This is a genomic window from Oxalobacter paraformigenes (assembly GCF_000158475.2).
Classification (GTDB): Bacteria; Pseudomonadota; Gammaproteobacteria; order Burkholderiales; family Burkholderiaceae_D; genus Oxalobacter; species Oxalobacter paraformigenes.
Genome location: NZ_KI392031.1, coordinates 115344 through 173014 on the forward strand (window position 1 = coordinate 115344; position 57671 = coordinate 173014).

Sequence of the window (57671 nt, forward strand, 5' to 3'; positions counted from 1 at the left end):
TTTGTTACCGACGAGACCTCCACGATTCCCCTGTCATTGATCAATGACGCTTCCACATTGAATTGCTCGTCATAGGCATGCAACAGTTTTTGCAGGGAATCGACTTTGAAACCGACACCGACAACCCCCATAACGGAACCGTGAGCGTTGCGGATTTTGCAGTTGACGAAAACGGTAATGCTGTCGTCAGTCGCTTCATCGTTGTCGATATTCAGGGAATACTCGTCGTTGTCCTGAATGAACGAGTAATACCAGGTGTTTTCCGGATTGTTTTTTTCCAGTGTCCGGTTCAGTCCGCTGAAATGGTAGTAGCGTTTCGTGTTTGCTGAGACGAGAAACACGGAATCGTAACGGTATTTCCTGCGATACGCGTCCAGATACTGGCGCATTTTCGCCACATATTCCGGATTGTTCAGGGAACGTTTTTCACTGGAAAGAAACGTTTTCAGCAAATGGTCGTTCGCCATAGTCAGCGATACGCTGACCGGGCGGGAAAATATCGATTCGATTTGTGCGTAAATCCCTTCCGTGGCCAGGGTCGAGACCTGTTCGATATCCTTTTCGAAAACACCGATATTCGAGCGATAGCTCAAGACCGCAGTGAGGAAAAAACCAATAAAAATGATTGAGCAGACCAGGATGTTGGTTCGCAAGAGAGGATGTTTTCCCAAAATATATCCAGCGGACAGGGTAATGAAAATGGTGTCAGGGTTTAAACGTTTTTAAACACTATTGTATATCCCGTTTCCGGATGGAAACGGGTTTTTATGAGTGTTGAGAAAACGGATGAAGGGTTTTTGCGGATTTCCTTTTGGCGCGTTTCGGGAGAATACACGTTCAAAACCGGCACTTCAGGGGAATCGCTTTTTCTTGCGTTAGGACGGATTCGGCTGTGGGAAATGGACCGTTACAGGAAATATTTTTTCATTAATAAAATTTGCCGTAGTCTGTGCCTGGTTATCGGGAATTGGTGCGCCTGCCTCCTTTTTGCGCCAGACTCGCAACTGGCCGAGGAAATGAGGGAAGCGTGGTTGTGCCTTTTAAAAGAGAGGCGGGAGGGAATGCCTTTCCGATGCCTTTCGTTTGCCGCGCCGCCATACCGGGAAAAACATTCATCAGGCCGGCGTTTTTACGAGGTATTCTGTTGTAATAAAGCGACAATTTGGCCGGGCATCCGGACAGTAAACACCCATTTCCGATCCCATCCGTTTTGTATTTTGACAACAGAAACGGAAATAACCCGGTTCGTTCGGGCCATCACTGTTTATCGCCTTTTGCCAGTCTGTCGGCAAGCGTAGTCATGACGTTCAGTAACAGTTCCCTGTCCGGTTCGGCCAGTTGCTCAAGCCGTTTCAAAAGCGCGTTGGCATGATTGATCGGTCGCCGGCTCAAGGCGATCAACAGTTCATCTATGCCGCACTCGAAAATGTCGGCCAGTTCCACAAGCCTGACAATGTTGGGAATGACGGTTCCCCGTTCGATTCTCGAGACGGCTTCGTACCCGATATTCAACTTTTCGGCAACATTTTCCTGAGTCAGACCTTTTTCCATCCGTTTTTGTGCAATCGCTTTCCCCATTGCCTGTGCAATGGTTTTCTCTTTGTTTTTTTGCATCAAAAGCCTCCATTCATTCTGAATGGTTGGACATCCGTATATTGACATGAAGTACTTATCTGAAGGTGAACGGGACAGCTACCGTGCTGGATGGATTTACCGGTGGCGGTACAGGTACGGCCAATATTGCGGAAGGTGGCTGGTCAGGCGTCAACCTCACGTCTACCGATGCGATGATCAAGTCGCTGGAAATGGAAAATACGGGGGGAACCGTTACCGTAAAAGCGACAGGCGTCAATCGTGCCGAGGAAGTTTTCCCGGGTCTTATGCCGGTAAACATCATGAACAGTGTCTGGCAAAACGGACAAAACAATACGGAAAGCACCAATCCCGGAATCGCCTTCCTGTCAAGAGCGACAGACAGCCGTTATGTCGCTCCTGGCGATGCCGCCCGCCAGATTAACGGTGCCGCCCAGATCGCGGTTGCAGCCGGTACACAGGCCGTTACCCTCCAGGCAGTGGACGCCATTACCGGCGCCCTGGACATTTGTCGCTGACAAGCAACATCAGCCAGCCGGGCGCTCCCTTGCTGCACAAGGAAGGGGCGGACCTGTGGGCCAGTGTCCTGTACCGGAATACCGACAGAAGCGGCCTGAAAGCCGGCAATTTCAGTTCCAATTACGATAACGATTTCGGCGGGATCATCGTCGGAACCGATTACACCGGGATAGCCATCGGCAGTGAAAAGTACCGCCTCGGCGCTGCCCTGAGTTACGGTAAAGGCGATAGCAAATCCAGGGGCGATTTCAATCACACGAAGAATGATTACGATACTTATGGCGCCAACATCTATGGCGGCTGGAATAACGCCAATGCCAATATCGTGGTGGATATCGGTTATCTGAAAGGCGACAACGACCTGAAACAGGACGTTTCTGCCGCACTCGGAGGAAACCTGAAAGCCAATGTCGATACGAAGGTCTGGACGGCCGGAGTGAAAGCGGAATACCGCATGGCAACGGGAATGATGGATGTCACGCCGCACATCGGGGCGCGTTACATGAATCTGAAGACCGATTCGTTCAACACGCGTAACGATCTGGGAACAGTCTTCCATAATGACAGCGAAACGCAAAACCTCTGGCAGTTCCCGATCGGGGTCACGTTTGGAGGTAACTACCAGTCGGCCACCGGCTGGACGGTCAAACCGAAGTTCGATGTGTCGGTCATTCCGGCTTCCGGAGACAGGGACGTGAAAACCAGAGTCAATGTACCCGGCGTCAATGCGGTTGACAGCGCATCCGCCGACATGATGGACAATCTGTCCTGGCGAGGGATGCTGGGACTGGAAGTACAGAGAGGCGACACCAGTTTCGGCTTGCAGGCCGGTTACCAGAAATCGGACGATGCCAGATCCCGTGGCCTTATGCTCTCGTTCGGACATCAGTTCGACTAAGAACCGGTAAACGGGTGGTCTTTGTCGCAGTTGAAGGCATTTCCCAAAAGGGAAATGCCTTTTTCATACGAAAGACCGTGGATTTACGTTTTGTTATTCCTGGCTTTTTTATCCAGTTCTGCCAGCCAGTCCAGCTTTTCGCCAATTTTCTTCTCCAGTCCGTAAGGCGTCGGTTTGTACCATTGCCGGGGCGACATCCCGTCCGGAAAGTAGGTTTCTCCTGCTGCGTAGGCATTGGGTTCGTCGTGGGCGTAGCGGTATTCGTGTCCGTATCCCAGTTCTTTCATCAGGCGGGTCGGGGCATTGCGGAGATGGACGGGCACTTCGCGGCTTTTGTCCTGTTTCACAAAAGCGCGGGCCTGATTGTAAGCGACATACCCGGCATTGCTTTTTGCGGCTACGGCAAGGTAAATGACGGCCTGCGCCAGCGCCAGTTCGCCTTCCGGGCTGCCGAGCCTTTCGTAGGTGCTGGCGGCATCATTGGCGATCTGGACGGCTCTGGGATCGGCAAGCCCGATATCTTCCCAGGCCATGCGTACGATGCGCCTGGCAAGATAACGCGGATCGGCGCCGCCGTCGAGCATGCGCGTCAACCAGTAAAGGGCCGCATCCGGACTGGAACCCCGAACGGATTTGTGCAATGCTGAAATCTGATCATAAAAATGGTCGCCCTTGTTGTCGAAGCGGCGCATGGCGTCACCCAGTGTTTCCTTTAGAAGGGCGACGCCGATTTCCTCTTCATTTTTGGCCCTGGCTGCCTGGGCGACGATTTCGAGGTTATTCAGCAATCTGCGCGCGTCGCCGTCGGCACTCATGAGCAACAGGGTTCGGGCTTCGGCCGAGACAGTCAGGCCATCCAGCTCCCGTTCCAGTGCCCGGTTGACCAGCGTGTCCAGATTGCCGTTGTCAAGCGGCTTCAGCACATAAACAGCCGCACGCGACAAGAGCGCGTTATTGACTTCAAAGGACGGGTTTTCTGTCGTGGCGCCGATAAATGTGAACAGGCCGCTTTCGACATGTGGCAGGAAGGCGTCCTGCTGGCTTTTGTTGAACCGGTGGACTTCATCGACGAAGAGAATCGTCCGGCGTCCTGAACCCGAACGGATCAGCCGGGCGCGTTCGACGGCTTCGCGAATGTCCTTGACGCCGGATAAAACGGCAGACAGGGCAATGAATTCGGCGTTGAATCCATCGGCCATCAGTCTGGCAAGCGTGGTTTTGCCGACGCCGGGGGGGCCCCACAGAATCATGGAATGGGGTTCTCCGGATTCAAATGCGAGGCGCAAAGGTTTTCCCGGCCCGAGGAGATGTTCCTGACCGACTACTTCGTCGATGGTTTGGGGACGCAGGCGTTCCGCCAGTGGAGCTTGGGGCATAGAGAAGAGTAAAGAGTATTGAAAAATACAGTCTATATGATGGAGGGGGCTTTGCGCAAAAGGGTTTCATTTTTTACAGGCCGGTTTTGAACCGATCAATGAGACAAGGATAAAATGCGGCATAGTATCCGGTACTTCAGGAGCTTCGGACGCTTTTTCCCGACATCGTTTTCGGCGGAAAAACAGAACCGTTTCCCGGAATGCGGATTGTGGATTACCATGCCTGTGTTTTGGCCAATTGCTGTTTCGTTTTTATTTCATCATGAAAAGTCAATCGAATGACGGTCACTCCGGATTTTCCGATGAGGAACTGATCGAAAACTATCTGGACGGCGAAACCGTCTATAAAGGAAGTTTTTTCAATGTGCAGAAAGACCGTATCCGTTTGCCGGATGGCGGCGTCGCTACCCGGGAGTACATCCGTCATCCGGGAGCCGTAGTGGTCCTGCCGCTTTTCGACGACGGGACTGTTCTGGTGGAGCGACAGTTCCGCTATCCCCTGAACCGGATTTTTATCGAGTTTCCGGCCGGCAAGATCGACAAGGGAGAAGACAAGCTCGCTTGCGCGAAAAGGGAGCTGGAAGAAGAGACGGGATACAGGGCGTCGGACTGGCGATTCGTGACGACGATCCACAATGCGATCGGCTATTCCGATGAACAGCTGTTCATTTATCTGGCGAGAAATCCGGAGGCGGGAGATGCCCACCCGGATGAGGAAGAATTTATCCAGACATTCAGATTGCCGGTTGCGGCGTTGCTGGAATGGGTCAGAACGGGAAAAGTAACCGATGTGAAAACCATCATTGGCGCTTTCTGGCTGGAAAAAATTGTCGGCGGTCAATGGTCGGCCCAAAAAATCGTGTAACCTTGCAAATTATGGTTTATGATGGGTTCTGTCGTTTTTGAGGTACGGGTAGTAGTGCGGTATCGAGACTGCCGTTTCTGTTTTTGCTTCAAACGATGGAAGAAGGCGCAAGCCTGTTTTAACTGAAATAGGAAATATGTAATGGCAACTGGTACTGTAAAATGGTTCAACGATTCTAAAGGTTTCGGATTTATCACTCCCGACGAAGGCGGCGAAGATGTTTTCGCGCATTTTTCAGCCATCAATTCTGAAGGCTTCAAATCCCTGAAAGAAAATCAGCGGGTGTCTTTCGACATCACGACTGGCCCGAAAGGCAAACAGGCATCCAACATCACCGTGATCTGACAGGAAGGGCTTTGTCCGCTTTGGCACGGACAGGGCCAGCCAGACGGTTTTTCTTTTTTCTTTTGCATTTTTGTATGCGGAGGGGGAGGGGTTTTCCCGGATATGAAAGCGGAAACAGGTCTTCCTGTTTCCGCTTTTCTGTTTTGGCAGGACTGTCCGGATTTTCTGTATTTTCCCGAAGGGCAGGGTCTCCACCGGGCAGCCTGTGCAGGTAAATCGCGTAGATTGCTCCGGTTTTGCAGTTTCCCTGATTGCCGCTGCTGATTCGGGGCGGCTAACAGGGGCGTCTCAGGAAGGGATCCGGAACATTTTCCGCGAAACGGCAAAGAGCCAGATAATCACGCACAGTGTCCCGGCGCCCAGACTGATGCTGCCAACCGCCATGGTCAGGTTGGGCCAGTCCAGCGAACAGAGCATCATCGAAAGGCTGCCGAACAGCAGTGCCACGCATCCCCACAGGGAACCGACGGTGCCGTTATCGCTGTCCATCTGATTCATGATCAGCATGGTGCCGGCCGGACGACAGGCGCTTCCGAAAAAGGTGACCGGCACATAAAGCAGGGCGAAAGCGAACGGGTTCATGGCGCCGAAAACGAGAATCAGGCTGCCGGAGATGGCCACGCAAATGAAGCAGACCGTCAGGAAAAACAGGCGCGGCAAGTGGCGCAGGAACCGCATGTAAAGGATGGGGGCCAGCATGGCGAAGCAGCCGTTGAACGCGAAAAAGTAGCTGTATTCCTCGGCGCTCAGGCGGAACATGTCCATGTAGATGAAAGATGAGGTGGACAGGAAGGACATGACCGGCATGACCATCAGTGAGAAGACGACCAGCAAAACGAGATAGCCTTTATTGCCGAGGACGAAGCCGATACGGCCCAGCGATTGCAGGGCGGAACCGGTAGTGGGGTTTTCCAGTGTTTCTTTCAGAAAGAGGGAGAGCAGGAAAGCGAACAGTCCGGAAATCGTCAGGACGACAAACAGCCCGCGCCATGAGACGAATTTCAGCAGGAAGGCGCCGACGACTGGGGCCAGCATCGGGCACAAGATGGTCAGTGTCTGGATCCAGACCAGCACCTTTTCCATGACCAATCCCCTGAAATTGTCTTTCACGATCGCCATGGAAACGGCCTGGATGGCGCCGCTGCCGATGGCCTGAATGACGCGTCCGGCGATCAGCAGGTAGATGTTCGTGGCAAACACGCAGACCAGACTGCCGGCAATGTATAAAACCAGACCGAGATAGAGAACCGGTTTGCGGCCGTATTTGTCGGTAAACGGCCCCCAGAGCAGCATGGAAATGGCGAAAAACAGCATGAAGAGGCTGAGCGTGAAATTCGTCAGTTCGGGCGTGGTCGAAAAGAAATCGACCATGCGAGGCATGGCGGGCAGGTACAGGTCAATGGAAAGCGGCACGAAAGCGCTCAGAAAGGCCAGAAAGGCGATCAATCCTTTCGCGCCCAGCGGAAAAACGCCGGGCTGCAACGTTTCGTTTTCTTGTTCCATCATAAGTCATTTCCGGCAGAAAGCGGTTTTCGGGCGTGACCGGAATGGCGACAGGCAAGGCCGTGAAATCGCCGATCCGGTCTTTCATCCTTGCATGAGGCTGCCTGATGAATGCCTGACAGGGGAGGCACATTATAACGGCCTTCGATGAAACGGATTGTGACGGTAAACAGAAACATGACGGCCGACAGGCAAGTGTAAACAAACTTGCCGGTTCAAAGCGTATCAAATTGTTACCGGTTTTCGGGCAGGGCCACCCGTTTCCTGACATGAAAAACGGGCGCGCCGTCACGGCCCCGGGACTGGACGCGGCTATGCAGTGGATGGGCCGTATTCGGTCAAACCACCATCAATTCGCGCATCATGTCGGGAAGCGGCGTCGATTTGCCTGTTGCCTGATCGACCCAGACGACTTTGCAGCCGCCGATGGCGCAGACGGTTTCGGGGTCGTCGCTGCGCCGGATTTCCTGCACGATGTCGAAGCTCGAACGTCCGGGCGAACCCGCGTATGTCCTGACCTCGATTTCTCCGGGGTAGGCCAGCGGGGCGTAGTATGTGCAGTAACAGTGGACGACGACGGTTTCGGCGCCCGCCTTTTTGCCGCGGCCGATATGGGAATACCATTCGATGCGGGCCTGTTCCATGTAGCGGAAAAAAACGGCGTTGTTTACGTGGCCCATGGCGTCCATATCGCCCCAGCGGATAGGGATACGCGAAACGAAAACCAGTTTTTTATTGGATAATGGGTCACTCGTCATTTTTGATTTTCTCCTTTATCACTTTGAAATTAACGGTTTGCCCGATATCATGTCATGATTTTGCGGTAAGCTCCATTACCGTTCGTTTGCATTAACTGAATTTGTTACCGAAAAAATGACCCAACAAGAATTGCCGGGTACGGGTATATCCGGCCCGCGCGAGGCGATGGAATACGATGTCGTGATTGTCGGCGCCGGGCCGGCCGGTCTGTCGGCCGCCATCCGGATAAAACAGCTGGCGCAGGAAAAGGGAGCGGATATCTCGGTTTGCGTGCTGGAAAAAGGTTCGGAACCCGGCGCGCATATCCTGTCCGGCGCCGTCATGGATCCTGTCGCGCTGACGGAACTGTTTCCGGACTGGAAAGACCGGGGAGCGCCTGTTTCCGTGGCTGTTTCCGAAGACCGTTTTCTGTTTCTGAGTGAAAAGAAAGCCTTGAAAACGCCGGGATGGATGTTGCCCGGCGCGATGCGAAATGAAGGCAACTATGTCGTTTCGCTGGCCAATCTCGTCCGTTGGCTGGCGCAGCAGGCCGAAGAACTCGGGGTGGACGTTTTTCCGGGCTTTGCGGCCGTCGAGGTCCTGTATGACGAACAGGGCGCCGTCAGGGGGGTGGCTACCGGCAACATGGGAATCGGCAGGGACGGCAGGCCGACTCCCGGTTTCCAGCCCGGTATGGAACTGTACGCCCGGTACACTTTTTTCGCTGAAGGCGCGAGAGGGCAACTGGGCAAGGAAGTTATCGCGAAATTCGGACTTGACCGGGGATGCGATCCGCAGAGCTATGCCATCGGCATCAAGGAAATATGGAAGGTGAACCCGGCGGTTCATCAGCCCGGGCTGGTGGTGCACACGGCAGGGTGGCCACTGGACGCGGGAACCTATGGCGGTTCCTTTATGTATCACATGGAAAAGGGTGAAGTCGCCATCGGCCTGACAGTCGGACTGGCTTACAAAAACCCTTATTTGTCGCCGTTCGGGGAATTCCAGCGTTACAAGACGCACCCGGCAATCAGGCGTTTTCTGGAAGGGGGAGAGCGGATCGCTTACGGCGCCCGTGCGATTGCCGCCGGCGGCATTCAGGCCTTGCCGGAAGTGGTTTTTCCGGGAGGGACGTTACTGGGATGCGACGCGGGCTTTATGAACGGAGGCCGCATCAAGGGGATTCATGCCGCCATCAAGTCGGGAATGCTGGCGGCCGAGGCGGCGTTTGCCGCACTGGCAGAAGGCAGAAAACAGGATGTTCTGAAGGCGTATCCTGACGCTTTCAGAACATCCTGGCTGTATGACGAGCTGCTTAAAGTGCGCAATTTCAAGCCGTGGATGGGCCGCAATCTGTATTGGGGAAGCCTGATGTTCGGTATCGATCAGGTTGTTTTCCGCGGGAAAGCGCCCTGGACACTTCATCGCCGGAAAGCGGATCACGAATATCTGTTGCCCGCGTCGGAATGCAAACCGGTCGAGTATCCCAAACCGGACGGAAAACTGACGTTCGATATCGCTTCATCGCTGTATCTGTCGGGAACGATGCATGAGGAAAACCAGCCGTCCCATTTGACGCTGAAAAACCCGGATGTGCCGGTTGCCGTCAATTTGCCGGTTTATGCCGGGCCTGAAGCCCGTTACTGTCCAGCGGCGGTTTACGAATATGTTACCGGTTCCGAAGGAAAAACACGTCTTCAGATCAACGCCGCCAATTGCCTGCATTGCAAGACATGTGACATCAAGGACCCGACGCAAAATATCGTCTGGATTGCGCCTGAAGGGGGCGGTGGCCCCAACTATCCGGAAATGTAGGTATCTCATGCAAAAATAAAACAGCCTGGCAGGCGGAATACCGTTTTTTCTGATCCGGTTCCGTATTTCACGAGTAAGGATGAGGTAAGATTGAATCATCCCGGAACAATCGTTGACGTTCGGACTTTGGAGGAAATACGATGCAAAATGCGCTAACGCCTGCTGAAGTGCTGGAACTCGTCATTCGTGGCGATTACCACGATCCTTTTTCCGTATTGGGCATGCACCGGGAAAGGGGCAAACTTGTTGTGAGAGCGCTGTTGCCGGGGGCGGTTTCCGCGGCGGTCGTCGATGGAAAAACAGGAAATATACTGGTCCCGATGCAAAGGCTGGGCGATACGGCCTTGCTGTTTGCGGAGATACCCGGACGCAAGGAGTTGTTCCGGTACCGGCTGAAAATCGACTGGGGAACGCATGAACAGGAACTGGAAGACGCCTACCGTTTTCCTCCCGTTCTCGGCGATATCGATGTCTGGCTGCTTTCCGAAGGCACGCATCACCGGCCTTATGAGAAACTGGGCGCGCATCCGGCCGTTATGGACGGCGTGTCCGGCGTCAGTTTTGCTGTCTGGGCGCCCAACGCGCAGCGGGTTTCGGTGGTCGGCGATTTCAACGGCTGGGACGGCCGCCGGCACATGATGCGTTTCCGGCATGAATGCGGCGTCTGGGAAATGTTTGTCCCACATGTCATGCCGGGCGATCTGTACAAATATGAAATCAGGGATATTGACGGGAATGTCCGGCTGAAGGCCGATCCGTATGCTTTTCGTTCACAGTTGCGGCCGGATACGGCGTCCATCGTGCACTGGCTGCCTCCTGTCGCGCCATCGGACGAAGTACGCAAGGCGGCGAATGCGCTGGATGCGCCTGTCAGCATATACGAGGTTCATCTGGGATCGTGGAGGACACCGGAAGACGGTCGCCGCTGGCTGTCTTATCGGGAGCTGGCGGAACAACTGGTTCCATATGTCAAAAGTCTCGCGTTTACCCATATCGAGCTGATGCCCATTAATGAACATCCTCTGGACGATTCGTGGGGATACCAGTCCACCGGGATTTACGCGCCGACTGCCCGGTTCGGAACGCCGGAAGATTTCCGTGACTTCGTCGAAACGGCGCATGCCTACGGTATTGGCGTCATACTGGACTGGGTGCCGGCCCATTTTCCGGCCGATGCCCACGGGCTTGCCCGCTTTGACGGAACGGCGTTGTACGAGCATGAAGACCCGCGGGAAGGCATCCATCAGGACTGGGGCAGCGTCATTTACAATTATGGCCGGACGGAAGTGCAGAATTATCTGGTGGGTAATGCGCTTTACTGGATAGAGCGTTACGGGGTGGATGGATTGCGGGTCGATGCCGTCGCTTCCATGCTGTACCGCGATTACAGTCGCGCACCCGGGCAATGGATCCCGAACAAATATGGCGGTCGTGAAAATCTCGAGGCGATTGCCTTTCTGCGGAAATTGAACGAGACAGTCGGGATCGACCGGCCGGAAGCGGTGACGATGGCGGAGGAATCGACGAGTTTTCCGGCGGTGTCCCGTCCGGTCGGGGATGGCGGCCTCGGTTTTCATTACAAGTGGAATCTCGGATGGATGCACGATACGCTTTCTTACATGCATGAAGATCCCCTTTTCCGGAAATACCATCACGACAAGATGCGCTTCGGTCTGATGTACGCCTATTCCGAAAATTTCATTTTGCCCCTCTCCCATGACGAGGTCGTCCATTGCAAGGGATCCCTGATCGGGAAGATGCCGGGAGACGAATGGCAGCGATTCGCCAATTTAAGAGCGTATTTCGGATTCATGTGGGGATTTCCGGGAAAGAAACTGCTCTTTATGGGCGGCGAGTTCGCCCAGTACCGGGAGTGGAACGCAAACGGCAGTCTCGACTGGAATCTGTTGCAGTATCCCCTGCACGCCGGTGTGCAGCGTGTCATTCGCGATCTGAACACGGTCTACCGCGATTTTCCGCCCTTGTACCGGCTGGATTTCGACCCGGCCGGTTTCGAATGGATTATCCACAACGATGTCGATGAATCGGTTTTTTCGTTTCTGCGTTGGGATGAAGAAAGGCGGTTCGTTGTCGTGATAAGCAATTTCACGCCGGTACCCCGGTACGGTTACCGTATCGGGGTACCGCAGCCGGGCTGGTATCGTGAAATCATCAATACCGATGCCGTGATTTATGGCGGAAGCGGCATTCACAATCATGAATTGCTGGCGCAGCCGGTTCCTGCCAACGGGATGCCCTGGTCGTTGGAAGTGACGGCGCCGCCGCTGGCGACCTGTATGCTGATCAGAAAGGAAAGCTGATGGAAATGGACAGCGACTTCCGGTTGATGCCGGGCAAGCTTTATCCGTTGGGTGCCCATTGGGATGGCAACGGAATCAATTTTTCACTCGTTGCGCCTTCCGCCGAGTCGGTAGTTCTGTGTCTTTTTGACGATACGGGAGAGGAAGAACGGGCACGTCTTCCATTGCCCGTCCAAAAAGACGGTGTCTGGTGCGGTTATCTCCGGGGCGGCAAACCGGGACTTGTTTACGCTTACCGGGTGTCAGGGGTGCATTCGCCCCGCAACGGCCAGCGTTTCAATGACAGGAAAGTCCTGCTCGATCCTTATGCGCGGCAGGTGGTCGGGCGTTACAAGGGCCAGGACGAGTTTCTGGATGCTTCCGATGCCGATACCGGGGCGATTGCATTGAAAGGTAAAGTGGTGCACGAGCCTTATGACTGGGGGGGAGACGAACCGCCCCGCATCCCGATGGCGCAGACGGTTCTTTACGAATTGCACCTGAAAGGCTTTACAAAACGGCATCCGGGCGTACCGGAGAACCTTCGCGGAACCTATGCCGCCATGGCCGAGCCGGTCATTCTGGATTATCTGGAAAAACTGGGCGTCACATCTGTGGAAATCCTGCCGGTCTTCGCCATGGCGGATGAAGCCCGGCTCGTACGGGCCGGAAAGGCCAATTACTGGGGATACAATACGATCGGTTTTTTCGCGCCAGAAAATCGTTACTGGTCGGGACGTCCGGGAACGACGCCGGTTTCCGAATTCAGGGATATGGTGAAAGCGCTTCACAGCCGGGGCATTGAAGTGATACTGGATGTGGTTTACAACCATACCGCCGAAGGGAATGAAGACGGGCCGATGCTCAGTTTCAAGGGAATCGACAATGCCATGTATTACCATCTCCGTCCGGACAATCCGGCGCGCTACGAAAACTGGTCGGGTTGCGGAAACAGTCTGAATCTGGGACATCCGCGCGTGTTGCAGATGGTGATGGATTCGTTGCGGTACTGGGTGGAGGAAATGCATGTCGACGGTTTCCGTTTCGATCTGACTCCTTCCCTGGCGCGGGACAAGACCGACTATTCCATCAATTCGGCATTTTTCCGGGCGATTGCAGAGGATCCCGTGATTTCACGGGTCAAGCTGATTGCCGAACCCTGGGATCTGGGGCCGGACGGCTACCAGCTCGGCAATTTTCCTTTCGGATGGCTCGAATGGAACGACAAATACCGCGATACCGTGCGGTCGTTCTGGCTGCACCAGGGGCCGTCTCTGGGTGAATTTGCGCAGCGTTTCGCCGGATCGGACGATTTGTTCGGTGTCCGGGAAAGGCTGCCGGCTGCCAGTGTCAATTATGTGACTTCCCACGACGGTTTTACGCTTAGAGACCTTGTCAGTTATAACCACAAACATAATGAAGCCAACGGGGAAAACAACCGGGATGGTACCGATCACAATCTCAGCTGGAACTGCGGCGAGGAGGGCAAGGCCACTTTGCAGGAAGTCATTTCGCGGCGGAACCGGTTGCGACGCGCGCTTCTGGCGACGCTCTTTTTTTCGCAGGGCACGCCGATGCTGGTGGCAGGCGACGAGTTCGGCCAGACGCAAAACGGCAATAACAATCCCTACTGTCAGGATAACGAACTCACCTGGCTGAACTGGGAAGAAACCGATATGGGACTGCTGGAATTTGTAAGACGCCTGATCGAGCTGCGCAAAACCTATCCGGCATTGAGACAGAACAAGTGGTTTTCTCCGGATCACACGGACTTTGCGAGTACCGGAACCGGTGTTCGCTGGCTGTCGCCGACGGGAGGGGACAAGCTGGGCAGTTCATGGAGCAACAAGCGGCTTTTCAGCATGGGTATCCTGATTCGCGCAAGTGACTCTCCCCGTTCATGCCTTATATTGCTGAATGCGTCGGTGCAATCGATTATTTTCCGTTTGCCGCCGGGCCGGTGGAAGGTGTTGTCCGACAGTAGCGGAACGTTCACAGCCGATGCGAATCTGGAATTCCAGGTGCTGTTGCCCGGCCATACCATTATGCTGGCAGTTCCATAACAATCTTGATAACATGACAGTAGAGCCTGTTTCGTGAAAGCAGGCTGTACTGAGATATCTGATGGCGTATCGTCTAACCATATACGGGAGCAAACATGTCAATTCAGACAATTAGTACGACCCCTTTCGAAGGCCAGAATCCCGGTACTTCCGGATTGCGGAAAACCGTTGACGTTTTCCGGCAACCCCGCTATCTGGAGAATTTTGTCCAGTCCATTTTCGATTCCGTAGAAGGGTATCAGGGAAAAACGCTGGTATTGGGCGGAGACGGCCGTTATTTCAATTCCGTTGCCATACAGATTATTCTCAAAATGGCTGCCGCCAACGGTTTCGGCAAGGTGTTGGTCGGGCAGTACGGCATTTTGTCCACGCCGGCAGTCAGTTGCATTATCCGGAAATACCAGACTTTTGGCGGCATCATCCTTTCAGCCAGTCACAACCCCGGTGGCCCGGACGGCGACTTTGGCATCAAATACAATATCGGCAACGGCGGCCCGGCGCCTGAAAAGGTGACGAATGCCATTTATGCGCAATCGCAGGTGATACGGGAATACCGGATTTCCGATGCGCCGGATGTGGATTTAAGCGAAATCGGATCGGTCCAGATGGAAAAAATGACGATTGAAGTCATCGATTCCGTCGCCGATTATGCCGAACTGATGCAGTCGCTGTTCGATTTCCAGGCTATCCACACCATGTTTGCAAACGGCTTTACGCTGAGGTTCGACGCGATGCATGCCGTATGCGGGCCCTATGCCACCACGATCATGGAAAAGATGCTCGGCGCGCCGGAAGGCACGGTGGTCAACGCGATTCCGCTGGAAGATTTCGGCGGCCATCATCCTGATCCGAACCCGGTCAATGCGCGGGAACTGATGGATTACATGAACGGGCCGGACGCAGCCGACATGGGGGCCGCTACCGATGGCGACGGTGACCGTAACATGATTGTAGGGCGACACATTGCCGTGACGCCATCCGACAGTCTGGCCATTCTGGCAGCCAATGCCACCCTGATTCCCGGTTATTCAAAGGGTATTGTCGGGGTGGCACGTTCGATGCCGACTTCGACGGCGGTGGACAGGGTGGCAGCCGCCCTGAAGGTTCCTTGTTACGAGACGCCGACCGGCTGGAAGTTTTTCGGCGATTTGCTGGACGATAACAAGATCACGCTGTGCGGCGAGGAAAGTTACGGGACGAGTTCAAACCACATACGGGAAAAGGATGGCATATGGGCCATTCTTTTCTGGCTCAATTTGCTGGCGGTTACCGGCAAATCGGTTGGCAAGACAGTGCACGATCACTGGAAGCGATACGGACGCAATTACTATTCGCGTCACGATTACGTCAATATCGACAGCAAGGGGGCTGACGGTCTGATGAATCGTTTGCGGAGTCTTCTGGGATCGCTTAAAGGAAAGGTATTCGGCTCGTATGTCGTTGAAAAAGCAGACGAATTTTCCTATGCCGACCCGGTTGACGGTTCCGTTTCGGAACGGCAGGGAATCCGGATCTTTTTTACGGACGGTTCGAGGATCGTGTTTCGTCTGTCAGGCACGGGAACGGTCGGCGCGACTCTCCGGGTCTATTTCGACCGGTATGAAAAAGAACGTCTCGATATGGACATGCAAACGGCTCTCGGAGAACTGGTCGGGATTGCAGGAAAAATAGCCGATATAAAGGCCTATACGGGATTGGACGAACCGACTGTCGTGACCTGACGACTGAAAGATTTTCCGGGGGATTGCCACGATTGATGTGTTGTTCAAGGGAAACAGTTGGTGCCGAAGGAGAGAAAGCGAAGGCTTTTGCAGGCGCGATGCGCGCATATTTAACATACAGTCATGAATGTATGTTAAATTAAGGAAAGAGGAATGGCGGGACTCATATAAAAATAATCAGCTCTGGGGGAGCACAATGAAATTTGTCGAGGATAAAATGCTGGTGGCTAGCCAGCTGCCAAAGCGGACCATTGCACTTGTTCTGGCCGGGGGGCGCGGTACCCGGCTTCATCAGTTGACCGATAACCGTGCCAAGCCGGCCGTTTACTTCGGCGGCAAATTCAGGATTATCGATTTCGCGCTTTCCAACTGCATCAATTCCGGCATACGCCGTGTCGGCGTCATTACCCAGTACCGGCCGCATTCCCTGATCAGGCACTTGCAGCGTGGCTGGAGTTTCCTGCGCGGCGAGCAAAACGAATTCATCGACCTGATGCCGGCCGGACAACAAATGGAGGAAGGTCTCTGGTATCGGGGTACGGCCGATGCCGTTGCCCAGAACAAGGGCATTCTGCGCTCTTACGAACCCGAATACATTCTGATCCTTGCGGGCGACCATATCTACAAGATGGATTATTCCATGGTGCTTTTGGATCATGTCGAACGCAAGTCTCTCTGTACGGTTGCCTGTATCGAGGTGCCGCGCATGGACGCAACCGGTTTCGGGGTGATGGATGTGGACGACCATCGCAAGATCACCCGTTTTCTGGAAAAACCGGCCGATCCGCCGGGCATTCCGGGCAATCCCGACAAGGCGCTGGCCAGTATGGGGATATATGTTTTCAACGCGGATTATCTGTACAGGCTGCTGGATGAAGATTGCGGCGATACGGCGTCTTCTCACGATTTCGGCAAGGATATCATTCCCAAAGTGGTTAGCCAGGGAAATGCGATGGCGCATTATTTCAGCATGTCATGCGTTCCTCCGGCCCAGTTCGTGCCCCCTTACTGGCGGGACGTCGGAACGGTCGATTCGTTCTGGTCGGCCAATCTGGATTTGACGTCCAATATGCCCCACCTGAACATTTATGACGAGGACTGGCCGATCTGGACGTATCAGGAACAGGAACCGCCTGCGAAATTCGTACCCGATCCACATGGAATGGATGGGGTGATCTCCAATACGATGGTGTCGGGCGGATGCATTATTTGCGGCTCCAAGATATCCAATACCATCCTGTTCTCGAAAGTCCGGGTTCAGGCGTTCTGCAATCTTGATCAGGTCGTCGTATTGCCGGATTGCGAAATCGGACAGGGGTCGCGGCTTAAAAAGGTCGTGATCGACCGGGGGTGCCGTATTCCGGAAGGCACGATTATCGGCGAAGATCCCGAGCTGGATGCCCAGCGTTTTTACCGCAGTCCGAATGGAGTCGTTCTGGTGACACAGGAAATGTTTGCGAGACTGTACAATTTTGAACATATACCCAAGGTTGAATAAGTGAGTCAGAATCCGCTTCCCTTACGCGTGTTGCATGTCTGTTCCGAAATCTTTCCCTTGCTGAAAACCGGCGGGCTTGCCGACGTCACAGCCGCGTTGCCGCCCGAACTGGAAAAGGACGGTTGCGAAGTCCGCATGCTGGTGCCCGGATTTCCGGAATTTAAAAACGGAATACTGGACCCACATCTTGTTGCGGAACTGCCATCCAAATTCGGCGCCCGGCAGGTCAGGCTGATGTATGGCAAAATGCCCGGAACCGGTGTGCCGGTTTACTACATTGATGCTCCCGATCTTTACGACCGGCCGGGCAATCCCTATAACGACCGTAACGGTCAGCCGTATCACGACAATCATCTCCGGTTCGCGCTTTTGGGCTGGTGTGCGGCGCGTCTTGTCGAAGGGTTCGACTATTTCTGGAAACCGGATATCGTTCATGGTCATGACTGGCATGCCGGCCTGGCTTTCGCTTACATCAAGGCGATGGAATGGAATACCGGGCAAAGAACGACCGGCACGGTGTTTACCGTACACAATATGGCGTATCAGGGCAATTTCCCTGCTTATGTGTTTAGCGAGCTGGATTTGCCCTTTTCCATGCTCAATGCGGACGGAATCGAGTTTTACGGGCAGGTTTCGTTTCTGAAATCCGGTTTTTACTACGCGGACAAGGTTACAACCGTCAGTCCGACGTATGCGCAGGAGATTCGGGACGGCGAACAGTCCTGCGGACTGGGAGGCGTCGTGCAGCAGCGTTCCTCCGATCTGGTCGGTATCCTGAACGGGGTCGATTCCCGTGTCTGGGATCCCAGAACGGACAAGCGTATCGACGCGAATTACCACGTACGTTCAATGACCGGCAAAAAGAAGTGCCGTCTCGCCTTGCAAAAGGAGATGGGCCTTGTCGCCCAGACAGATAAACCCGTATTCTGCGTGGTCAGCCGTTTTGCCGCACAAAAAGGCTTGCATCTGGTCGTCGAAGGATTGAACGTCATCGTCGAGCGGGGCGGCCAGGCGGTTATCATGGGGAACGGGGAACGCTGGCTTGAAGAGGCTTTCATGAATTTCGCCCGCCATTTTCCGGATCAGGTGGCCGTCCGTATCGGGTATGACGAGGACAGGGCGCATCGTATTTTTGCCGGCAGCGATGTGATTCTGGTGCCTTCCCGTTACGAACCGTGCGGTTTGGTCCAGATGTATGGTTCCTTGTATGGGGCCTTGCCGCTGGTTCACCGGGTCGGCGGGCTGGCCGATACGGTAATCGACAGTTCACTGGAAAATCTGGGGGAAAACCGGGCAACGGGTTTCTGTTTCGGGCATTTCGATTATCCTGCTTACGAATCGGCCTTGCTGAGGGCGTTCGCGCTTTATGAAAAACAGGCCGACTGGAGAAAAGTCAGGAAAAAAGGCATGAATCTGTCTTTCGGGTGGGAACATTCCGCAAAACGTTATGCCGCCCTGTACCGGCAGGTAAAGGTAGGTCCGTAAAGGATCCGGGCGGAAAAAAGAATGTTCGTGTTGGCATCGTCTTCCGAAATCCGGGTTTTCAATCGCTTGCCAAACAGCGTCGTGAACGGTTATATTGAGGATAACCGACGATTATCCGGTCGCGCCATTTTTTTGGCTTATGATGCTGATTTTGCTTGAATTTTCCGCAATTGGCCGAAACAGGCCGAAAAGATTCCGTCCCCCTTTCTATGGAGAACAGAAATGAGCTTGGATAAACCGAAACACGAAGGTTTTCTCGCCAGCGATGTGGAAGCCCTGAAACGTTCCATTTCCAACAATCTGCGTTATCGTTCCGGCAAGATTCCCTTGACAGCAACGCGGGGCGACTGGTTGCTGGCGGCAGAACTGGCTGTGCGTAACCGCCTTGTCGAACGCTGGCTGAAATCGAATACCGCGTATTACGAACAGGGTTCCAAGGTTGTCTATTATCTTTCCATGGAATTTTTGATCGGACGCACTTTCCAGAACGCCCTGGAATCGCTTGATATCACCGAAGACATGCGGGAAGCCTTGCGCGATCTGGCAGTCGATATGGAAGAAATCATCAATTACGAACCGGATGCCGCATTGGGTAATGGCGGTCTGGGACGTCTTGCCGCCTGTTTTCTGGATTCGATGGCGACATTGAACATCGCCAATATCGGTTATGGCATCCGTTATGAGTACGGGATGTTCAAACAGGAAATCGTTGACGGTTATCAGGTGGAAACGCCTGACTACTGGCTGTTGACCCGCGGAAATCCCTGGGAATTCCCGCGTCCCGAATTGCAATACCATGTCCGCTATGGCGGCCACATCGACCAGTCCGGGGGAAGAGCCCGCTGGGTGGATACGCACAGTGTTCTGGCGATGGCCTACGATACGATTATTCCGGGATATGGAACGGACTGTGCGACGACACTGCGCCTGTGGTCGGCCAAGGCCACTGCCGAAATCAATCTGTCCGCTTTCAACAAGGGGAATTACGCCGGTGCGGTGGAATCGAAGAACATGTCGGAAAACGTCACCCGCGTGCTGTATCCGGACGACTCGACCCCGCTGGGACGCGAATTGCGTCTGATGCAGGAATATTTTTTTGTCTCCGCCAGCTTGCAGGATCTGATTCGCCGGCACCAGCTCAACAATGCAAGTTTCGACGATCTGGCCGACAAGATTTCGATTCACCTAAACGATACGCATCCCGTTCTGGCCGTGCCGGAACTGATCCGTATTCTGGTGGATGTACAAGGCGTTCCCTGGGCACAGGCCTGGGCGCTCGCGCAAAGGATTTTTTCCTATACCAACCATACGCTGATGAGCGAGGCGCTGGAAACCTGGCCCGTGGATTTGCTGGGCCGTGTCCTGCCGCGGCATTTGATGATCATTTTTGACATCAACAATGAATTCCTGACGATGGTCGCGCAAAAATATGGCAACGACAACGATCTGATGAGACGTATTTCGCTGATCGACGAAGCGGGCGAGCGCCGTGTGCGGATGGCGTATCTGGCCGTTGTCGCCAGCCACAAGATCAATGGGGTGTCGGCGCTGCATTCCGAATTGATGAAAGAGTCGATTTTTGCGGATTTTGCCCGCATATATCCGGAACGGTTTACCAATGTCACCAATGGTATTACCCCGCGTCGCTGGCTGTCGCAGGCCAATCCGCTATTGTCCGAGCTGATCGACGACCGTATCGGGCGCGACTGGCGGCTCAACTTCGAGGAAATAGCGAAACTGAAGCCCTATGCCAACAATCCGGCGTTTCTGGGCAGTTTCCGGGCGATCAAGCGGCATAACAAGCTGAGGCTGGGCCGCTGGGTACGGAACAACCTGAGCGTTTCGCTGAATCCCGATTCGCTTTTCGATGTCCAGATCAAACGGATTCACGAGTACAAGCGGCAGTTGCTGAACGTATTGCATGTCATTACCCGTTACAACCAGATCAAGGCCAATCCTGAAGTGAACTGGGTGCCGCGTTCGGTCATTTTTGCCGGCAAGGCGGCGTCTGCCTATCAGATGGCCAAAGACATCATCAAGCTGATCAACGATGTGGCCGTGAAGGTCAATAACGACAGGGATATCGGTGACAAGCTGAAAGTGGTATTCATTCCCAATTACGGGGTCAGCCTGGCGGAAATGATCATTCCGGCAGCCGATCTGTCGCAGCAGATTTCCATGGCAGGAACGGAAGCTTCCGGTACCGGCAATATGAAACTGGCTGCGAACGGCGCCCTGACGATCGGTACACTGGACGGCGCCAACATCGAAATCATGGAACGGGTCGGTTCCGACAATATTTTCATTTTCGGCAATACAGCGGAGCAGGTTGCGGAAATCAAGAACGGCAATTACCAGCCGCGGGAGTACTATGAACGGATTCCGGAACTCAAACAGGCGCTGGATCAGATCAGGGACGGCTTTTTTTCACCGGATGAACCGGGCCGTTTCCGCGCCATTTACGATTCGCTGATCAATTACGGCGACCGTTATCTGGTGCTGGCCGATTATGAAAGTTACGTGGCGACGCAAAGGCAGGTGGATACCTTGTACCGTCAGGTTGTACGCTGGGATGTGAAGGCTATCGCCAATGTCGCGGGAGTGGGATATTTTTCCGCCGACCGGGCCATTTCGGAGTATGCCAGGGATATCTGGGAGGTCGAACCCATCAAGTTATAGAAATTTTGATTTTGGGAAAAATGGATGCCTTACCTTTGAGCAAATTCAAAAAGTCAGGCAATTGATGGGGGTATTCTGTTGAAAACGGGAAATTGTGGAAGGATTTGACAAGGCCGCAATGTACCGGGACTGCCTTCAATATTTTGCCGAACGGGAAAGAAAATGGATAAACCGAAAACACCTTATGAACAGGCCAGCCAGGAATTGAATGAATTCCGGGAAAGGCGGGTTGCCGAGCGTCGTTCCAGACCGCGTGGAACGCCTGACCGTCGCCGGAGCCAGCCTAATGAAATCCGGCAATCGGACAAGCATTCTCCCCGAAAAGACCTGCATTGATTTTCTGTGATGTCATAAAAAACAGGGCGCCGTTTAACACGGCGTTCTGTTTTTGTATCGTTGCCATCGTTTGGCGTTTAAAATGAAAAAGCCGGTTGCCGGGCGATTGGAAAAGGGAATTGGCGGCATATGGCTTTGTTTTTGTGGATTGCGGAAAAATGTGAAGAGCGTTGCCATGAATAAAACGGAAAAAGATCCCGGCAAACCTGCCAGGGTCTGGAACGAATTGTATGACAAGCCCGAATATGTTTTCGGTACGGCGCCGAACGATTATCTGGTGTCGAAACGGGATTATCTGAAGAGAGGCCAGAAAGTCCTGCTGGTTGCCGATGGAGAAGGCAGAAACAGCGTCTGGTGCGCGCAGCAGGGAATGGACGTCGATGCCTTCGATCTTTCTGTAAAGGCTGTTGAGAAAGCGGAAAAGCTGGCGGATGAAAAAGGCGTTACGGTTCATTATTTTGTCAGTGGCATAGACGACTGGAACTGGAAGACTGGCCAGTACGATGCCGTGATCGTCATTTTCGCGCAGTTTGCCACGCCCGCCATGAGGGCCCGTCTGTTTGCCAATTGCATTCGTACCCTGAAACCCGGCGGTATCCTGATTCTGCAGGGATATACGCCAAAGCAGCTGGAATTCAAAACCGGTGGCCCGCCTCATGTGGAGCATCTTTATACTGAAGACATGCTTCGCGATTATTTTGGCACGATGGATATTCTTGAGCTGGAAAGCTATGAAGCCTTTATCAGCGAAGGAGCCCGTCATACTGGCATGTCTGCGCTGACAGGTATGGTTGCGCGTAAAACAGATAAATAAACGCCGGTTCCTGAAAATTAGTTGTTATACTAAGCGCTTCGATTGAAATGGATAACAGGTTGTGTATTTATGGCAATTGTGAAGTGCAAGGTTTGCGGCGAAGAGATTGAGGAAACCATTCTGAAGTGTCCCCGTTGTGATTCGCTGGGGCCAAAAAGAGGGAAAAGAATCCGGCTTATCCTGCTCTGCGTGATGGTGGTGATCGTTGCCCTGTTCGGGCTCGGCTATTATCTGCAAATGGGTGAAGTTGAAAAACCTTATGAAGAGGTTCTGCAGGAAAGACTGGATGAGAAGCTTTCGCAAAGGGGACTGACAGCAGCGCTTTTGTTGCGAAGCCGTCTGGATAATCCGGAATCCATGAAACTGGAATCGGCCATTTCGAATCAGGATGGATCGGTACTGTGTTTTGAATTTTCCGAAACCGATGCGGCCGGGAAGAAAAAGAAATCGAAAGCGGCTTTTGTCGATGGCGAACTGGATCGTACTGACGCAGGCTGGAAACTTTTCTGTACCGCAAAAATCATGCGACCGATCAGGGTAAAAAGCCCGACACTCTGATTCTTAGGCAAGCCGGATTGGCGCACTTGAACGGCAGAACCGGTTTAAGTGCGTTTTGTTTTGAACGGCAGCCGGGTTAATGTGGCGGGCAGGAACAACGCCAGTGGGCAGCCACACCCATCGCAGCTCCCGCAGGAAGACTTTGGCGCTCTGCGACGAACGCAGGCGTTGAGGGGTGACGGGTGCCGTCTATGGGCCTTGTGAGGAAAGAATATCTTTCAGGTGAAAAAGCTGCCAAAGTGTTATGCCAGGCCCGCTATTGGTCAGGCTGTCCGGCAAAATGTGGGAAAGTACGGCAGTCCCCATAAAAAGAAAGGCGTTTAACGCGTTCGTTTACAGAGAACGGTGAAACGCCTGCCGGGTAACGCGCATCGCAAGACGCACAGCAGGGAATGGATCAATTTGCGGTGACCGGGGATCGAGGCGTACGCAATGCCGGCCCAGAAAAAAATACCATCCACATCGGGCAGGACGGAAGCGGCAATGTCTGCCGCCATCAGTCGGGATGAAACGGGTTTTTTGAACAGTCCAAAACCGGGGGCAACCGGAATGGCGATATGGGAAAATCCGGCCGGCATTTCGGTAAACAGACTTTTTTACGGTTTTGTCGCCGGAAGCGGTTTGTCCTCAGGCAGAGCTTTTAGGGTTTCATTTAATGCCGTATTCATGCGGCTCAGGATGAAAACCATTTTCATGCGCAGCAGGTCGGACATTTTATCCATGATTTCGGGCGTTTTCCGGATGAACATTTGTCCTGCCGGGGACTCATAAAAAGCGATCAGGCTCTGGAGTTCTTCTTCCGTGAACGTTTCGCGGTAGATGCGGATATAGTCCGGTACCATTTTTTCCCAGCTGAATTCTTCCTTGACGATATTCTTGTATTTGTCCAGAAAAGCTTCGATGACTTTCTTTTTTTCCGCCGACATGTTGTCGAGTTGCAAAACCGGCTTCAGGGTTGTTTCGATGAGCTCGTCGGAATCGGAAACAGCCGATTCACTCAGCTTTTGCGCATCGGTCAGGATCAGCAATTTCTCAATAGTGGCGTCCTGCGCAGGAGACGCGAAGGCCGGCAGGGAAAAGAGCGTGGCAAAAAGGATGAAAAGCAGGCGTTTCATGGTTTTCTTTCGATAATTAACAGGCCGTCAGGGAACAGGCAAGCGAAGTCCGGTTTTTATGCATTTGGCCGAACCGGTCATTCCCCGAAGAGGACGGCGGTGGAATTCATTACTGCAGAAAATCCGGGGCAAACGGGTTTCCCGGCAGAACCTCATGATTCCCCAAAAACGGGATGGATGCAATCCCCAATCCGTAAGACATTGTAACAGGCCGGCTGGAACGGTTTTCTTTTCTATCCTTTTAACTGTTCTTTTGATTCCGCTAAATGACAGAATCCGGTTTTTCTTCAGGATGTCATAAACGGTGCCCGGCAAATTCCGCTTGCCGATTCGCCAATTCGTAAGTATAGACGTGTGACTCAAACAGGGATAAAGGATCAGACCATGAAACAGGGAAAGCGTATGCTGTGCGTTTCGGCATGGGTCGCCGCGATGGCGGCCTTCGTTCTTCCGACAAATGATGCCCTTGCATGTACCCGGGTACTGTATGTCGGTGATCAGAACATGGTGGCAACCGGCCGCAACATGGACTGGAATGAAGATATGATGTCCAATTTGTGGATTTTTCCGCGGGGAATGCGCCGGAACGGGCTGGCGGGGCCGAACTCGCTTGACTGGGAGTCGCGTTATGGCAGCGTGATTGTTTCAGGTTACGAAGCGGGCAGTACCGATGGAATGAATGAAAAAGGGTTTGTCGCCAATTTGCTCTTTCTGGCCGAATCGGATTATGGCAAACCGCAAAAAGGCGAGGAAGTGTTGTCGTTGAGCCTGTGGCTCCAGTATTTTCTGGATAATTATGCTTCTGTGGATGAAGCGGTTCGCGCACAGCGACAAAATCCTCTGCGTCTGGTTCCCTCAAAGCCGATTCCGGGTGGAAAAGAATCGAAGGTGCATCTGTCCATTTCGGATGCGAGTGGCGATTCGGCTATTTTCGAATATATCAATGGCGAACTGGTCATTTATCATAGCCGGGATTACAAGGTCATGACCAATTCGCCGGTTTACAGCGAACAGCTGGCGATCAATGCCTATTGGGAAGACGTTGGCGGGACGGCATTTTTGCCGGGCACCAACCGTTCCGCAGACAGGTTTGCCCGGGCTGCTTTCTTTCTGAATGCGGTTCCCAGAAAGCTGGCTCCCAATTATATCCGCGGTGTGCCGGGACAAAAATACGATTATCAGGCCGTTGCCGAAGTCATGAGCATCAATCGGGCCGTCAGCATTCCGCTGGGTATTACCACGCCCGGCAAGCCCAACATCGCTTCCACGATCTGGCGGACGGTTTCCGATCAGAAGAACCGGGTTTATTACTTCGATTCGGCAACACGCCCCAATACGTTCTGGGTCGCCTTCGACAAGCTCGATTTCAGCAAAAACACCCCTGTGAAAAAACTGACGGTACAAAATGGCGAAGTCTATTCGGGCGAAGTGTCGGGCTATTTCAAGGCGTCGAAACCGCTTGAATTCATGAAAGCCCAATGAGTTGCCTGACGACGAGTCCGGTGTTGTCCGAAGTGGGAAAAGAAGAAAGATTCAGCCCATTCTTTCTAGAAAATGAATGGAAGGCATGTCAAATTGCAGGAGACGCTGTTATAATGCCAAGTCTCGTCGGGGCGTAGCGCAGCCTGGTAGCGCACTTGCATGGGGTGCAAGGGGTCGGAAGTTCGAATCTTCTCGCCCCGACCAAAGAATTCAGGGCGGTTAGTGTAAATCACTAGCCGTTTTTTCTTTTTTAAATCAAACCTGATCACCTCCTCTCCCGCATTTAAGACACTCTTCCCTTTGATCGGGTGCTTCTGGAGCATAAATCTGTTATTGTGCCTTTGAGGGACAATGTGAGTATTTCAAGACCGAGAGAACATCATTTGGCGGTATGTTGAGATAGCGCCGGGTGCCAAGCCACAAATCGTATCTGTTACGGGTATTGTGCCAAAGCATTACGTTACTGAATCAGCATGGTTTTCCCAATTCTTTACTGCACGTAAGGGGAAAATTGCACTGTTTTTTGAAAACTTTCCGCATTCCTTTGTCGGGAAAGACCGTGACAGTCAAAGGTTAGCCAGTTCAGAATAAATGGCTTAAACGGCTGTTCTGTTTTTGACTGGGCAGTTTTTATGTTCATGACAGGGAATTCGTGGATTCCCGTGTTTTCTGTCGTGGCGATATCCGCGCTCCATAAAGTGTTTTCCGCACGAGAAAGCAAGGTGTGAAAACCGGGCCTTCTTTTTACTTTCTGTTCAAGACCCGGTTTTTTCGGTGCCATCGGATAAGCGGTCGCTCCGATTATCGGGAGATTCTCACGCTGTTCTGCCCAGACTGGTGTTGTCTTTCGTCCGGTCGCGCAATTCCCTGACAGGATTGGGCTTGTCTTCGGAACGGTAATCCTCTCCGTTTTCTTTCTGGAATTCCTCGATGACGGTATGGCTGGCGACTTGTCTGAGATCGTGGTTGACCAGCTCCTGATAAGTGTAAAACTCGTAATTTTCAGGGATATCCCTGATATCCGTAAAGTTTTCTTTCTCTGCCGTCAAGGTCACCTGATTCTTCAGAATATCGCGTATGTACTCTTTCATGGGAGTGAAATGCAGAAGGTCCGGGAAGGTGCCGTCCGGAATGACTTCCTGCCATTCCTTGCCTTCGTATTTTTTCAGCAATTCTGCCGCATGGTGCAAGTGGGCGACTTCCTGCTCGAAATGCAGCTCCCACATTTTCTTGGTCCAGGAATCGACTTCGCTCGTGTAGAAAGACCAGTAAAGATAACATTCCTGATATTCCCTTAACAGCATGTTTTCCAGCCAGCTGCAAGTCGGATCGAGAAGCGCGCCATAGTGGGTAACGTGTTGTTCCTCAACCATGGCGATTTCCTGGAAAAGCCGGCGTCCATGTTCTTCTTGATAAGTGTTGCCAAGATTCATGTAGAAATTCATGGTTTGCTGTTCGCCGGCGGTCAGGATGAGGGCGCCGAGTTTTGTCTGGATGTGGGCCTTGCTGAAATCGCCGGGTTTTCTGACTGAGTCGAAAGGATGACGGTGATGGGCGATGGTCGGTCTGCCGGGGGTGATTTCGACAAAATCCTGAACGAGTTTGTGCGCCGGGATATCCAGGTCCATTTTCAGAAGATTGGAATAACGGTAGAGATGGTCGAAATCTTCCAGCAGCGCGAAATCCATGCATTGTTTGACGTAGGGATCCGGTTCGTGGGCAGCCAGCCAGGCCGTCAGATCGACGGCCAGATGTTCGTAGCCGATGGTCATTTCAAGTTGCGTCTCATCTCCCGGACTCATCCAGTTGATCTGTTTTTGCTGCTGCTGTTCGACTCGCCTGATCAGAGCAAGATCGCGCCGGAGGTCGTTGTCCTGGCAATTGCGATGGAAGTTGTGACCGAAAAGAGCCGCTTCCACTTCGATGCCGTTCATCAGAATGATGCGTGTCTTGGTGTAAGGATCGACATGCATTTTGTCATAGGCTTTGGGATAAAGCCGTTTCCAGTCCAGAATCTGTTTTTCGATGTCAGGCAGTGCCGATTTGTGTTCGAACGGATTCATGCTTGCTGCACTGTTTTTCGTCATTTTCTCTCCTTTGAGGTCGCCAGTGGCAACGAGTATGAGTGTTGTGACGGATTCCGTGTTATCCGGTATCAAGGATAAGTCTGTTTCAGATTAGGAGAAGGCAAGGGGGCGAGAAAATACAAGCGGGACTGAAAAGGGAGTGGCGAAACGGTCCTTGCCACTCCAGTGTCAGCCAACCGGAAAGGGAGGCACCGGAAGTTGCCGTTCATCAGGGCCTGTTAAATATTCCCGGGGATAAAACCCGGGAGGAGTCAGAGGGTTTATCCGGTTAATGTCAGAAGACAGGTTTCCCTCTCGCGGGAACAATGGCGTGTTTATTGGCAAAGGATCAGGGTTTTACGTAAGCCATGCCTTCATCCTGAAGCTGGACCAGCGCAACAACGCCACTTCTGACGAATTCGATATTGGGCCACATTTCGTTCTCGTTCACCTTGTATATCTGCATGGCATGGCGGCAGGCCTGGATACTGATGCCTTTTTCAAGAAGATTTTCCGCCTTGCGCGCCTGATCGGAATCGCGTTCTGTCAACAGCCTGACCGCCGGGCCGGTGACGACGATGACGACCCGCAGGGTAACGCCAGGAAGCGCCTCGATAAAATGGTGGGCGTTGCCCAGTGCCATGTCCAGGGGGCCGGCATCTTCGCTATCTACATGCAAAAGCAGGTTATAGTCGTATTCCTTGTCGATACTGGCGTCGTGTTCTTTATTGATCAAATCATCCATTTCGTGCTCCTCGGAAAGGGTTGCAAAGGGGATTTCCGCTTATTACAGCATGTCTTGGAAAAACAGGGTTTAAAAAACCGCAAGGAGAAGCATGAGTGGAGAACCGGAGAGAAAGCATCCGGCCGAAAACCATTGGCCGGGCAATAAAAAAGGCGCGGGAAGCGCCTTTTTGACAAGCATTTGTTTTTTTCAGGATGCGGAATCGTTCAAGGGCATGTTCTTGACGGAGTCGCGGGAATGTTCCTTGGATTTGGTTTTCGCCTTGACCAGTTGCCGGTCAAGCTTGTCCATCAGCAGATCGATTGCTGCGTATAAATCCTGGGCGGCACTTTCCGCATGCAAGGTTTTCCCCGAAAGATTCAGTTTGATTTCGGCGCGTTGGCTTTTTTCCTTGTCGGAAACATTGTCAACGGCCAGTAAAACTGAAATATCGATGACGCCATCAAAATTCCGTTTCATTCGGTCAAGTTTGCTTTCGACGTGGCTGCGGATTGCAGGCGTAATTTCGAGATGATGTCCACTGATAGTAAGGTTCATACATTTCTCCTTGATGATGTCACCTAAACATGTCAAGTGCTTGAAACACTTGACGGCACTACAGACTTTTTCGCAGACTGGCTGGCGGTATTTTCAGGATATCCCGGTATTTCGCAATGGTTCTTCTCGCAATAACCAGACCTTCCCTTGCCAATATCTGCGCGATTTTGTTGTCGGAATAAGGTTTCTTCCTGTCTTCTGTCGCAATCAGCTGTTTTATTTTTTCACGGATTGCTGTTGAAGACGCTTCTCCACCTCCTTCTGTGGCGATGTGGCTTCCGAAAAAATATTTCAACTCAAAAATTCCAAGCGGTGTCAGCATGAATTTCTGGGTGGTTACACGCGATATGGTACTCTCGTGTAATCCTAGTGTATCAGCTATTTCACGCAAAACAAGAGGGCGCATTGAAGTGGCGCCAAAAGAAAAGAAATTCTGTTGGCGCTCGATAATGGCTTCCGATACTTTCAAAATGGTTTCAAAGCGCTGGTTTATGTTGCGGATCAACCATTTGGCTTCCTGAAAACGGGTGTTCAGGCTAGTCTTGTTCGAGGCGCTTTTTAAAACATCGCCATACATCCGGTTAATGCGGATTTTGGGCATGGCGTCAGTGTTGAGTTCGGCATGCCAGGCGCCGTCTTTTTTGACGACAACAATTTCCGGGATCACCACGTCTGCGGCGTCGTTGGCGTAGGCCGCTCCCGGATGAGGATTGCAGCGCCGTATGACTTCCGTGGCCTCCCGAAGGTCTTCGTCGTCGCATTCCAGCGCTTTTTTCAGGCGGATGAAATCGCGTTGCGCAAACAGTTTCAGATGGTTTTCGACAATATTCAGAGCCTGCTTGCGCACGATATACGGGATGTTCTGCATCAGCCGGATCTGTATGGCCAGACATTCGGCGCTGTTGCGTGCGCCGACTCCGGGCGGATCGAAACCCTGAATGCAGACAAGCGTTTCTTCAAGCTCCTTATGCGCGATGCCGAGTTCTGCCGGAAGCCACTCGATCATTTCTTCCAGTGTTTCCTGCAGATATCCGTTGGAATCCAGCGCGTCGATAATCAGTTCGGCAAGCGCGCGTTGGCGCTGGTTGCGCACCGCCAGTCTCATCTGTGATCGCAGGTGTTCCTTTAGCGATTCGGGAGGCGCTTCCAGTTGCGGCTGGAAACGTTCATCGTCGGGATGCCGGTCTGACGCTTTTGCGGAATCCCATATCAGATGATCGTGTTCAGCGGAGCCGGACGTGTTTTCAAATGGAGCTGTCAGGTCGGAAGGTTCACCGGACGAACCATGAGCGCTCTCGTCATATGGCGTTTCTCCGGACGAGACCGGTTGCCGGATAATGGACCCGTCCGCCTGGAAACGGGTGGTATTGGCCAGCGGATCGTCCAGTCTTTCCAGAAGAGGGTTTTCTTCCAGTGCCCGCCCGATTTCTTCATTGAGTTCGAGGCTGGACAGTTGCAAAAGGCGGATCGACTGTTGAAGTTGCGGCGTAAGCGTGAGATGCTGGGCAAGACGGGCTTGCAGTTTCTGTTTCATGTCCTTCCCGGTTTTTACATTCTGAAATGTTCGCCCAGGTAAACGCGTCTGACCGATTCGTTCTGAATGATCTCTTCAGGATGGCCGCTGGCCAGAACGGTACCCTGATTGATAATGTATGCGTGGTCGCAAATACCCAGTGTCTCCCGGACATTGTGATCGGTGATCAGGACGCCGATGCCCCTTTCTTTCAGAAAACGCACAATCCGCTGGATTTCAATCACGGCAATCGGATCAATGCCGGCGAAAGGTTCATCAAGCAAGATAAAATGGGGATCGCTTGCAAGGGCGCGGGCAATTTCAACGCGTCGGCGTTCCCCGCCGGAAAGCGAGAGCGCTGAATTGGTACGCAATTTTTCAATTTGCAGTTCGGCAAGCAAACCGTCCAGTTTCAGCTCGATTTCGTTTTTCGACAAAGGTTTGCCGTCCTTTTTTTGCAATTCCAGTACGGCCCGGATGTTGTCTTCGACATTCAGTTTGCGAAAGACGGACGCTTCCTGAGGAAGATAGGAGAGTCCCATGGACGCCCGTTTGTGTATCGGCAACCGGGTCAGATCGATACCGTCCAGCTCAATGGTGCCGTCGTCGGCCGGGACAAGCCCGACAATCATGTAAAACGAGGTGGTTTTCCCCGCGCCGTTAGGGCCGAGCAGACCGACGACCTCACCGCTTGAGACGTTGAGGGAAACGTTGGAGACGACGGTTCTTTTACCGTAGGTTTTCTGTAAATGACGGACAATCAGTTTGCTTGCGCTCATTTCGTAGTCTTCTTTTCGCGGGGTTGAATAACGGCCTTGACACGTCCCGCACCGGGTTTGGACACGCCTTCATTAGTGTTGTAGACACTGTAATATTCCGTTTTCCCGTCATAGGAAATGAATTCTCCCGTTATATCGTCGGTGATTTTCGTGCCTTGCAACCGTTTCACCCGGGCACGGGTAAAGAATTTCGCTACTTCCTTTTTATTGTCGTATTCGATTTTTTCACCGTAGCCTTCGATCCAGATGTCCGGGCCAGCGTCCTGCTTTTGTCTCAGGGAGGCCAGTTTGCCCGGTGCGGCATAGAGGGTAATGAACTGATAGCCTTCGGGATCTTCCACAATAACGGCTTTGCCCGCCTTGATCAGCAAGGTTCCTTTTGTGACGACAACGTTTCCGGTGAAAGTCGTGATTTGCTTCACATCGTCAGAGGTCATCTGGTCTGCCTCGATGTTGGTCGGCTTGTTGGCGTCCGCTCTTTCTGCCGCCGCATTTGAGGCCAGGCCGATACAGAAAAGGAGGGCCAGAAGTTTGAAGGAAGTTTTTTTCATTTCGCTTGTCGGACGGTTAGGGGTTTGACTTGCCAGGTGGTTGATAAGTGATTCTGGCCCGGTTGAAAATTTGCAGTTCGCTTGTCGCATTGTTGGCCTGCATGCCCACTCCGGTCATGACAGAATGGTTGTCGTGGACGATCACTTCCCTGTCGCTCGTCATGATTTCATCGTCGGGATAAACAAGAACGTATTCGGATGTCAGCTTGAACGGTCCTTTTGTTGCGGACGGTTCCCGATTCATGACGACATCGTTTCTCATGTGGATTTTGCTGTTGAAGTCCTCGACATAGGCTTCCTTCGATTTGATCGTCTGTAATTGCGAATCATTGTTCAGCGAGAAGATAACCGGATTGTCGATGAGATAGGAATCCTCGATAGGGAAATGCGTCATTTTGGTTCCGATCGCTTCGTACTGGGCTTGTCCGTCAGGCTTCATCTTGAAGTACCGGAAATTTTCAACGATGAAGTCGGGCTCCGTTCGCTGGGCAAGCGCAGCGGCATCCGTGGCCGTTTTCCGGATGACCATATTGAGCCACATGCTTCCCAGCGTCAGGATCAGGACTACCACAAAAACAATGGTGAGTCGTACGCGAAGCGCCGATTTCGGTCCGTAAATCATGCCAGGAAAGTCTCCAGAACAGAGGTGTAACAGCCCTTGGCATGCAAGATCATATCGCAGACTTCCCGGACAGCGCCGTTTCCTCCGGTATGGCGGGTCACATAATCGACACGGGAAAGGACTTCGACATGACCGTTTGGAACGCTAAATGAGACGCCGACACAGGTAAGGACGGGCAAATCGATGATATCGTCGCCAATAAAGCCGCATTGGTCGGGAGTATGACCGGTTTTTTCAAGCAGTTGCGCGAACGCCTGCTGTTTTTTGCCGGCCCCCTGAATAACATGGCCGATTTCCAGATCGGTGGCCCGCCTGTTGACGATGGGAGAATTGCGGGCGCTGATGATGGCGGTTGAAACGTCCGCGTTTTTCAGGAGTTTGATGCCGTGACCGTCCAGGACATTGAAACTTTTGAACAGTTCGCCGTCCGCTCCATAATGCATTTTTCCATCTGTTAGAACCCCGTCAACGTCGAATATCATCAGTTTGATGCGGGACAGCCTGTTCTTCAGTTCGGGATTCATCAGATCACCTTCGCTTCTGTCAGGTCGTGAATGTGCAAGGCTCCGACAAGTTTGCCGTTCGGATCGGTTACCAGAAGCTGGTTGATGCGGAATTTTTCCATCATGCTGACCGCTTCGGCCGCCAGTTTGCCGGGCGCTATCGTACGCGGGTTTTTCGACATGACGTCCTTTATAACGATTTGGGAAAAGTTCTGCTGTTTTTCAATAAGCCTGCGCAGGTCGCCATCTGTGAAAACGCCGATGGCGCGCCCTTCGTTATCGACGACCGAGGTCATGGCAATTCCTTTTTTGGTGATCTCGAACAGGGCATCGTAGAGCAGGGTGTCGGCTTTTACTACAGGAACGTCGTCTCCCTTGCGCATGATATCGGAAACCAGCGTCAAAAGACGCCGGCCCAATGTGCCGCCCGGATGCGAACGCGCGAAATCGTCTTCCCGAAAACCTCTGGCGTCCAGAACGGCAACGGCAATGGCGTCGCCCAGGGCGAGCGTCGTCGTGGTGCTGGCTGTCGGCGCCAGATTCAGGGGGCAGGCTTCTTTTTCGACAAAAACGTTCAGGTGCACATCCGCCAGCTGTGCCAGACTCGACCGGGGACGTCCCGTCATGGCAATCAGGCGGGTTCCCATACGCTTGATAATGGGGGCGATCGCCATCAGTTCTCCCGCTTCGCCGGAATAGGAGATGGCGATAAAAACATCGTCATGCGTGATCATGCCCAAATCGCCGTGTGCCGCTTCGGCGGGGTGAACGAACATGGCCGGTGTGCCGGTCGATGCGAGGGTCGCAGCGATTTTCCGGCCGATATGCCCCGATTTGCCCATGCCGGACACAACGACACGGCCCTTGCAGTTTAAAAGCAGGGAAACGGATTCGAGGAAATGTTCCGCATCTTCTTCCAGAAACCGTTTCCGGAGAGTCTCCAGCGCAAGCGCTTCGGTTTTGAGCGTATCGTCCGCCAGTTTCAGCAAGCGGCCGCTGTCGATTGGCGTTTTGTTTTTTATGACTTCCTTGTTCATAATGAAAGTATAAACGAATTATCCGGGCATGAATCCTGCAGGCCGTTAAAAGGACAGGGCAGCGTGTTTCAGGATAAGCGTTGCCGGATTGTGAATTTCATTATTTTACAGGGTTGTCCCTGAAACAGCTGTAACACTTCGTCACAAAAGGAAAACCTTGGATGCGGATGAATTTGGATACAATAGCATTTGTCAAACTGTCACGATTGATGCGAAAAAACGGCAGTGAACCGGATGTCCGGCAGCGTTGAAGCTGCCGGTTTTTGCAGCCGGTATGATTAACCGGAAACAGATAACGCCATTTCATGCAATCTTCCCTCGAATTCGTCCTGTTGATGCTGGGTTCCGCCGTTATCGGCGTGGTTATTTTCCGCTATCTTCAGTTGCCTTCGATATTGGGATATCTGGCGGTCGGTGTCGTGATCGGCCCGCATTCGACCGGACTGGTCAGCGATACGCAATCGCTGGAGGGACTGGCTGAATTCGGGGTGGTCTTCCTGATGTTTACGGTTGGCCTTGAATTCTCGCTGCCCCAGTTGCTCGCCATGCGGAAAATCGTTTTCGGACTCGGTCTGGCGCAGGTGACGATTTCCATTATCGGTTCCATCATTATTACCCTTTCCATCGTTTTCGTTCTGCCGCAGCTGGGTACCACGACCTGGCAGGCCGCGCTGGCGATGGGAGGCGCCTGGGCAATGTCCTCGACGGCTATTGTGTCGAAAATGCTGGCGGAACGGATGGAGCTGGAAACCGATTACGGACGCCGGGTTATCGGTGTGCTGCTTTTTCAGGATCTGGCAGTTGTGCTGCTGCTGATTATCGTGCCGACGCTCGCCAAAGAAACGGGCGATATATGGCTCATTATCGGCATGGCTTTGGGAAAGACGGCGCTGGTTCTGGTGCTTCTGCTCTTTTTCGGCAAAAAACTGATGAGCAAGTGGCTCGGGATTGTCGCGGCGAGACGTTCCCAGGAACTGTTCATGCTGAATCTGCTTTTGATGACGCTGGGCGCTGCCTGGATAACGGAACAGGCCGGGTTGTCCATGGAACTGGGGGCGTTTATTGCCGGAATGCTCATTTCCGAAACCCGTTACAAGAATGAAGTGGACGTCGATATCAAATCGTTCCGCGATGTGCTTTTGGGCCTGTTTTTCATCACGATCGGCATGATGCTCGACATGAATCTGGTCTTGCAGTACTGGTGGCTGGTATTGCTGATTATCGTGAGCGCTTTCCTGTACAAGTTCGCCCTGGCCGCCTGGCTCACGAGGTTGTTCGGCGCCTCCAAAGGCGTTAGCATCAAGACAGGGCTGGCCCTGGCGCAGGCCGGTGAATTCAGTTTCGTGCTGGTCAATCAGATTGCCGGGCTGGACATGGTGGAACCCTGGCTTTTGCAAGTGACGATGGCCTCGATGGTGCTGTCAATGCTGGCTGCACCGTTTATTATCCTGAATGCCGATAAGATCGTCATGCGCTTCTCTGCCAACGAATGGATTCAGCAGTCGCTGGAGCTGACCAAAATCGCCAGCAGTTCCATGTCCTTGCAACGGCATGTCATTCTGGCAGGTTTCGGCCGGACAGGGCAGAATATCGCTACCCTGCTTGAGGAAGAGCAGATACCGTACCGGGCGCTGGATATGGATCTGGAACGCGTCCGGAAAGCGGAAGCGGCGGGCGCCAATGTCTCGTACGCCGACGCAAGCCGGCGGGAAAGTCTGGTTGCCGCCGGTATTCACCGGGCTTCTTCCCTCATCGTCACGTTTGCCAATATCAATACGGCCTTGAGGGTGCTGTACTATGCCAAGGAACTGGCGCCGAATCTGCCGGTTATTGTACGCAGTTATGACGATTCGGACTTTGACCGCCTGAAAGCCGCGGGCGCTGATGAAGTTGTCCCGGAAGTCATTGAAAGCAGTCTGGTGCTGACTTCGCACGCTTTCATGTCCTACGGTGTGCCGATTCAGAAAATCATCAAACGCGTTCAGGCTGCGCGGGCTTCCCGTTATGCCAAACTGAGAGAATATTTTCATGGAGAAACCGATGCGGTTCCAACCGATAGCGATTCGTACTGGCGCTTGCATTCCCTGCGCCTGCCTGAAGGCGCTGCCGCGGCAGGGAAGACGGTGGGCGAACTGGATTTGCCGTCGAGTCATGTCGAAATAACCATGGTCAGGCGGGGCAAGGAACGGATTGTGGTGACGGACGATCTGGTGCTTCGGGAAGACGATGTTCTGGTTTTGCGCGGCACCTCCGAAGGTATCGCTGCTGTTGACGAGCTTCTGATGAAATAACCGAAATCCCGGGGATTTGCCGCTTCCGCTTTTCCGCGTGCATGGGGCAGGCTTTGCAAAAGAGCCGGTTTTTGTCGCTTTCTTTTCAGGCAAATTCTGTCACAGGGAATACCCGTGTCCGTCAGCTCGTGTCGAAGTCCGGAAACAGGGAATCGGGCCGGTTCCCGGGCTTTCGGGTGGGAAAATAAGCGATAGGCTGCCTTTTCCAGAAAAGCGGTTCCATCTGTTTTTCAGGGAGAGGCCGGTTTCTTAACGGAACCGTTTGGTATGGCGGTGAAGTTTTGCAAGCTGCTCTTGTCGGGTTTTTTCGTCGAACTATCGGCGTGTTGCCCGGAAAACTGTTCCGCGCAACACGCCGATAATGGCGACGCCCTGAAAAACCTCAGCTATCCGGAAAGAGGCTTTTCATCGTATCTTTTGCTTTAGGCCAACGGTTGTCCGGCATGGCCAGTCGGGCGCATTGGTGAGGGGGAAAGGGCGATTTCCTATTTTTTCGGCGCTTGCAGGACGGGGCCAAGATATTTCCCCGTCACACTGTTGGATTTTTTCGCAATGTCTTCCGGGGTTCCCGTCGCCATGATCTGGCCGCCTCCGGCTCCCCCTTCAGGCCCCAGATCGACAATCCAGTCCGCCGTTTTGATGACGTCCAGGTTATGTTCTATGACAACGACGGTATTACCCTGATCGCGCAGACGGTGGATGACTTTCAAAAGCATGTCGATATCCTGGAAATGCAAGCCTGTTGTCGGTTCATCCAGGATATACAAAGTCCGTCCCGTATCCCGTTTGGACAGTTCCAGCGAAAGCTTGATGCGCTGGGCTTCTCCGCCGGAAAGCGTGGTGGCGCTCTGGCCAAGCCGGATATAGCCGAGGCCCACATCCAGCAGGGTTTGTAGCCGTCTGGCAACAGCCGGTACGGGTTTGAAGAATTCGAACGCTTCTTCCACCGTCATGTTCAGCACGTCGGAAATGTTTTTATCCTTGTAGGCGATTTCCAGTGTTTCGCGGTTGTACCGTTTGCCGTGGCAGACGTCGCAGGGAACGTACATGTCCGGAAGGAAATGCATTTCCACCTTGATGACCCCGTCGCCCTGACAGGATTCGCAGCGCCCGCCTTTGACATTGAAGGAAAATCGTCCCGCGGTATACCCTCTTTCGCGCGCCTGCGGAACACCGGAAAACAGTTCGCGGATCGGGGTGAACAGTCCTGTATAAGTGGCCGGGTTCGAGCGGGGCGTGCGTCCGATGGGTGCCTGATTGACGGATATAACCTTGTCGAAATGCTCCAGTCCTTCGATGGATGAGTAGGGAGCCGGTTCCGTCTGGGAACCGTACAGATGGTGGGAAACGGCCGCGTAAAGGGTATCGTTGATCAGGGTCGATTTGCCTGAACCCGACACACCCGTTACGCATGTGAGAAGCCCGACGGGCAGATTGAGCGTCACGTTTTTCAGATTGTTTCCGGAGGCGCCCTTGATGACAAGTTGTCTGGCCTTGTCCCGTCTGACCCGTTTTTCGGGGATGGCAATCGAACGCGATCCGTTCAGGTATTGTGCGGTCAGCGATTCCTTCGATTGCAGGATTTCAGCGGGGGAACCGCTGACGACGACATGGCCGCCGTGTACACCGGCGCCCGGCCCCATATCGACGATGAAGTCTGCTGTCCTGATGGCGTCTTCATCATGCTCGACGACGATAACCGTGTTGCCGATATCGCGGAGATGTTTTAAGGTAGCGATCAGCCGGTCGTTGTCGCGCTGGTGGAGGCCGATGGAGGGTTCGTCCAGAACGTACATTACACCGGTCAGGCCGCTGCCGATCTGTGAAGCCAGACGAATGCGCTGGGATTCGCCACCGGAGAGCGTTTCGGCGCTCCGATCCAGAGACAGGTAGTCGAGACCGACATTGTTCAGGAAATGAAGACGGGAAACGATTTCGTTAATGATCCGGGTCGCGATTTCCTTTTTCGCTCCGGCAAGGGAAAGGGTTTCAAAATACGCCAGCGCCTCGTTCAGGGGCAGGTGGGTGATTTCATGAATGGCGCGCTCTTCCTGACCTTCGCCGACCTTGACGAAACGCGCTTCGGTGCGCAGCCTGGCACCCTGGCATGAAGGGCAGGCCCGTTCGTTGATCAGTTTGGCCAGATCCTCGCGGACAGCCATGGAATCGGTTTCGCGGTAACGGCGTTCCAGATTGTTCAATATGCCCTCGAAAGCGTGTTCACGCACCCAGGGGCGTCCGTGGCTGTTCATATAAGTGAAGGGTATTTTTTCCTTTCCTGATCCATAAAGGACGATATGCCGGATATTTTCAGGCAATTCTTCATAAGGCGTGTTGACGTCGAAATGATAGAAGTCCGCCAGATTCTGAAGCATCTGGAAATAGAAAGGATTTCTCCTGTCCCAGCCTTTTACCGCACCCGCCGCCAGTGACAGGCCGGGAAAAAGGACGACCCGTTTGGGATCGAAGAATTCGATATGGCCCAGTCCGTCGCATTCCGGACAGGCTCCTACCGGATTGTTGAAGGAAAAGAGTCTTGGCTCGAGTTCATGAAGGGAATAGCCGCAGACGGGACAGGCGAACTGGTTGGAAAAAACCTGTTCCTCGCCTGTGTCCATGTTGACTGTCAGGGCGCGTCCCTGCGCAATGCGCAGGGCTGTTTCGAAACTTTCAGCCAGTCTCTGTTTGATATCGGCATTGACGCGCACACGATCGACAACGACGTCGATCGTGTGTTTTTCGTTTTTCTTCAGGGAGGGCAGTTCGTCGACATCGACGACAGTCGCCGGTTTTGTGCCGCTCTGGACGCGGAAACGGATGAAGCCTTGCGCCTGCATCTGTTCGAACAGGTCGGCATGTTCTCCCTTGCGGTTGGAAACGACAGGAGCAAGAATCATCAGCCGTGTTCCCTCCGGCAGTGCAAGAACCGTGTCGACCATCTGGGATACGGACTGGGCGGTCAGCGGATTTTCAGGGTGTTCGGGGCAGTGAGGCGTTCCAACCCGTGCGAAAAGCAGGCGCAGATAATCGTATATCTCGGTAACGGTTCCGATCGTCGAGCGGGGATTGTGCGAAGTCGCTTTCTGGTCAATGGCGATAGCGGGCGAAAGGCCTTCGATCAAATCGACATCCGGTTTTTCCATCAGTTGCAAAAACTGGCGGGCATAGGCGGACAGGGATTCGACATAGCGCCGTTGTCCCTCGGCATAAAGCGTGTCGAAAGCGAGCGACGACTTCCCGGAACCGGAAAGGCCGGTGATGACGATCAGCTTGTTGCGCGGCAGGTCGATCTGGATATCTTTCAGATTGTGCGTGCGTGCTCCGCGAATGACGATTTTTTCTTGATTCTCTGACATGGAAGAACCGCTCCCGAATGAAAAATGAACTGTGAATGCATACAGGCCAATCCCGTATCATAACGTATTTGTCAATCTTTCACAGAAAGCACTGACAACCGGGCTTGCAGCGTTTGATCCATACAAAAGAATGACGGTTCAGCCTGCTTCGGGCTGCACGATTGCAGCGACAGTGTCATATAATACGGTTTCATTTACGGGAGTGTATTTCTAACCTCATCCTTCAATTCCATCAGGAGAAAGTCATGGCATCGATTAACAAGGTTATCATCGTCGGCAATCTCGGTCGCGATCCGGAAAACCGTTATTTGCCCAGCGGTGAACAGGTTACGGGCATTGCGGTTGCCACGACCGACCGCTGGAAAGACAAGGCGACAGGGGAACAGAAGGAAGCGACGGAATGGCATCGTGTTTCGTTTTTCGGCAAGCTCGCCGAGATTGCCGGCCAGTATCTGAAAAAGGGATCGCAGGTCTATATCGAAGGGCGCCTCAGAACGCGGAAATACACGGACAAGGAAGGCATTGACCGTTACGCGACCGAAATCATTGCCGACACCATGCAGATGTTGGGCAGCCGTCAGGGCGCCGGGGATCCGTCTGACGATCGGGGCGCGTATCAGCCGCCTTCCCGTCCCGCGCAAAATGCCGGACAGCAACGCCAGCAGGGCAGTCGCCCGCCCAGCCTGTCTGATATGGATGACGATATTCCGTTTTAAGGGAACGGTTTATTGCAAAAATGCCGGTTACGGTTTTCCGAACCGGTATTTTTGTTTCGGAAATCCCGCTGGAAACGGCTGAATCCGGAAAGAGCCGGTGCCAGAGCGGGGATGAGACTGGAAAGAATACTTTTTTGGGCGTTTCCCGGTGTGTCAAATAGCGGGAATAGCGCCGATCAACCTTTCGGCTGTGATCTTCAAAAATGGAGGGAATCGGTCCGGCCATGATGCCAGCTCATTTACACAGTGTATGTGGCTGGCGTTTTCCCGGACTGAGGTGCCTTGGCTTGTCTTAGAACCCGGATGTCTCTCTGTCTGAAAAAGGGGTGTGCTGACCGGAGCGGCGCGCTGATCAGTATGCCGGACGGGAGTGCGGCCGTTTTTGACGGCGCTTATCTTATGGCCGGAGTCGCTTCCGGCATGATGGCAAACGGGATACCCGCCGGATTTGGGCCGCTTCCCATAAAAACGGCCATTTTCAGCATGACGCTATCCTGACGGTCTTTTGAACGCATCCGGTTTCGGCAAGTCTTCCCGAATTCGGCAAGTGCCTTTGCAATGCCTGTCTTAAGCTGGACTGGGGTTTACCGGTACGGTTTTGGGCGAGGAACGCGTTTGGCAAGGGAATTCAGAACGGAGGCTTGCAAGGTTTCCCGCCGATAGCTCAGTTCTGCGAAAGCCCGTTGATGATCCTTCTTCCCGCAAACCAGACCAGCAGGGCGAAAAGGCCGGTGGCGCACAGCGCCATGCTGAAGCTGCCGGTATATTCCCGGACGGTTCCCAGTACCAGCGTCAGCATGACGTTGGCGATGTTGGCGATCATGTTCATGAAGCCGGCGGCAGTCGCCAGATAGACCGGCGACATGACACTGCCGGTCAGGCTGAAGATCGAACCGTAATTGGATCCGCCCAGAACGGCCAGCAGCATGCCGACAGCCAGTCCAATGTAAACGTTTCCGGCCAGTCCCAGAAGGATATAAAGGATGCCGATAGCCAGAACTGCCGTATTGGTTATCCAGCTGCGGGAAAACCACCGGAGAAAAACGCTTCCGTAAGCGCGGCCCAGGGTTCCGACCAACAAAACGCATCCGGTGGCCAGGCTCCACGCCACGGCAGTACTTTTTCCATCCATGTCGGCCAGAATGGAGGGCAGCCACTGGCCGAGATTGTTCAGTGTCCCGTAAGAGAGGCCGTGGAACATGCCCAGTGCCCAGATCGGAACGGATGTCGAGACGGTTTTAAGGGCGGCCAGCAGATTGCCGAGAGTACTGGCGCTGTTTGCGCCGCTTTTTCTGACGCGTGCCGGCAACAACAGGGACAGCAAGGCGGCTCCCAGAGCGAGTGCGGCCGGAATCAGATAGGAAAACCGCCAGGCTGCACCGCCCAGATAGGGTAGCGTCACGAAAGGAAGCATGGTGCCGAGACAGAATGAGGCTCCTTGTATTCCCTGTGCCTGTGCGACTTTTTCCGGGGGTGCCAGCATGCCCGTGACTTTGACGCCCGCCAGAAAAAGTAGGCCGGAACTGAGCCCCGCCATGAAGCGCAATCCCGTTGCCAGAGCCAGATTTTCCGGGGCGAGAAAAGGCAGCAAACTGGCGGCCATGGCAATAAATATGGCGATCAGAAAACCCCGGTAAACGCCGATTTTGTCGAGGATCAGGCCCGCGGGCAGTTGCACGAGACTGTGGGCCCAGAGCAGTCCGCTTAAAAACAGGGAAAGCCCGGCATAACCGATGCCGAAAAGAGCCATGAACTGGGTACTGAGCGGCGCGACGCTCATGAATAAATATCCTGCACTGATGCTGATGACGGCAGGAAACCAGATGATCGAAAGCATGTTAGCCCGGTACGGTTATTGAAAAATCGGAAACAATGAAATTATCGGCAATTCATCGCCAGCTGGCGAACGGATTTTTCATTTTCACTATACCTGTCCTCTTCTTATAACAAAAATACTTTTTTTGTGGGCAATTTATAGGTTTCATGAATAAATCCGCGAAAGAGGGAACGAGCAAACCCGAAAGGCGTACCCGTTGCATTTCGGTAAGTGGGCTATACTTCATGAAGGTGGTGGAACGGCTTTTTCATGGCCGGGAAAGCTGTTTGCGAGGATAACAGTTGTTTCTGTACCGAGTGAAACGGTTTTCTGCCTTTTTTTGCGTGATCTTGAAAAGCAGACAGAAAGTCTGATTTAGCCTTTAAGTGAAACGGCGTCAACTTGGCAAACAGGCTTTACAAAAGTAAAACATGACATTTGAAAAAACAAAACGCCCGGAAAACAAAACCGCACCGGGGTGGTGGAACGCCTGCCTTCATTATTCGAGGCGGCACTGGTTTTATGCCGGCTTTCTTTTGCTGTCGTCAGTGACGATTCTGGCGCTTTTTTTGCAAAGTCTTTTTCAGCTTGCCTCCGGCGGCGTCAGTCTGGCCATGCAATATGCCGTTGCCGGCGGGCTGGCCGGTTTTGCCGGGACGGCACTGGGCGCCGTCCCGGCGCTCGTCTTAAAACGTTTGCCGGCTTATGTCGAAGATACCATGCTGGGTTTTGCGGCAGGCATGATGATGGCGGCCAGCGCTTTTTCGCTGATATTGCCGGGACTGGACGCCGGAATGTCCATGACTGGCAACAAGGCATATGGAGCCGGTATTGTCGTCCTCGGTATGGCGCTGGGCGTCATTCTGATGCTGAGTCTGGACAAATTCACCCCTCATGAACATGAAACGATCGGTTCATTCGGGCCGGGAAACGACCGGTTCAACAAGGTATGGCTCTTTGTCTTTGCCATTTCCCTGCATAATTTGCCTGAAGGCATGGCGATCGGCGTCGGTTTTTCGCAAGCCGATATGGCAATCGGCCTGCCGCTGACGATCGCGATCGTGCTGCAGGATATTCCCGAAGGACTGGCTGTTGCGCTTGCCTTGCGCAGCGCGGGCGTCAGCCGTCTGAGAGCGGTGCTGATTGCCGCCGCGACAGGGATTTTCGAACCGTTCGGATCGCTCCTGGGGGTTGGCCTTTCAAGCGGGCTTGCCCTGTCGTACCCTGTCGGTCTTGGTTTTGCGGCTGGCGCCATGCTTTTTGTCGTGTCGCATGAAGTGATTCCGGAAACGCACCGGAACGGTCACCAGACACCGGCCACAGTGGGCCTGATGGCGGGTTTTGCGCTGATGATGGTGCTCGATACCACGCTGGGGTAATGCCGTGCCCGCAACTGTCCCTGCGACGATTGGATTTCCGTATTTTTTAAAGAAACGGTAATATTGTCCTGAAATAATGGGGAATGGCCCACAGGATCATCATGGGCTTTTACAGGCGGTTTTAGAAAAGGCGTGTCGGCATGTTCGCTGCAATAGATCTCGGTTCCAACAGTTTTCGTCTGCATATCGGAGAGTACGTCAATGGGGTGATTTGCGTGGTCAAGAGTGCGCGCGAGCCGAACCGGCTGGCGGCTGGACTCGACAAAAACAATGTTTTGTCCGAAGAAGCCATGGCGCGCGGTCTGGAAGCGCTTAAAAAGCTGCGCGCCATTTTGGATGCCTACCCTCTCTCGGATGTCCGGGCCGTTGCCACCAATACGCTCCGGATCGCTTCCAATGCGCCGGTTTTTTTGCAGAATGCGGAAAAGGTGCTGGGTTATCCTATTGAAGTCATCTCGGGAGAAGAAGAGGGAAGGCTGATTTATCTGGGAGTGGCCAATGTGCTGGCGCGTCCTGAAGAAAGACGCCTCGTTATCGATATCGGGGGCGGATCGACAGAACTGATTTGCGGAAAAGGGCAGGAAATAGAACGGGTCGAGTCGTTTAGCGTCGGTACCGTTCGCCAGAGTCTGGCTTTTTTTCATGACGGCATTATCGATGGCGCTTCTTTTGAAGCGGCGATCCTGTCGGCACGAAGCCAGTTTGAAGATGCGGTGGATTACTACCGTTCCTGCGGCTGGACCGAGGTTTACGGTTCTTCCGGCACCATTCGCGCCATAGCCGAAATCCTTGCTGTCAACCGGATTGGCGACGGCCGTTTCACGCTTGAAAACCTGGAACGGCTGAGGGAAAAAATGATCGGGGCAGGGCACCTCAATCAGCTGAAACTCGATGGCATCAAGGCGGAACGCGCTTCGTCGATTCTGGGCGGCCTGACGATTTTGGTCGTGTTGCTGAAAGATTTCGGCATCGGTGTTTTGAAACCGATCGAAGCCGGCCTCCGTATGGGCATCATGTGGGACATTTACCTGATGGCGACCGAGAAAGACCGCCGGGAAGAAGCGATCCGGGAAATGCTGAAGCGCTACCAGGTCGATGAACAACGGGCTATCCGGGTAGCCAATTATGCCCTGGCTATTTACAAGCAGATGAATCCGGAAGCGGACAAGTTCCTGAAACTGTTGTACTGGAGCGCCTTGCTGCACGAGATCGGTATTTTCATCTCGCCGACCAATTATCACAAACACGGAGCTTATCTGATCGAAAACGCCGACATGGCCGGGTTCACGGCACGGGAACAGCGCCAGATGAGCCGGTTTGTTCTCGGGCAAAAAGGCAATCTCAGGAAACTGAACGGCATTATGACGGTTCCCGATGCCATCAAGGCTGTGCTGGCCCTGCGGCTGGCGGTCATGTTTCAGCATTCCAAAGTCAATTTCAAGCCGGAAAAAATAAAAGTCCGGGTCAAAAACCGGATCGAGATGACGATGCCGAAGGAATGGCTGAATCTGTATCCCACCTTGCTGTACTGGCTTGAACGGGAGTGCGACTGGTGGGAAGAGGTAGGGATTGCCCTGACTGTCCGCACAGTCTGAAGGATGTGGCGGTTCACTTGTAGAGACTGTAAACGCTTTTGTTCGGGTTTTCCTTGATGTGGGCCAGCCGGACAGCGCGTTCGACACTCAGGCGGGAGAGCGAGACTTCCGGAAATTGTTTGCCGAGCGTAAATTGCAGGACTTCGTGAACCGGGTTTTTCAGGCGCGCCAGAATCAGCTTCTTGCCTTCTTTTCTCATTTCCGCAAAAAAATCGCGCAAGGCTTCGACGCTGGTCGCGTCCAGATCGGTCGTCTGTTCCAGACTTAAAATAACGGTATGAACCGGCAATTCGCTGGACGAGACGATTTCACGCGCCTGCAAAAGGATACGGTCGGCATTGGCGAAAAACATGCTCTGATCGGGTCTTAAAATCAGGATGCCCGAAACCGGTTTCGCTTCCGGGAAAACCGAAAGACTGACAAAATCGTGGCTCTGGCCCAGACGGCCCAGAACGGAAACGGTCGATTTCGAGTTTTGCCGCAACATCATCAGCAGGCTGATGGCAATCGCAATCATCAGTCCCTGCAACACGCCCAGCAACAGGACGGCCAGAACGGAAGCGACGATCAGGAGACGGTCGATTTTCCAGTTGAAGTACAGTCTGAAGCTGGACAGGGTCAGCGTTGTGGCCATGGTGGAAATAACGATGGCGGCCAGAACCGGAATGGGAATCCATTCGATATATGGCAGGACGGTCAGAATAATGATCAGGGTAATGAGCATGGCATAGATGCCGGCAAGACGCGTTTTCGCGCCGTAAGCTTCATTGGCTGCCGTTGCGGAATAGCCTGCGCCGACCGGCATTCCCTGAAAAATGCCGGAAACGAGGTTGGATATGCCCAGCGCGAACAGATCGCGGTTGGGCGCGATGGCGTCATGATGCTTCATCGCGAAACTGCGGATGGAACCGTACGATTCAGCGTACAGGATGAATACGAGCGCAATGCCGATTTCAAATAACTGCATCCATTCCGGATAGGAAAGGGCCGGAATCATCGGGTTGTTCAGATTCAGATTGATGGTTCCGACATTGGGAACGCCATACGCGGGCAAATCAAACCACTTGCTGGCAAGGATGCCGAGAAGAATGACAAGCGTTCCGCTGGGGATGTTTCTGAATTTTCCGTTTTGAATCCGTCGCAGCCATTCGACCAGTCCCAGAAAGAGAAGGGCCAGTACAGTCGTCACAAGGCAGCGGACATTCCAGAATTCGAATTGCCTGAACACGTCGAAAATGAAGGCGAAAAGATTGTCTTTTTCTATATTGAGGTTTAGTACGGCAGTGGCTTGCTTGATGATGATGACGATGGCCAGTCCGAACGTGAAACCCCGCAATACCGGTTTTGCGATAAAGTCCGTCACGTTTCCCATTCGCGTTATGGCGGCCAGAATGAAAAGGATCCCTGTCATGATAACAAGGCCCGAGGCCAGTACCAGGCGGAGCCGGGCATTGTCTTGCGCCATGGTCATGGTCGCCGCTGCCAGAACGACGGCAGAAGACGACGTGGGTGAAACAAGCGCAAAACGGCTCGAACCCAGCAGGCCGTAACAGAGCAGTCCGGCAAAAAGCCCGATGATACCGGCTTGTGCGGGCAAGTTGCCAATCCCGGAATAGGCGAGCGCCTGAGGCAGCAAGAGACCCGCAATGGACAAGCCGGCAATTACATCCTGCCAGTTCAGTTTGCCGGCGTATTTGGCGCGTATTTTCCCGAAGTCTTCTTTTGCCGGCAGATTCATGAGATCGTTTAAGGAAACAGTGCTTTCAGTCTGGTTTTTCAGGCAGTCGGAATCCACTATTATTCTGGAAGAAGTACGATTCAGACCGGTTACCGTATTGTATACAGATTTGCCGGCAACATATTGGGCCGCCTTAAAAAGGATGACTTAAAAGATACGCAAAGCGGGCGCGGCGGATGGGTGTCTTGAGAAAACCGGGGACTGCCGGTAATGGAGCGGCAAGGGCGGGAAATGGCAGAGGAAAAGCCCGAACGTTCAGGTGAGTGTTTCCCGCGGAGAATCGCCGGTTGTCCCGGCCGTTTGCATGGCTGTACCGGTTTCGCCAGGAATTGTTTCAGTCAGTGGCGATTCTTCAGGGCCGATTGTCCCGGAAGGTTCGTCGCTAGGTACCGGATCACGCAGATTTTTCAAGGGCCCGTTTTCCAGTTGCAACGGTTCCGGGCCGACCAGTTCTTTGGGGGCACTGGCGTCGTAGAGGCCGGCCAGATACTGCTGGGCTCCGAAAGGAACCTGTTTTTTGCGCAGTTTGCGACGCCGGTAAGTGCCGTTCGGCTGAAGTTCCCAGGAATTGGTGTTGTCGCGAAGATAATACTTGAGGCCTTCGGCAATAACCCGCTTTTTCAGTGCCGGGTCGAGTACGGGATAGGCTACTTCGATTCGCCTGAACAAGTTGCGGGCCATCCAGTCGGCGCTGGAAAGATAAAGGTCGTGTTTCAGATCGTTTCTGAAGTAATAGATCCGTTCATGTTCCAGAAAACGGCCGATAATGGAGCGGACACGGATGTTTTCCGACAGGCCAGGGACTCCCGGCCTCAGGGAACAGGCGCCCCGGACAATCAGATCGATTTTGACTCCTGAGGAAGAAGCAAGGTAAAGCGCGCGTATGACGGATTCGTCGATTAACGAGTTCATCTTGGCGACAATTCTGGCGGGTTTCCCCTGGCGGGCAATGCGGATTTCATTCAGTATGGCCCTGATCAGATGCCTGTGGAGGGTGAACGGCGCCAGCCAGAGGTAATCCAGTTTTTTCGGTTTTGTCAAACTGGTCAGATGCAGGAAGACCTCGTTGACTTCACTGGTGATCTGCGGATGGGCGGTCAACAGTCCGAAATCCGTATAGAGCTTGGTGGTTGCAGGGTGATAATTCCCGGTTCCAAGGTGGCAATAGTAACGGAAGGCGCCCTGTTCACGGCGGATCACCAAAGCCAGCTTCGCATGGGTTTTCAGACCCATGACGCCATAGACGACCTGTGCTCCCGCCTGCTCGAGCTGCTGTGCCCAGTCGATGTTCTGTTCTTCATCAAAGCGGGCTTTCAGCTCCACGATGACGATGACTTCTTTTCCCCGGTTGGCCGCCGCGATCAGCGCTTCCATCAGTTCGGACGTCATGCCGACCCGGTAAATCGTCTGTTTGATGACCACAACGTCCGGATCGTCAGCGGCATTACGGATGAAATCGATGACCGACTTGAACGTCTGGAAAGGATGGTGCAGGAGAATATCCTTTTTCTTCAGCTTGCTGAAAAGATCGGTGTCGTTCCCCGCATCGGGATGAACGGAAGCCTGATAGGGCGGGAAATAAAGCGAAGGCGTTTTGACAAAATTGAAAATTTCCGACAGGCGCACCATGTTGACCGGGCCGTTTACCCGGTAAAGATAATCTTCATCCAGACCGAATTCGTTTAACAGGAATGTCGCCAGATCGTCCGGACAGTTTTTGGCGACTTCCAGTCTGACGGCTGCGCCGAAATGGCGATTCTGAAGGCTGATTTTCAGGGCTTGCCGCAAATTTTTAACCTCTTCTTCATCGACCCACAAATCGCTGTCGCGCGTAACGCGAAATTGTGAGTAGGCGATCACTTCGCGTTCAGGGAAGAGATCGGAAATGTGGGCATGAATGACCGAGGAGAGCAGGCACAAGGTAATGCCGTCGTCAGACAGTTCATCAGGCAGCTTGATGACTCTCGGTAGGACTCTGGGGGCCTTGACGATGGCGATGGCGCTGCCGCGTCCGAAGGCATCTTTTCCGGCCAGTGAAATAATGAAGTTGAGGCTTTTATTGGCGACCTGCGGAAAAGGGTGGGCGGGATCCAGCACAATGGGCGTTAAAAGCGGACGGATCTGGCTCTCGAAATAGGATTTGACCCATGCCCGTTGCGCTTCGTTCCTGTCGTTATGGCTCAAAAGATGGATGCCATTCTTGGCAAGCTGGGGCAGGATTTTCCGGTTCAACAGGGCATACTGATGTTCCACCAGTGCATGGCACCGGACACTGATTTGGTGGAGCAGGCTGTTGGCGCCGGATACCGCCGTCTTTTCCTGGGTCTGGCGCGCATGAAGGCTGGATATTCTGACTTCGAAAAATTCATCCAGATTGCTGCTGCCGATGCAAAGATAACGCAAGCGTTCAAGGAGAGGCAGGCTTTCGTCTTCCGCCTGCGCAAGGACGCGCCGGTTGAATTCGAGCAGGGAAAGGTCACGGTTTAAATAAAGATTGGGCTCGAGTGAACCGGTTGGCAGATTCTGGACGGGTTTTCTTGCCATGAATGCGCTTTCGGGCACGGTATATCCTGATTATCTGTTCGTCTATGTTTTGAATCATAACAAAAAAAAATGACGAAATGATGACAGGAACCGCTTAATTGACAGCAGCTTGACCAGCTTCATGAAGTGAGCGTTCACTTTGGAAAACGGATCAGACACAGAGTGGCAGTTGGCAGATGACGGCATGGCCTGGACATGCCGCCGTTCTGCACGATGCAAGGATTTAGTTGATCGTCAGCTGGGTTCTTGCGGAACCGGGTTTTTTCGGAAGTTTCAGCTCAAGAACGCCATCTTTGTAAGTGGCTTCCGCTTTTGTTTCGTCAACATCCTGTGCCAGTGCAAAACTTCTGCTTTGTACGCCGTAATATCTTTCGCTGCGGACGGTTTTGCCTTCTTCTTCTTTATTCTCTTCTTTTTTGACTTCGAATTCGATGGTAACGAAATTGCCTTCGACAGTTACCTTGATATCCTCTTTCGGGACGCCCGGAGCGTCGGCTTTGACGAGATAAGCGTCGTCGTTTTCAGAGACGTCGATTTTAATGCGCGGTTCCGATTCCCAACTGCTCCATGGCGAGGCCATCCGGTAGTTATTGAAAAAATCATCCAGATTTCTTAATGGTTCGAAACGGCTGATTTCGTTGAAAGGATTGAAATTCGAAAGATTGCTTGCCATTTTTTTCTCCCTATTCGGTAAAGGCCACTCTTGTGTGCCTTGTGCGTTGACTGAAAGAACCCAGACGGTTTTTAAGAGCTTATCGTTTCCTGAAAATGAAATTTTGAGATCAATCAAGTTGTCAAGATGGCATAAGAAAATCAGTAAAATCGCCCTGTTCGTGTTGGAATGGGGACAAAGTATTTTTCTTTTTAAAACGTTTTTATTAAAATAAGGGACAAAGTAAACAGGCAGGCAATAATTTTTGTGGAGTGCGTCTGGTGGCCAGAAGTTCACGGCTGATCGTTCCGAATCGGCCTCATCATATTTACCAGCAAGGTAACAATCGCCAAAAGATATTCGTCGATGACGAAGATTACGCTTTGTTTATGGACTGGCTGAAAGAGGCGTCGCGCCAGTACCGGGTCGATATTCACGCTTATTCTTTGCTGGAAAGCCGTGTCCATTTGCTCGTGACGCCGGCAGACGAGACGGGAATGGCACGTATGATGCAATGGATCGGACGCCATTATGTGCCCTGTTTCAACAAAAAGTATGGTCGAAGCGGAACGCTGTGGGAAGGGCGATTCCGGACTTCCCTGGTCGAGGAGGGGGAATGGATAATGAGGTGCAGCTGGTTTATCGAAATGCAACCGGTGGCATGCGGTCTGGCAAATCGTCCGGATGATTACCTGTGGTCCAGTTATCGGCATCATGCAGGTATCCAGCCCAGTCCTCTCATTCGCGATCATGCGGTTTACTGGAATCTTGGCAACACGCCTTTTGCCCGGGAAATGGCCTATAAAGGATTTTTCGGGCATTCCGATACCCGGGAAAATGCGGAAATGGAAAAAATGTTGCTAAAAGGCTGGCCATTGGGATCGAAAGCCTTTTTAAAACAGCTTGAAGCGTCAACTCATCGCCAGTTCAGGATGGGAAAAAAAGGGCGGCCGCCTAAGAAAGAGAAATAAACCATTCATTTTTCAGGAAAATCAGGAAAGACTTCATTGTTTTTTAAGGATTATTACTATGTCCCTTTTTATGTAAAATTTATTTTTTTGTAATAAATAATTGACTACGACCCCTTTTATTTTTGTTGTGTTGGCCAAAAAAACGGTTTACCCTGTTTGCGTCAATCCAAGAACGAGTAGGAGTTTGTATGTGTGCGCAAGGGTTATATCGTCCTTCTTTCGAGCACGATGCCTGTGGTGTCGGGTTTGTCGCCCATATCAGGGGTATCAAAAGTCATTCCATTGTCGAGCAGGGATTACTCATTCTGAAAAATCTCGACCATCGGGGCGCGGTCGGCGCCGACAAGATGATGGGCGACGGCGCCGGTATCCTGATCCAGATACCCGACCGCTTTTACCGGGAAGAGATGGCGAAGCAGGGTGTAACACTGCCGCCTCCAGGCGAATACGGTGTGGGGATGATCTTCTTGCCAAAGGAACATGCGTCCAGACTGGCTTGCGAAAAGGAAATAGAACGGGCCGTCCGGGCTGAAAAACAGGTGGTTCTGGGATGGCGGGATGTTCCGGTCAACCGTGACATGCCCATGTCTTCCAAGGCGCGGGAAAAAGAACCCGTTATCCGCCAGATTTTTATCGGGCGCGGGCCGGATATTATGGTGACCGATGCGCTGGAACGGAAACTGTTTGTCATCAGGAAGACGGCAGGACACGCCATTCAGGCGCTGGATCTGAAACATTGCAAGGAATTTTTCGTTCCCTCCATGTCGGCGAGGACGATCGTGTACAAGGGACTGCTTCTGGCCGATCAGGTACAGGGTTACTATCTCGACTTGCAAGACGAACGCTGCGTGTCTGCGCTGGCGATGGTTCATCAGCGTTTTTCGACAAATACGTTTCCGGAGTGGCCGCTCGCTCACCCTTACCGCCTGATCGCGCATAACGGTGAAATCAATACGGTCAAGGGCAATTTCAACTGGTTCCGCGCCCGTGAAGAGATGATGAATTCGGCGGTTTTGGGGGAAGATTTGAAAAAGCTTTATCCGCTGATGTATGACGGACAGTCGGATACGGCCTGCTTCGACAATGCGCTGGAACTGCTGGTCATGTCGGGTTATTCGCTGGCGCATGCGATGATGATGATGATTCCGGAAGCCTGGGAAAACCATCAGCTGATGGACGACAACCGTCGCGCTTTCTATGAGTATCACGCCGCCATGATGGAACCCTGGGATGGTCCTGCGGCGATTGCCTTTACGGATGGCCGCCAGATCGGAGGCGTTCTGGACAGAAACGGTCTTCGGCCGGCACGATATGTCGTCACCGACGACGATCTGGTTGTCATGGCTTCCGAAACGGGCGTACTTCCAATCCCCGAAACCCACATCATCAAAAAGTGGCGTTTGCAACCGGGCAAAATGTTCCTGATCGATCTCGATGCCGGCCGTATCATTGACGACAAGGAAATCAAGGATATTTATGCCAATGCCAGGCCGTATCGTGCATGGACGAATTCGGTCTGCATCAGGCTGCACGATCTGAAAGAACACGCGCACGATACGGTTCATTCCGACGTTCCGTTAAGGCTGAGGCAGGAAGCCTTCGGCTATACGCAGGAAGATCTGAAAATCGTCTTGCCGCCGATGGCGCTGAACGGAGAAGAAGCCATCGGTTCGATGGGGAACGATGCGCCTCTGGCCGTTTTGTCCCATCGTCCGAAGCCGCTCTATAACTATTTCAGGCAATCTTTCGCGCAGGTGACCAATCCGCCGGTCGATCCGATCCGCGAAGAAATCATCATGTCCCTGCTGTCTTACATCGGGCCGAAACCGAATGTGCTGGATACGAATAATGTCAATCCGCAAATGCGGCTGGAAGCATCGCAGCCGGTTCTGGGTTTTGCGGAAATGGCCAGCATTCGCAATATCGACGCCTATACCAGCGGAAAATTCCGTTCGTATGAACTGAACATTTGCTATCCCTTGTCCTGGGGAAAAATCGGTATTGAAGCGCATCTGGCCTCTTTGTGTGCCGAAGCGGTCGATGCGGTCAAGTCGGGGCATAACATCCTGATCGTTTCAGACCGGATGATCGGGCCCGACAGCCTGGCCATTCCGGCGCTTCTGGCTACATCGGCCATTCATCAGGATCTGGTTGCCAAGGGATTGCGCGCCTCGACCGGTCTGGTGGTGGAAACCGGGTCGGCAAAGGAAACGCATCATTTCGCGCTGCTTGCCGGCTATGGAGCCGAAGCCGTGCATCCGTACCTGGTTCTTGAAACCCTCTCCGATCTGGCGCCGCAATTGTCTGCCGATCTGACAGCGGAAAAAGCGCAGGCCAATTTCATCAAGGCGATCGACAAGGGCCTCATGAAAATCATGTCGAAAATGGGCATTTCGACCTATCGTTCCTATTGCGGCGCGCAGATTTTCGAAGCGATCGGCCTTTCGTCGGCACTGGTGGACAAGTATTTCAAGGGTACCGTTTCCAGCGTTGGAGGAATGGGGATTTTCGAAATTGCGGAAGAATCCTTGCGCTTGCATCAGCAGGCCTTCCAGAGCCGCCGGCAGCCGGTCCGTTTTCTGGATGTGGGCGGTGAATACGCTTTCCGCAAACAGGGCGAAGAACACATGTTCACGCCGGACGCCATCGCCAAGTTGCAACATTCCACACGGGCGAACAATTACGCGACCTACAAGGAATATGCGCAGATCGTTAACGACCAGTCGCGTCGCCAGATGACCTTGCGCGGACTGTTTGAATTCCGGTTCGATCCGGCCAGAGCCATTGCCATTGATGAGGTTGAACCGGCAAAAGAGATTGTCAAACGGTTCGCGACAGGCGCCATGTCGCTGGGTTCCATCAGTGCGGAAGCGCATGCCTCGCTGGCCATTGCGATGAACCGGATCGGCGGCAAATCGAATACCGGGGAAGGCGGCGAAGACCCGCGGCGCTATGAAAACGAACTGGCCGGCATTCCGATCAAGAAAGGCGAAACCCTGTCATCCATTCTGGGCAAAGACCGGATTGTTTCCGATATCGAATTGCAGGAAGGCGATTCCTTGCGTTCGAAAATCAAGCAGGTCGCTTCCGGCCGCTTTGGCGTCACAGCCGAATATCTGAATTCGGCTGATGAAATCCAGATCAAGATGGCGCAGGGCGCCAAGCCGGGTGAAGGCGGACAATTGCCGGGCGGCAAAGTGTCCGAATACATTGCCAGCATGCGTTTTTCGGTGCCGGGAGTCGGGCTGATTTCACCTCCGCCTCATCACGATATCTATTCCATCGAGGATCTGGCCCAGCTGATTCATGACCTGAAAAACGTCAACCCGCGTGCCACCATTTCGGTCAAGCTGGTATCGGAAGTCGGCGTCGGCACGATTGCGGCCGGTGTCGCCAAAGCCAAGGCAGACCATATCGTGATTGCCGGTCATGACGGCGGTACCGGGGCGTCGCCGCTGTCGTCGATCAAACATACCGGCTCGCCCTGGGAAATCGGTCTGGCGGAAGCGCAGCAAACGCTGGTGCTGAACAATTTGCGCGGCCGGGTTCGCATTCAGGCGGACGGCCAGATGAAAACCGGACGCGATGTCGTCATTGCCGCGATTCTGGGAGCGGACGAAGTCGGTTTCGCGACTGCTCCACTGGTTACGCAAGGGTGCATCATGATGCGCAAGTGCCATCTGAATACCTGCCCGGTGGGTGTGGCGACTCAGGATCCGGAACTCAGAAAAAAATTCAGCGGCAAACCGGAATACATTGTCAACTATCTGTTTTTCGTTGCTGAGGAGATGCGGCAGATCATGGCGCAGCTCGGTATCCGGAAATATGACGAATTGATCGGCCGGGTCGATCTTCTGGAAAAATCGGAGGCGATTACGGGCTGGAAAGAAGCGGGGCTGGATTTCAGCCGCCTTTTCCACGATCCGGCAGTCGATGCAAGCGTTCACAAACGGCATCAGGAAGAACAGGATCACGGTCTGGAAAAATCCATCGATCACCGATTGATTCTCCAGTCTGCCATCGCCTTGGAAAAGAAGGAAAAAATTTCGTTCATCTATCCGATCAAAAACGCCAATCGCAGCGTCGGTGCGATGCTTTCCGGGGAAGTCGCGCGTCGCTACGGACATGACGGGTTGCCGGACGACACCATCCATATCCAGTTGCAGGGAACAGCGGGCCAGTCGGTCGGTTCTTTCCTGGCGCATGGCATCACGCTGGATCTGGTCGGGGAGGCCAACGATTACGTCGGCAAGAGTCTCTCCGGAGGACGCATTATCGTACGGCCTCATGCCCAGTTTCGCGGGCAGCCTGAAAAGAACATGATTGCCGGCAATACTGTTCTGTACGGCGCTGTCTCAGGCGAGGCCTATTTCTATGGTATTGCGGGTGAAAGGTTTGCCGTACGCAACTCGGGCGCGGTCGCGGTTGTGGAAGGATGCGGCGATCACGGCTGCGAGTATATGACAGGCGGTACGGTGGCTATTCTCGGGGAGACCGGACGCAATTTTGCGGCCGGCATGTCCGGCGGTGTCGCTTACGTTTACGATCCTGACAGATCGTTCGAACGCAAGTGCAACTTGTCTATGGTAACGCTGGAGCCGGTGCTTTCGTGTTTCGAACAGGAAGCGACGGTGGAAAAAGCGGTATGGCACCGGATGACGCGCCATGAAGAACCACAAACCGATGAAGTCATTTTGAAGCGTCTGATCGAAAATCATTTCACCTGTACCGGCAGCCTGACAGCGCGCAGATTGCTGGAAGGGTGGTCGAATTGCAGACAGCATTTCGTCAAGGTTTTTCCGCTGGAATACCGTCGGGCCTTGCAGGATCTGTATGAAGGACAGAAAAAGGTGAGAGAGAACGCGGCTTTGGCGATTGCCTAGCACGGATATGGGGTAAAACAAGCGGGTAGAGGTGAAGATATGGGAAAAATAACAGGGTTCATGGAATTCGAACGTATTGAGGAAACGCATCTGGAACCGCAGGAAAGGATCAAGAATTACCGGGAATTCACCATGACACTGGCCGATGAACAGGCACGGCAACAGAGCGCGCGTTGTATGGATTGTGGCATTCCGTTTTGCAATAACGCTTGCCCGGTCGGCAATCTGATCCCGGATTTTAACGATCAGGTTTATCACGGCAGTGATGAAGAAGCTCTGGAAAAACTGCAGGCGACAAATAACTTCCCCGAATTTACCGGCCGTGTCTGTCCAGCCTTGTGCGAACCGGCCTGTTCACTCGGTCTGATCAGGGAGCCGGTCGGTATTCGTTCGATTGAACGATTCATTGCGGAAAAGGGGTGGGAAAACGGCTGGATCATTCCACAGCCGCCCGTAAGCAAGACCGGGAAAAAGGTCGCGGTGGTGGGTTCGGGGCCTGCCGGACTGGCGGCAGCGCAGCAACTGGCGCGTATCGGGCACGATGTGACCGTTTTCGAAAAGAACGACCGGATAGGGGGACTGTTGCGTTACGGTATTCCCGATTTCAAGCTGGAAAAAAGGGTGATTGACCGGAGGCTGGAACAGATGGTGTCGGAAGGGGTGGTTTTTCGTACCGGGGTTCTGGTCGGGAAAACGGTGCCTTCATCCATTCAGAATATGGCAAAAGAAACGGTCGATCCCGAAACGCTGAAACGCGAATTCGATGCCGTGATTCTGGCATGCGGAGCGGAACAGCCGCGGGAACTGGATGTACCGGGTTCGGATTTGCAAGGCGTGTATTTTGCCATGGAATATTTGTGCGCGCAGAACCGGAAAGATGCGGGCGACAAATCCCGGAACCGGTTCAGCGCGGAAGGCAAGCGGATTGTCATTATCGGTGGGGGCGATACCGGTTCCGATTGCGTCGGGGTCGCCAACCGGCAGGGCGCCGCCAGCATTTTGCAATTTGACCGCAACGCCCGCTTGCCCGATCAGGTGGACAAGGCGATGACCTGGCCTGACTGGCCCAGAAAGTTCCGGACTTCTTCGTCGCAGGAGGAAGGCTGCGAGCGTGACTTTGGGATTATGACAAAACGGATCGAGGGCAAACGCGGAAGGGTTGAAAAACTCATTGTCTGCCGTGTCGAACAGGACGGCGGAAGATATGTGGAAATTCCGGGAAGCGAATTCGAGATTCCGGCGGATATGATTGTTCTCGCAATGGGGTTCTCCGGCCCGGCGGCGTCTGTTCTGGAGGCATTCGGCGTCAAAAAGGACAGGGCTGGAAATGTTCTGGCGGAAACGGAAGGGAAAAACCGGTTCAGGACGTCGGCAGAAAAAGTGTTTGCGGCGGGGGACGCCCGGCGTGGCCAGTCGCTTGTCGTCTGGGCCCTTCATGAAGGGCGCGAATGCGCGGAGGCCGTGGACTGTTTTCTGATGAAGGAGGCCGCTTTAACAATCTGAAACAAATTTATGGGGCGATTGGCGTATTTTGGCCGGCCTGTGCTGATATATTGTCCGAGTTGAGGTAGTATTATTGCTGTCGTTTCTTAAATTGTGGTGCCATTGATTCCGGTATCCGCTACAATCAATTTTTTTATTTGAAATTCATATCATTATGAAAATTCAGGGCAG

General features: G+C 53.2%; 47 protein-coding genes and 1 tRNA gene (2 of these 48 cut by a window edge). 26 read left to right on the plus strand and 22 right to left on the minus strand.

Going from position 1 to position 57671, the window contains the following annotated elements; all coding sequences use genetic code 11:
• Together OFAG_RS03850 and OFAG_RS03860 are read right to left on the minus strand one after the other, a co-directional pair.
• Positions 1 to 653 carry the start of a sensor domain-containing diguanylate cyclase gene (locus OFAG_RS03850; protein ID WP_231371663.1) on the minus strand. It extends 1648 nt beyond the left edge of the window, so the window shows 653 of its 2301 coding nt (coding positions 1-653); the start codon lies at positions 651 to 653; the stop codon falls past the left edge of the window.
• 604 nt (positions 654 to 1257) lie between these two features.
• Positions 1258 to 1614: a helix-turn-helix domain-containing protein gene (locus OFAG_RS03860; RefSeq protein WP_005877816.1), complete on the minus strand. Its 357-nt coding sequence runs from the start codon at positions 1612 to 1614 to the stop codon at positions 1258 to 1260.
• Positions 1615 to 1697: 83 nt separating this feature from the next.
• Between OFAG_RS03860 and OFAG_RS03865 the strand changes: the two genes are divergently transcribed.
• Positions 1698 to 2111 carry a hypothetical protein gene (locus tag OFAG_RS03865; RefSeq protein ID WP_020994821.1) on the plus strand — a complete coding sequence of 138 codons (414 nt, stop codon included), beginning with the start codon at positions 1698 to 1700 and terminating at the stop codon, positions 2109 to 2111.
• The gene (locus OFAG_RS03870) at positions 2102 to 3010 is read left to right on the plus strand and encodes an autotransporter outer membrane beta-barrel domain-containing protein (protein WP_005877813.1); all 909 of its coding nucleotides are present in this window, start codon (positions 2102 to 2104) and stop codon (positions 3008 to 3010) included. Before OFAG_RS03865 ends, OFAG_RS03870 begins: the two co-directional genes overlap by 10 nt.
• An 83-nt stretch (positions 3011 to 3093) precedes the next feature.
• Here the strand turns inward: OFAG_RS03870 and OFAG_RS03875 are convergent, their stop codons facing one another.
• The gene (locus OFAG_RS03875; RefSeq protein ID WP_005877811.1) at positions 3094 to 4386 is read right to left on the minus strand and encodes a replication-associated recombination protein A; all 1293 of its coding nucleotides are present in this window, start codon (positions 4384 to 4386) and stop codon (positions 3094 to 3096) included.
• A gap of 262 nt (positions 4387 to 4648) precedes the next feature.
• On the opposite strand from OFAG_RS03875, the gene OFAG_RS03880 reads away from it, so the two are divergent.
• Positions 4649 to 5251, plus strand: a complete 603-nt coding sequence (locus tag OFAG_RS03880) for an NUDIX domain-containing protein (protein WP_005877809.1) — start codon at positions 4649 to 4651, stop codon at positions 5249 to 5251.
• 141 nt (positions 5252 to 5392) lie between these two features.
• A complete protein-coding gene (locus OFAG_RS03885; protein WP_005877807.1) occupies positions 5393 to 5596 on the plus strand; it encodes a cold-shock protein in 204 nt (67 codons plus the stop codon).
• A 288-nt stretch (positions 5597 to 5884) separates the two neighbouring features.
• Here the strand turns inward: OFAG_RS03885 and OFAG_RS03890 are convergent, their stop codons facing one another.
• Positions 5885 to 7102 carry a Bcr/CflA family efflux MFS transporter gene (locus OFAG_RS03890; protein ID WP_005877804.1) on the minus strand — a complete coding sequence of 406 codons (1218 nt, stop codon included), beginning with the start codon at positions 7100 to 7102 and terminating at the stop codon, positions 5885 to 5887.
• A 335-nt stretch (positions 7103 to 7437) separates the two neighbouring features.
• Complete coding sequence (locus tag OFAG_RS03900; RefSeq protein ID WP_005877802.1) at positions 7438 to 7857, minus strand: acyl-CoA thioesterase; 420 nt, start codon at positions 7855 to 7857, stop codon at positions 7438 to 7440.
• A 115-nt stretch (positions 7858 to 7972) separates the two neighbouring features.
• Between OFAG_RS03900 and OFAG_RS03905 the strand changes: the two genes are divergently transcribed.
• The 10 genes from OFAG_RS03905 (at position 7973) to OFAG_RS03950 (ending at position 23106) form a co-directional block, all read left to right on the plus strand.
• Positions 7973 to 9652 (plus strand): electron transfer flavoprotein-ubiquinone oxidoreductase, encoded by a 1680-nt coding sequence (locus OFAG_RS03905; protein WP_005877800.1) that lies wholly within the window; start codon positions 7973 to 7975, stop codon positions 9650 to 9652.
• Positions 9653 to 9792: 140 nt separating this feature from the next.
• Positions 9793 to 11973 carry a 1,4-alpha-glucan branching protein GlgB gene (gene glgB / locus OFAG_RS03910; protein WP_005877799.1) on the plus strand — a complete coding sequence of 727 codons (2181 nt, stop codon included), beginning with the start codon at positions 9793 to 9795 and terminating at the stop codon, positions 11971 to 11973.
• Complete coding sequence (gene glgX, locus OFAG_RS03915; RefSeq protein WP_005877797.1) at positions 11973 to 14015, plus strand: glycogen debranching protein GlgX; 2043 nt, start codon at positions 11973 to 11975, stop codon at positions 14013 to 14015. Before glgB ends, glgX begins: the two co-directional genes overlap by 1 nt.
• 95 nt (positions 14016 to 14110) lie before the next feature.
• The gene (locus OFAG_RS03920) at positions 14111 to 15736 is read left to right on the plus strand and encodes an alpha-D-glucose phosphate-specific phosphoglucomutase (RefSeq protein ID WP_005877795.1); all 1626 of its coding nucleotides are present in this window, start codon (positions 14111 to 14113) and stop codon (positions 15734 to 15736) included.
• 196 nt (positions 15737 to 15932) lie between these two features.
• A complete protein-coding gene (glgC, locus tag OFAG_RS03925) occupies positions 15933 to 17234 on the plus strand; it encodes a glucose-1-phosphate adenylyltransferase (protein ID WP_005877794.1) in 1302 nt (433 codons plus the stop codon).
• Positions 17235 to 18719 carry a glycogen synthase GlgA gene (glgA, locus tag OFAG_RS03930; RefSeq protein ID WP_020994823.1) on the plus strand — a complete coding sequence of 495 codons (1485 nt, stop codon included), beginning with the start codon at positions 17235 to 17237 and terminating at the stop codon, positions 18717 to 18719.
• 222 nt (positions 18720 to 18941) lie between these two features.
• Complete coding sequence (locus OFAG_RS03935; protein ID WP_020994824.1) at positions 18942 to 21398, plus strand: glycogen/starch/alpha-glucan phosphorylase; 2457 nt, start codon at positions 18942 to 18944, stop codon at positions 21396 to 21398.
• Positions 21399 to 21560: 162 nt separating this feature from the next.
• Entirely contained in the window at positions 21561 to 21734 is a 174-nt protein-coding gene (locus OFAG_RS13665; RefSeq protein ID WP_155979180.1) for a hypothetical protein, read from the plus strand.
• Positions 21735 to 21909: 175 nt separating this feature from the next.
• Positions 21910 to 22548: a class I SAM-dependent methyltransferase gene (locus tag OFAG_RS03945; protein WP_005877791.1), complete on the plus strand. Its 639-nt coding sequence runs from the start codon at positions 21910 to 21912 to the stop codon at positions 22546 to 22548.
• A 69-nt stretch (positions 22549 to 22617) separates the two neighbouring features.
• Positions 22618 to 23106, plus strand: coding sequence for a hypothetical protein (locus OFAG_RS03950; RefSeq protein WP_005877789.1), 489 nt, complete (start codon positions 22618 to 22620; stop codon positions 23104 to 23106).
• Between the two features lie 320 nt (positions 23107 to 23426).
• Here the strand turns inward: OFAG_RS03950 and OFAG_RS14525 are convergent, their stop codons facing one another.
• Positions 23427 to 23684 carry a metal-dependent hydrolase gene (locus OFAG_RS14525; protein ID WP_040719541.1) on the minus strand — a complete coding sequence of 86 codons (258 nt, stop codon included), beginning with the start codon at positions 23682 to 23684 and terminating at the stop codon, positions 23427 to 23429.
• An 18-nt stretch (positions 23685 to 23702) separates the two neighbouring features.
• A complete protein-coding gene (locus OFAG_RS03960; protein WP_005877786.1) occupies positions 23703 to 24221 on the minus strand; it encodes a DUF2059 domain-containing protein in 519 nt (172 codons plus the stop codon).
• 384 nt (positions 24222 to 24605) lie between these two features.
• Here OFAG_RS03960 and OFAG_RS03970 point away from each other — a divergent pair, with 384 nt between their 5' ends.
• Positions 24606 to 25703, plus strand: a complete 1098-nt coding sequence (locus tag OFAG_RS03970) for a linear amide C-N hydrolase (protein ID WP_020994827.1) — start codon at positions 24606 to 24608, stop codon at positions 25701 to 25703.
• Positions 25704 to 25830: 127 nt separating this feature from the next.
• Positions 25831 to 25907, plus strand: a tRNA-Pro gene (locus OFAG_RS03975).
• Positions 25908 to 26193: 286 nt separating this feature from the next.
• Here OFAG_RS03975 and OFAG_RS03980 read toward each other — a convergent pair.
• The 10 genes from OFAG_RS03980 to OFAG_RS04025 all read right to left on the minus strand — a co-directional run bounded on the left by OFAG_RS03980 (position 26194) and on the right by OFAG_RS04025 (position 34056).
• Positions 26194 to 26484 (minus strand): hypothetical protein, encoded by a 291-nt coding sequence (locus tag OFAG_RS03980; RefSeq protein ID WP_005877784.1) that lies wholly within the window; start codon positions 26482 to 26484, stop codon positions 26194 to 26196.
• A 34-nt stretch (positions 26485 to 26518) separates the two neighbouring features.
• Positions 26519 to 27790, minus strand: coding sequence for a hypothetical protein (locus OFAG_RS03985; protein ID WP_020994828.1), 1272 nt, complete (start codon positions 27788 to 27790; stop codon positions 26519 to 26521).
• A 328-nt stretch (positions 27791 to 28118) separates the two neighbouring features.
• Positions 28119 to 28514 (minus strand): DsrE family protein, encoded by a 396-nt coding sequence (locus OFAG_RS03990; protein WP_005877782.1) that lies wholly within the window; start codon positions 28512 to 28514, stop codon positions 28119 to 28121.
• A gap of 189 nt (positions 28515 to 28703) precedes the next feature.
• Positions 28704 to 29051, minus strand: a complete 348-nt coding sequence (gene hpf, locus OFAG_RS03995) for a ribosome hibernation-promoting factor, HPF/YfiA family (protein WP_005877781.1) — start codon at positions 29049 to 29051, stop codon at positions 28704 to 28706.
• A 58-nt stretch (positions 29052 to 29109) separates the two neighbouring features.
• Positions 29110 to 30585, minus strand: coding sequence for an RNA polymerase factor sigma-54 (locus OFAG_RS04000; RefSeq protein ID WP_005877780.1), 1476 nt, complete (start codon positions 30583 to 30585; stop codon positions 29110 to 29112).
• A 14-nt stretch (positions 30586 to 30599) separates the two neighbouring features.
• The gene (lptB, locus tag OFAG_RS04005) at positions 30600 to 31343 is read right to left on the minus strand and encodes an LPS export ABC transporter ATP-binding protein (RefSeq protein ID WP_005877779.1); all 744 of its coding nucleotides are present in this window, start codon (positions 31341 to 31343) and stop codon (positions 30600 to 30602) included.
• Positions 31340 to 31894, minus strand: coding sequence for a lipopolysaccharide transport periplasmic protein LptA (gene lptA, locus OFAG_RS04010; protein ID WP_005877777.1), 555 nt, complete (start codon positions 31892 to 31894; stop codon positions 31340 to 31342). Before lptA ends, lptB begins: the two co-directional genes overlap by 4 nt.
• Before the next feature lie 16 nt (positions 31895 to 31910).
• Complete coding sequence (gene lptC / locus OFAG_RS04015; protein ID WP_005877776.1) at positions 31911 to 32516, minus strand: LPS export ABC transporter periplasmic protein LptC; 606 nt, start codon at positions 32514 to 32516, stop codon at positions 31911 to 31913.
• Positions 32513 to 33040, minus strand: coding sequence for a KdsC family phosphatase (locus OFAG_RS04020; protein WP_020994829.1), 528 nt, complete (start codon positions 33038 to 33040; stop codon positions 32513 to 32515). Before OFAG_RS04020 ends, lptC begins: the two co-directional genes overlap by 4 nt.
• Entirely contained in the window at positions 33040 to 34056 is a 1017-nt protein-coding gene (locus OFAG_RS04025; RefSeq protein ID WP_005877774.1) for a KpsF/GutQ family sugar-phosphate isomerase, read from the minus strand. The genes OFAG_RS04020 and OFAG_RS04025 overlap by 1 nt, the downstream gene beginning before the upstream one ends.
• Positions 34057 to 34361: 305 nt before the next feature.
• Between OFAG_RS04025 and OFAG_RS04035 the strand changes: the two genes are divergently transcribed.
• Both OFAG_RS04035 and OFAG_RS13670 read left to right on the plus strand, forming a co-directional pair.
• Complete coding sequence (locus OFAG_RS04035) at positions 34362 to 36347, plus strand: monovalent cation:proton antiporter family protein (protein WP_005877773.1); 1986 nt, start codon at positions 34362 to 34364, stop codon at positions 36345 to 36347.
• A gap of 267 nt (positions 36348 to 36614) precedes the next feature.
• Positions 36615 to 36773: a hypothetical protein gene (locus tag OFAG_RS13670; RefSeq protein ID WP_020994830.1), complete on the plus strand. Its 159-nt coding sequence runs from the start codon at positions 36615 to 36617 to the stop codon at positions 36771 to 36773.
• A gap of 59 nt (positions 36774 to 36832) precedes the next feature.
• On the opposite strand, the gene uvrA is transcribed toward OFAG_RS13670, so the two are convergent.
• Complete coding sequence (uvrA, locus tag OFAG_RS04040; protein ID WP_005877772.1) at positions 36833 to 39703, minus strand: excinuclease ABC subunit UvrA; 2871 nt, start codon at positions 39701 to 39703, stop codon at positions 36833 to 36835.
• A 245-nt stretch (positions 39704 to 39948) separates the two neighbouring features.
• Here uvrA and ssb point away from each other — a divergent pair, with 245 nt between their 5' ends.
• Positions 39949 to 40419: a single-stranded DNA-binding protein gene (ssb, locus tag OFAG_RS04045; RefSeq protein ID WP_005877771.1), complete on the plus strand. Its 471-nt coding sequence runs from the start codon at positions 39949 to 39951 to the stop codon at positions 40417 to 40419.
• A gap of 303 nt (positions 40420 to 40722) precedes the next feature.
• Entirely contained in the window at positions 40723 to 40917 is a 195-nt protein-coding gene (locus OFAG_RS04050) for a hypothetical protein (RefSeq protein WP_040719549.1), read from the plus strand.
• A 166-nt stretch (positions 40918 to 41083) separates the two neighbouring features.
• On the opposite strand, the gene OFAG_RS04055 is transcribed toward OFAG_RS04050, so the two are convergent.
• Complete coding sequence (locus OFAG_RS04055) at positions 41084 to 42256, minus strand: MFS transporter (protein WP_005877770.1); 1173 nt, start codon at positions 42254 to 42256, stop codon at positions 41084 to 41086.
• 410 nt (positions 42257 to 42666) lie between these two features.
• On the opposite strand from OFAG_RS04055, the gene OFAG_RS04060 reads away from it, so the two are divergent.
• Both OFAG_RS04060 and OFAG_RS04065 read left to right on the plus strand, forming a co-directional pair.
• On the plus strand, positions 42667 to 43614 hold the full coding sequence (locus OFAG_RS04060) for a ZIP family metal transporter (protein WP_020994832.1): 948 nt from the start codon (positions 42667 to 42669) through the stop codon (positions 43612 to 43614).
• A 140-nt stretch (positions 43615 to 43754) separates the two neighbouring features.
• Positions 43755 to 45209, plus strand: coding sequence for a Ppx/GppA phosphatase family protein (locus OFAG_RS04065; RefSeq protein ID WP_005877768.1), 1455 nt, complete (start codon positions 43755 to 43757; stop codon positions 45207 to 45209).
• Positions 45210 to 45222: 13 nt separating this feature from the next.
• Here OFAG_RS04065 and OFAG_RS04070 read toward each other — a convergent pair whose 3' ends face one another.
• The 3 genes from OFAG_RS04070 to OFAG_RS04080 all read right to left on the minus strand — a co-directional run bounded on the left by OFAG_RS04070 (position 45223) and on the right by OFAG_RS04080 (position 50164).
• Positions 45223 to 47004, minus strand: coding sequence for a SulP family inorganic anion transporter (locus OFAG_RS04070; RefSeq protein ID WP_020994833.1), 1782 nt, complete (start codon positions 47002 to 47004; stop codon positions 45223 to 45225).
• A gap of 198 nt (positions 47005 to 47202) precedes the next feature.
• The gene (gene ppk1 / locus OFAG_RS04075) at positions 47203 to 49491 is read right to left on the minus strand and encodes a polyphosphate kinase 1 (RefSeq protein WP_005877764.1); all 2289 of its coding nucleotides are present in this window, start codon (positions 49489 to 49491) and stop codon (positions 47203 to 47205) included.
• A gap of 223 nt (positions 49492 to 49714) precedes the next feature.
• On the minus strand, positions 49715 to 50164 hold the full coding sequence (locus OFAG_RS04080) for an Hsp20/alpha crystallin family protein (protein ID WP_005877762.1): 450 nt from the start codon (positions 50162 to 50164) through the stop codon (positions 49715 to 49717).
• Positions 50165 to 50424: 260 nt separating this feature from the next.
• Here OFAG_RS04080 and OFAG_RS04085 point away from each other — a divergent pair, with 260 nt between their 5' ends.
• From OFAG_RS04085 to dapA, 4 genes are all read left to right on the plus strand, one after another.
• Positions 50425 to 51114 (plus strand): transposase, encoded by a 690-nt coding sequence (locus OFAG_RS04085; RefSeq protein ID WP_020994835.1) that lies wholly within the window; start codon positions 50425 to 50427, stop codon positions 51112 to 51114.
• A 188-nt stretch (positions 51115 to 51302) separates the two neighbouring features.
• On the plus strand, positions 51303 to 55997 hold the full coding sequence (locus OFAG_RS04090; RefSeq protein WP_005877757.1) for a glutamate synthase-related protein: 4695 nt from the start codon (positions 51303 to 51305) through the stop codon (positions 55995 to 55997).
• Between the two features lie 39 nt (positions 55998 to 56036).
• Positions 56037 to 57500: a glutamate synthase subunit beta gene (locus OFAG_RS04095; protein ID WP_005877755.1), complete on the plus strand. Its 1464-nt coding sequence runs from the start codon at positions 56037 to 56039 to the stop codon at positions 57498 to 57500.
• 154 nt (positions 57501 to 57654) lie between these two features.
• On the plus strand, positions 57655 to 57671 hold the start of the coding sequence (gene dapA / locus OFAG_RS04100) for a 4-hydroxy-tetrahydrodipicolinate synthase (protein WP_005877754.1). It continues 865 nt past the right edge of the window; only the first 17 of its 882 coding nucleotides appear in the window; its start codon is at positions 57655 to 57657; its stop codon lies off the right edge, out of view.

Excerpts from the sequence above, each read along its gene's own strand:
- OFAG_RS03860 (WP_005877816.1), bottom strand. The coding sequence starts at position 1,614 with ATGCAAAAAAACAAAGAGAAAACCATTGCACAGGCAATGGGGAAAGCG.
- OFAG_RS03875 (WP_005877811.1), bottom strand. The coding sequence starts at position 4,386 with ATGCCCCAAGCTCCACTGGCGGAACGCCTGCGTCCCCAAACCATCGAC.
- OFAG_RS03880 (WP_005877809.1), top strand. The coding sequence starts at position 4,649 with ATGAAAAGTCAATCGAATGACGGTCACTCCGGATTTTCCGATGAGGAA.
- OFAG_RS03885 (WP_005877807.1), top strand. The coding sequence starts at position 5,393 with ATGGCAACTGGTACTGTAAAATGGTTCAACGATTCTAAAGGTTTCGGA.
- OFAG_RS03890 (WP_005877804.1), bottom strand. The coding sequence starts at position 7,102 with ATGATGGAACAAGAAAACGAAACGTTGCAGCCCGGCGTTTTTCCGCTG.
- OFAG_RS03900 (WP_005877802.1), bottom strand. The coding sequence starts at position 7,857 with ATGACGAGTGACCCATTATCCAATAAAAAACTGGTTTTCGTTTCGCGT.
- OFAG_RS03905 (WP_005877800.1), top strand. The coding sequence starts at position 7,973 with ATGACCCAACAAGAATTGCCGGGTACGGGTATATCCGGCCCGCGCGAG.
- glgB (WP_005877799.1), top strand. The coding sequence starts at position 9,793 with ATGCAAAATGCGCTAACGCCTGCTGAAGTGCTGGAACTCGTCATTCGT.
- glgX (WP_005877797.1), top strand. The coding sequence starts at position 11,973 with ATGGAAATGGACAGCGACTTCCGGTTGATGCCGGGCAAGCTTTATCCG.
- OFAG_RS03920 (WP_005877795.1), top strand. The coding sequence starts at position 14,111 with ATGTCAATTCAGACAATTAGTACGACCCCTTTCGAAGGCCAGAATCCC.
- glgC (WP_005877794.1), top strand. The coding sequence starts at position 15,933 with ATGAAATTTGTCGAGGATAAAATGCTGGTGGCTAGCCAGCTGCCAAAG.
- OFAG_RS03935 (WP_020994824.1), top strand. The coding sequence starts at position 18,942 with ATGAGCTTGGATAAACCGAAACACGAAGGTTTTCTCGCCAGCGATGTG.
- OFAG_RS13665 (WP_155979180.1), top strand. The coding sequence starts at position 21,561 with ATGGATAAACCGAAAACACCTTATGAACAGGCCAGCCAGGAATTGAAT.
- OFAG_RS03945 (WP_005877791.1), top strand. The coding sequence starts at position 21,910 with ATGAATAAAACGGAAAAAGATCCCGGCAAACCTGCCAGGGTCTGGAAC.
- OFAG_RS03950 (WP_005877789.1), top strand. The coding sequence starts at position 22,618 with ATGGCAATTGTGAAGTGCAAGGTTTGCGGCGAAGAGATTGAGGAAACC.
- OFAG_RS14525 (WP_040719541.1), bottom strand. The coding sequence starts at position 23,684 with ATGCCGGCCGGATTTTCCCATATCGCCATTCCGGTTGCCCCCGGTTTT.
- OFAG_RS03960 (WP_005877786.1), bottom strand. The coding sequence starts at position 24,221 with ATGAAACGCCTGCTTTTCATCCTTTTTGCCACGCTCTTTTCCCTGCCG.
- OFAG_RS03970 (WP_020994827.1), top strand. The coding sequence starts at position 24,606 with ATGAAACAGGGAAAGCGTATGCTGTGCGTTTCGGCATGGGTCGCCGCG.
- OFAG_RS03980 (WP_005877784.1), bottom strand. The coding sequence starts at position 26,484 with ATGGCACCGAAAAAACCGGGTCTTGAACAGAAAGTAAAAAGAAGGCCC.
- OFAG_RS03985 (WP_020994828.1), bottom strand. The coding sequence starts at position 27,790 with ATGACGAAAAACAGTGCAGCAAGCATGAATCCGTTCGAACACAAATCG.
- OFAG_RS03990 (WP_005877782.1), bottom strand. The coding sequence starts at position 28,514 with ATGGATGATTTGATCAATAAAGAACACGACGCCAGTATCGACAAGGAA.
- hpf (WP_005877781.1), bottom strand. The coding sequence starts at position 29,051 with ATGAACCTTACTATCAGTGGACATCATCTCGAAATTACGCCTGCAATC.
- OFAG_RS04000 (WP_005877780.1), bottom strand. The coding sequence starts at position 30,585 with ATGAAACAGAAACTGCAAGCCCGTCTTGCCCAGCATCTCACGCTTACG.
- lptB (WP_005877779.1), bottom strand. The coding sequence starts at position 31,343 with ATGAGCGCAAGCAAACTGATTGTCCGTCATTTACAGAAAACCTACGGT.
- lptA (WP_005877777.1), bottom strand. The coding sequence starts at position 31,894 with ATGAAAAAAACTTCCTTCAAACTTCTGGCCCTCCTTTTCTGTATCGGC.
- lptC (WP_005877776.1), bottom strand. The coding sequence starts at position 32,516 with ATGATTTACGGACCGAAATCGGCGCTTCGCGTACGACTCACCATTGTT.
- OFAG_RS04020 (WP_020994829.1), bottom strand. The coding sequence starts at position 33,040 with ATGAATCCCGAACTGAAGAACAGGCTGTCCCGCATCAAACTGATGATA.
- OFAG_RS04025 (WP_005877774.1), bottom strand. The coding sequence starts at position 34,056 with ATGAACAAGGAAGTCATAAAAAACAAAACGCCAATCGACAGCGGCCGC.
- OFAG_RS04035 (WP_005877773.1), top strand. The coding sequence starts at position 34,362 with ATGCAATCTTCCCTCGAATTCGTCCTGTTGATGCTGGGTTCCGCCGTT.
- OFAG_RS13670 (WP_020994830.1), top strand. The coding sequence starts at position 36,615 with ATGGCGGTGAAGTTTTGCAAGCTGCTCTTGTCGGGTTTTTTCGTCGAA.
- uvrA (WP_005877772.1), bottom strand. The coding sequence starts at position 39,703 with ATGTCAGAGAATCAAGAAAAAATCGTCATTCGCGGAGCACGCACGCAC.
- ssb (WP_005877771.1), top strand. The coding sequence starts at position 39,949 with ATGGCATCGATTAACAAGGTTATCATCGTCGGCAATCTCGGTCGCGAT.
- OFAG_RS04050 (WP_040719549.1), top strand. The coding sequence starts at position 40,723 with ATGTCTCTCTGTCTGAAAAAGGGGTGTGCTGACCGGAGCGGCGCGCTG.
- OFAG_RS04055 (WP_005877770.1), bottom strand. The coding sequence starts at position 42,256 with ATGCTTTCGATCATCTGGTTTCCTGCCGTCATCAGCATCAGTGCAGGA.
- OFAG_RS04060 (WP_020994832.1), top strand. The coding sequence starts at position 42,667 with ATGACATTTGAAAAAACAAAACGCCCGGAAAACAAAACCGCACCGGGG.
- OFAG_RS04065 (WP_005877768.1), top strand. The coding sequence starts at position 43,755 with ATGTTCGCTGCAATAGATCTCGGTTCCAACAGTTTTCGTCTGCATATC.
- ppk1 (WP_005877764.1), bottom strand. The coding sequence starts at position 49,491 with ATGGCAAGAAAACCCGTCCAGAATCTGCCAACCGGTTCACTCGAGCCC.
- OFAG_RS04080 (WP_005877762.1), bottom strand. The coding sequence starts at position 50,164 with ATGGCAAGCAATCTTTCGAATTTCAATCCTTTCAACGAAATCAGCCGT.
- OFAG_RS04090 (WP_005877757.1), top strand. The coding sequence starts at position 51,303 with ATGTGTGCGCAAGGGTTATATCGTCCTTCTTTCGAGCACGATGCCTGT.
- OFAG_RS04095 (WP_005877755.1), top strand. The coding sequence starts at position 56,037 with ATGGGAAAAATAACAGGGTTCATGGAATTCGAACGTATTGAGGAAACG.